The sequence below is a fragment of the Streptomyces sp. NPDC040410 genome, from assembly GCF_055595715.1.
The window spans coordinates 229,315-285,403 of sequence record NZ_JBVIVK010000009.1 but is presented as its reverse complement, the minus strand read 5'-3'; the positions used below and the strand labels follow the sequence as shown (position 1 = coordinate 285,403).

The following is a 56,089-nucleotide window of genomic DNA, read 5'->3' as shown; positions in this document are numbered from 1 at the left end:
TCGGCGATACCGCGCTTCGCGCGCTCGGCCGGGTCCAGGCCGTGGGTGGTAGTGATCGGCCGGTGATCAGCGACTCGACATCACCGAGGCTGGGCGCCATGGCAAACAGCTTCAGCCGATCCACCACCCGCCTCGGTTCCGGCCGCGTCCGCGTCGAGTTCCCCTGAGCGGTGGGGGCGCTGGGCTCCGGGGTCGGCCACGCAACGGTCGTCGACGGTCAGGCGTGGATTCTGCGGGCCGATGCGCCGGGGCGGATGCGGGTCTGAAGCGGGGTCAACCGCCCGTGCTCCGCCGCGCACAGGACCACCGCCTCCACAGGCGCGCCGCAGTCGCGATGCTGGACCTCCAGGGAGGGGCCTTCCGGGTCCGCGACGTAGCGGTCTCCCCACTGCTTGAGGGCAATCATCGCGGGCCACAGGTCCCAGCCCTTCGCCGTGACCCTGTACTCGTACCGAGTACGGCAACCAGGCTCCTGGTAAGGGGTGGTGTGCAGGATTCCAGCTGCGACCAGCTTGCGCAGCCTGTCCGCCAGAACGGCCTCCGACAGTCCCACATGGCGGCGGAAGTCGTCGAAGCGCCGCACGCCGTTCATGGCGTCGCGCAGCACCAGCAAGGACCACTTCTCGCCAACCAGGTCGAGGGTCCGCTGAACCGTGCAGTTCTCGGTACTCATCTCCAGCCAGGTCATACGGGCCATCCTAAGCTGGCTTCTCGATTGACAGCCAGATGCATTCCTGGCTAGCTTCGCAGACCGAAGCCAGAGTCGAGCACCCATCGGAGCAGTAATGATCAGGTCGCGTACGTTCCGGTGGGACGATCCGAGCATTTCCGCCGCCGCCGTCGGGCGGGACACGGGCCTCGGCTTCCTCCGCGAGATTCTGGACGGACGCCTCCCCGCACCGCCGATCGTCGCCACCCTGGGCTTCGCCCTGGAGTCGGTCGACTTCGGCCGCGTGGTCTTCGCCCTGGCCCCCGGAGAGGAGCACTACAATCCCATAGGCAGCGTGCACGGTGGTGTGTACGCCAGCCTGCTCGACTCGGCGGCGGGCTGCGCCGTGCATTCGGTGCTGCCGCAGGGCATGGCGTTCACCTCGATCGACCTGAACGTGAAGTTCCTGCGCCCGATAACCACCGAGACCGGCAAAGTCCGGGCCGTCGGAACCGTCCTCAACAACGGTCGCCGCACTGCTCTCGCCCAAGCCGAACTTCTTGACTCCGCCGACCGGCTGCTGGCCCACGCCACCAGCAGTTGCCTGCTCTTCCCCGTGCCACCGCGCTGAGCGCTGTGCACTCAGCTCCGCCTCCGCCCTTGGCTGACAAGCCGCTCACTCGACGAGCGGCCGAAGGAATCGGCGATCGCCGCACAGAGCCCTGCCCGGTGGCCCGGACGCTTCCCTGGCCGTGGCCATCGGGCAGGCGGCCCGCTTCGGGCCACGAAAAGAGTGCACCGGGCTCCCGGCGTCAGGTGGGAATACGTACCGTCTCCACCCAGCTCGGGGGCTGTGGTGCAGCGGGGCCGACCAAAGCGGCGATGACGCGGCAGGGTGGGTTCTCGTCGGGCCAGGGGGTGAGTCCGTCGGTGAGGACGACGACGATGTTCGGGCGGTCCCGCGTCGCGAGCGCCGCCTCGATACCGACGCGCATGTCCGTGCCGCCACCGCCGCCCAGGGTGATCTGCTCGGTGGCCGTCACCCGGGACACGGCGTGCACGTCCGCGTCGCACGCGAGCACGGTCACGCGATTGCCCCGTACACCCACCTCGCGCAGGACGCCCGTCACCTCCGCGAGGGCGGCGGCCAGTTCGGCGTCACCCATCGAACCCGAGGTGTCGATGACGACGGCCACCCGCGGCAGCGGGCGGCGCAGGCTCGGCAGGACGACGCCGCGCAGCGCCGGGGTGCGGCGCGAGGGGCGGCGGTAGGTGTAGTCGACGGCCCCGCCGGCCCATGCGGCGGCTTCCCGGACCGCGCCCGACAGCGCCTGCCGCCAGTCCACCGTGGGTTCCAGGATCTCCTCGGCCCAGCGCTGCCAGCCCGCGGGCAGGGTGCCACGGCTGCGCTGATGGGCTCGCATCGCCTCGGCGGTCTGCCGCCGCAGGGCTTGCGCCTCGACATCGCCGAGCCTTGCGGCGCCGGCGGACTCGGGGAGTTCCCAGGGCGCGGGCCGGCCGTGGGCGCCCGATCCGCAGTCCGGCGCCCGCACCTGCGGCGGCAGCTGGTCGAGGTACGCCTCGAACAACTGGCCCTCGGGGAGGCCGAAGAGGCGGGGTTCCATGCGCCCGTCGGGCAGGCGCAGGCCGTCGGCGAGCAGGTCGTCGTTGATCTCACAGTCCTGGGCGACGTTGACGCGGTGCCAGTCTCGCTGGGCGGCGGCGGGGAGCCGCTCGGTGCGGCCGTGGTGGTCGCGCAGCAGGTGCGCCACCTCGTGCGTCCAGACGCCCGCGAGTTCCGGCACCGCCGTCGCGTCGACGAAGGCGGGGGACACATAGCAACGCCAGTGCCGGTCCACCCCCATCGTCTGCACCTGCGCGCTCGGTACGACGGTCAGGGCGTACAACGCCGACGCCAGATACGGCCGGTCGCTCGCCGCCCGGTAACGGGCGGCGAGCAGTCTGGTCAAGTCCAGGGCGCTGCGGGAATCTTCCGTCCTCCCCGCACGCCTCACCGGCTGCCGCCGGGCAGCGCCCCGGACATCTGCAGCAGGTCCAGGAACCCGTCGATGCCAGGCGGTACGGGCCAGTCGAGGTGCCGCATCGCCGCGAGGTCGGTGGCCGCCCGGGCGGCCACGTCCGGAACGCCCGCGTCCACGGCCTTCGACAGCACCGCCCAGCCGGCCTCCCACCGGGGCCGGGTGGGGTCGCTCTGGATGGCGGCGACCACCGCGATCAGGAACGCCAGCTGCCGGTCGCCGCGTTCGGGCAGGGCGAAGGCGTCCGGATCGGCGAGGACACGGTCGGGGTCGGGCAGATCGAGGTGTTCGAGGTACGACAGCAGCTCGATGCCCGCGCCGTCCCCGACGGCACCGGTGAGCGCGGCGGCCAGCGCCTCGCGGCCGACACCGGCCGCGTAGCCGGCGGCGAGCAGCTTGAGCGCCATCTCCCAGGTCCGAGGGGACGGCCAGGACCGGCCCCGGCTCTCGGCGTCGCCGGGGATGTGGTGGACCAGGCCGGGCCGGGCCGTGAGGAAGCCGGAGATCGCACCACGGGCCCGTGCGACCGCGCCGGGCACCTTTGCGGCGTCGATCACGGGCACGGTCACCTCCGGCCAGGTGCCGGCCAGGCCACGGGCCACCGTCCGGGGGTCGTGGGTCCATTCGAGGTGGACGAAGCGGTTGGCGAGCGGCGGGCTGAGATGCCAGCCGTCCGCGGCGCTGGACGGCGGATTGGCGGCGGCGACGATACGCACGGCCTCCGGCAGGACCAGGCTGCCGACCCGTCGTTCGAGTACCACCCGCAGCAGCGCCGCCTGCACGGCCGGCGGTGCGGAGGAGAGTTCGTCGAAGAAGAGCAGGCCCTGTCCGGCCCGGGCGAGCCGGACCGCCCAGTCCGGCGGGGCCATCGGCACACCGGTCACGGCCGGGTCGTCACCGACGATGGGCAGTCCGGCGAAGTCGGACGGCTCGTGCACGCTGGCGATGACCGTCTCCAGCGGCAGACCGAGCCCGGCGGCGAGCTGCTCCAGGCCGGCCGACTTGCCTATGCCCGGCTCTCCCCACAGCAGTACGGGCTGATTGGCCGTCACGGCGAGGGCGAGCGCCTCCAGCTGCGGGTTCGCGGCGGGCTCGGTCCGTCGCGTGCGCAGCCTGCGGTTGAGGTCGTCCGCGGCCGCCAGCGGGCCGGACGGCGCCGTGGGGGCGGTGGAGTCGCTGTTCAATGGGACTCTTCCTCGTCGTCGGGCTCTTCCTCGTCGTCGGGCTCGTCCGCGTGGTACTCCTCCTGCTCGTCCATCCATTCGTCCCACCACTCGGCGCCGACGCCCGGATGTTCCTCCCGTACGCGTTCCTGGAGGAAGCCCAGGTCGGGCCGCTTGTACCGACGTACGAGCTGGGCGAGCGACAACTCGGACTGGTCGATCACATCGAGCCGCGCCCCGGCCGCGACGAGCGCCTCCACCAGCGCCTTCGAACCGAGGTCGTTGACCGCCACGAACAGCGGCGTGCGCTCCCGCCGGTCGCGGGCCTCGAGGTCCAGTCCCTCCGCCAGCAGCCTCGGCAGCAGCGTCTCGTGGTCGAGGAGGTTCAGTACGTGCAGCAGGGTGCGCCCGCAGGCGTCCCGCACGCGGGGATCCACGCCCGCGTCCAGGAGCTCCAGCACGCCGGAGGTGTCACCGTGTTGGGCGCGCAGGAACAGTTCGTGGCGTTGCGCCCGCAGCACCTTGGGCAGACGGCCTTCTCCGGAGGTCCACGTCTGCGCCACAGCGAAGCATCCGGCGACGGCACCGCCGAAGGCGCGCATGGCGCGTTCGCGCTGCTGTTCCTCGTCGCTGTGTGGCATCCGCAGCAGACCGCCGGGCCGGAAGGCCACCTCGTGCCATTCCCCGCGGCACCTGACCCGCACGGGCGCGGGAGCCGTCGGCCCCGGCGGGCCGGCCGGGCCTTCCGGGACCTGGAGGGCGGGGAACAGCGCCTCACGGACGAGCGGATGCAGATGCTCCGGTGCGACGCCTTCGACGCGCATCAGGTCGAGGTCGGGGAGCCTGCGCCACAGTGCCTCGGCGAGGAAGGGCACGCCTTTTACGTCGTCCTGGTCGACGGCTCGCGCCAGCAGCCCGCCGCCGTCCGTGGGTTCAAGCAGGATGAAGGTCCGCCAGTGCGCGGCGATGAGGAATCGGTCGGCGACGCCTTCGGCCGCCTGCCGACGGATTTCCGGCTCCAGACGGGTGGGGTTGAGCGCGATGCCGCCCAGGAGCCGCTCCGGGTCGGCGCGGTACCAGCCCGACTTCTGCGGGGGTGTCAGGTCCAGCTCGATGCCCGCGGCGGTGAAGGCGGCCTGAATCTCGCCCTTCTGGTGCAGCAGCGTGGTCCACTCGGCCCGCGCCGCCGGGTCGCCGTCGCCGGGATCGGCCGTCGGCAGCTCGTCCGTGCCGCGTGGGCTGGCGTCGGCGTGGAAGAACGGCGGCCGGTCCGTGCCGCCGCCGCACCGTGCACGCAGCTCGGCGGCGTGCCGTGCGTCCCACAGATGCCGCGCGGACCGCCAGTCGTGCGTGGTTGGCCCGAAGACGCCTGCGGCCCGCTCGTCCGTGACCGTCCCGAACCGCAGGGCGATCCGCTGCGGTCCGTCGATCATCGGAGGAGTGGTGATGTGCAGGTACGGCGCGGCCTGGCGGCTTTCGTCCGTCCCCGTCGGGCGGTAGCGCGCGAGGACGACCGTCGTGTCCGTGGCGAGCGTGGTCCGACCGCCGAGCACGCGCGGCAAGTGCCAGCGCAGCAGGTCGGGGGCGAAATGGCGGAGGTCGTCCTCCAGGGCCACGGCGACGTCGTCGCCGCAGTGGCCGGCGACATCGGCCAGGTCGAAGGTGACGTCGACGTTCGCCGCCACGCAGGCACCCCGCCAGTCACCGGCCAGACGGCGTTCGGTCGCGCGCTCGATCATCCAACCGGGCACCGCGTACCTGCGGATCCTGCGTCGGCTCGCCGCCTCGTCCGGCGGGAAGCAACGGAGTTCGCTGCGAGAGCTCAACGGTAGACACTCCCTATCGCGCGCAGGTCGGAATGCGCCCTGGTGACGGGCCTCAGACGCTGGGTGAAGGACCGCTTCACCTTGCGGGGCAGGCCCGGCCCCAGACCCACGTACTCCAGGGGCGAGTTGTCGGTCACGGCCGCCAGCAGGGTCTTTGCGCCCCGTCCGGTGAGGCCGGTGTGGCACAGCTCCAGCCGGCGCAGGGGGCTGCCCGGCAGCGCGGCGGCCAGCGCGTGGGCGCCTTCGTCGCCGGGAGCGTTGGCGGGGGCACCGAGGCTGCGTTCCGACGCCGGCCGGCCCAGGTCGAGTGCCTCGATACCTCCGAGGGAGTCGGCGAGGGCCCGCGCCCCGACGGGGCCGATCCCATTGCCGCCCAGGCCGAGGCGCACCGGCCGTGCGGGGTCGGCCGCGGCGGCGAGGATCGCGGCGCCTTCGTCTCCGAGATGGTTGGCGGGGAGGTACAGCTCGCGCACTCCCGCCTCCCGGATCAGCGCCGCCAGCAGCGGGGCGGCGTCGGCAGTCAGGCCGTTGCCGCCGAGGAAGAGGCGTTCCACCGGGCTGGGCCGGCCGGTGAGAGCGTCGAACAGGACGCGCAGACCGTCGGTGGTCAGACCGGTGTTGACCAGGTCAAGCGTGCGCAGCGTGGCATTTCGGCGGAGCATCGCGGCGAGCGCGCGGGCGCCGTCGTCGCCCACCGGGTTGCGCTTGAGCCACAGGGCGCGGACGGCGCTGTCAGTCGTCAGCGCGTCGGCGAGCGCGGTGACGCCCTTGGGGCCGATGCGGTTGCAGCCCAGGTAGAGCGTGTGCAGGCCGTGGCCGTCGACCAGCGCGTCGGCGACCGCGCGGGCTCCGTCGTTCCCGATGGCGTTGGTGCCGAGCAGGACGTGCGTGGCGTGCGGAGAGGCGGCGGCGACGGGCATCAGCCGGGCGGCGCCTACCGTTCCGAGGCCCTGCTTGCACAGGTCGACACGCCCGTCCGCGCGTACGGTGCCGAGCGGGAAGGTCTCGTCGGCCTCGACCGGCTGCGCGGACCGCAGTCGGGCAAGCAGCGGCTCCAGAGCGGCGGGATCGCTGACCGGGATGTCCGGGTGCTCGATCGCGGGGCAGCGTACGGCTGTCGGCTGCGTCATCACCACTCCACCGGTCCATCGCCGGTGCCCTGCTCGCCGAGGGCGGCATCGCCCTCCGCCCGCCAGGACGAACCGACGCCCATCGACTTTTCCTCCACAACAAGGGTGGCAAGGCTGGTCGGATTTGAACCGACGTCCTCCAGCTTGATGCTTGGGCGCGACGACCTCTGCGCTACAGCCTTGCCGCGGAGATCATAGCGGACTTCGCCTTTGCGTTCGAACCCAGTTGGGCTCGGCCTGGGGACAATCGCCCCCGTGGCGCCCGTGCGACGGTGACGGGCAGCCCTGTGGCGCCCGTGCGTCGGGGATGGGCAGCACCGGTCGCCTGTCGGTCGATGCGGCTGGAGGCAGTCGGCGCCGGGCCCGCATCGGCCTGCGAGGGCCGGCCGCGCAGCGGCAGGAACCTTTCAGCAGTCAACACCGGACGACTGACACACTGCCTTCGGGGGCCGGTTCCGCCTTCGCCCGGGTGGCGCTGGTAGTTGTGAGCGCGTGATCAACTCTCATCTGTGGCAGCGCCTCGACGTGCCCGCGCTGCTGTCCCTGTCGCTCCTGTCCCCCACCCCCGCGGCATCCGCCGCGGCAGCAGCACCCACAGCCCCATACGCATACGCCGGCGTCTCGGCCGGGGCGCGGCGGCCCCTTCCCGAGCCACCGCCGCCGGTTGTCACCCGCAAAGAGCTCGCCGAGCTGACCGTCACGGCCCGCACCCGATGACCGGCTACTCACGGGCCACGTTCCCCCACCCGCTCGCCCGGTACGGCGCCTGCGACACACGCGAAGTCGCCCTCGCCCCGGACGGCCAGGCCGTCGTCCCAGACTCCCGGTGCCGCGCCATCTCCGGCATCTGGGTGGGCTCCTACGACGGTACGGTCCTCAACTCTGCCGGCGAGGTCGACATCGCCCACATCGTGCCCCTCGTCAACGCCAGGCGCTTCGGGGCCGATCTGTGGGGCACCCCCACCCGGCGGATGTTCGCCAACGACCTCGGCAGCACCCGGCTCCTGGCCGTGTCGGCGTCGTCGAACCGGGCCAACGGCGACCAGAGCCCCGACCATTGGCAGCGACCACTGCGCACCTCCTGGTGCACGTATGCCCGGGCCTGGACCCATGTGGAGTACGCGGACACCATCAACATCACCGAGCGGGAGACGACCGCCCCGACCGAGATGCCGGACACCTGCACCGCATGAACGAGGCCTCCGACATCGACCAGTACGTCGACCGCGTCATCGCAGGGCCGGGCGGAGCGATGACCGACGACGTCGGCGTCGTCACCGGCGACCTCACCGTCGCCACCCTGCTGCTGCCTGACCGTCGCGCGGCCCGCGTCCTCATCCAGTACACCGGCGCCAAAGAGTGGTACACCCTCGCCGGCAGCCCCGCCCCCATCCCGCCTGGCGGCCTGGCCGCCTACCACCGCGACCTCCTCGGCCGCATCAGACGCGGTGGAGGCGCCCGGGCGACCTGACCGGCCGGCGGGCAGGGCCGACCAGCCCAAGAGACAGGCCGCAGAAGGGCATTCCTCGTGCACGAAGGGCCCGCAACAGTTGCGAAACGTCGGCCTCGGCGATCGTGCCGCTGTCTCCCTCAAGGGCGGCGGTGGCCGGACGGCACCGGAGAGTGCTCTGACGCCCCGCCGAGTTCCGTCCTCACAACACGACTTCCCTGCGCTGCCCGACGAGCCAGGCGCAGCTCACCTGGGGCGTGGTTGCGAGGCATCACCCTTGCGACCGTGGCAGGTGCAGCCGCAGCGCTGCACGAGCAAGATGCCGCGCGCGTGCGGCAGCGCCACGTCCGTCTGCCGGCACACGCGGTGCAGGTCCCAGTAACCTGGCTGCTGCGCCACGCTGCATTCCGGCGAGAGCGGCGACCGGTCGGTCGAGGCCGGTGTGCTCACAACCACTCGCCCCGGCTCCGCGCGTTGGCCAGGGCCACGCCGCACGACAGCCGCTCCATCTGCGTGGCGGGGCGCAGCGGGCCGTGCGCGTCCCACTCCCGCCCGCCGCCGGGTGGCTTCAGCTGCCAGTACGGACCGACGTGGTCGACGGCCCTGCCGACTGTGCGCGTCGCCTCGTCGTAGACGAGATCACCCACGTCCGGCTCATATGCGTTCATGCGCACCCCCGGCGGGTAGCGTCGGCGAGCCTCAGCGCGACGGCGGCGCGCACTCGCCCCAGGTGGATCAGGTTCAGTGAAGACGAGGCTGCGTCCGCCCCCACGGACGGCAGCACGATCCCCTGCCGCCGTCTGTGCTTCTCGCACAGTTTCGACCGCCGCTGTGACATCCGTGGTGTCCGGCTCTTGCTGCGCTGTGACTACGAACTCAGCGTGATGGGACACCAGTTGAGAGGGCGAAAGGTATGCGCGGTAGTTCTCGGGTAACTACGGCCTACACCCGAGGATTCCCTCGCGGCGACGGGTAGCCATGGCCGGGACGGGAGCGCTGGTGCCAAGCTGATCGAGAACCGGGCGAACAGGGAACCGATCAGTCCGCGACGGCCTCACCGCCGTCGGCGATCATCACCGCCAGGCCGGTGCCGATCCGACCCGGATCATGTCCGGTCCCACGCGGCCGAAGCGGACGGAGAGCGGCGGAGTACGCGGCCGTCAACCGGGTGGTATCGGCGAGATCCGCAAACAGCCGTGCCCCGGCCTGTCCGACCGCCCCCGAACCATGGGCACTGACCTGGACCTTGGGACGCGACCCGATGCCCTGCACGTAGAAAGCGCCCTCCGCCTGGACCGACAGGTTAGTCGCCGGAGTCCCCACCGATCACTGGACGCCAGTCACGGATGGAGATCACATCGACGCCCGCGGTTCGGTAATACGGGTCGTCCGCGAGAATCCGGTCCAGCTGACCTCGATCCACGTTGAAAAGGAGGATCGCGCCGGAGTCGTCGGCGAGTGGCCCCGCGGCCAGGAGGTGCCCGTCGGCGTGGAGACGGACGAGGGTGTGGCGGTGGGCGGGGCGGGCGGCCAGGCGCTCCGGGGCAGGTGTGAAGGCAAGTTCGACGATGAGCATGCAACGATCGTACGGTCTCGTACGTGTTGCTTTCGGCGGCGGCTGATACCCCTCCGGACCGGCACGTCCTTTGCGCGTTCCCATGTTGGCCGCGGTCGGGAGCGCCGGCTTGCGTTCATGGCGCCACGCTCACTGGGACACCCCATGCACCATGCGGAGCCTGCGGAGGGACGGCGAACCACAATCGGCGAGCCCACCGAGGGAGGAGGGCGAGCCCACCGAGGGAGGAGCGGGGCACGCGGCGGCGGTATCGGCGTGCTCCGCCGACAGGCCCGACCCCACCTCAGAACCATCCGCACTGACCTGGACCTGGGACGCAACGAACAGCAAAACCCGTGGTCAGCCCGCCCAGACGGGCCAACGGCAAGGCTCAAAAAGCTTAGCCCAGGGGATTCCGCGAGCCGCGATGAGTCCTGCGGCGTCCGGCGGTCGTACTGTCGAACCGCTACCGAGGAGGACTTCTGATGCGCAGCGTGACCTATTCGATGAACGTCTCACTTGACGGCCACATCGTCGGGCCGGACGGCGACTTCGACTGGACGGCGCCCGACGAGGAGGTCTTTCGCTTCTGGATCGACGAGATTCGAGAGGTCGGCGTCCACCTGTTGGGACGACGGCTGTACGAGACGATGCTGTACTGGGAGACCGCCGACCAGGATCCATCGCTCGACGACTCAATGCTCGAGTGGGCCGCGATCTGGAAGCCGCTCCCAAAGGTGGTGTTCTCCACCAAGCTGTCGGCGGTGCAGGGCAATGCCCGCCTGGCCTCCGGCGGCCTGGCGGAGGAGATCGAGCGGTTGCGGGCCGAGCCGGGGGAGGGCGACATCGCGATCGGCGGAGCGACTCTCGCCGCCGAGGCGGCCGCAATGGGTCTGATCGACGAGTACCGGGCCGTGGTCTACCCGGTGCTGGTAGGCGGTGGCATTCCGTTCTTTCCCCAACACGAGCGCCGGGTGGATCTCGAACTCGTCGAGACCCGCACCTTCAGCTCGGGAGTCGTCTACCTCCGCTACCGCGTGGCGCGCTAGTGGCCTGAGTGAGGAATTCCGTTCAGACGGCTGGCGAGGCGTTCGAGGATCTCGTCTGCGGCTTCGTCCAGACGTAAGGCTTCGGGACGCTGTTCCAGGCGGCGATCCAGTTGCGGATGTGCGTCTCCAGTGCCTGGTGTCCGCGGTGCGGGGAGCCGATCGCTTCGCCGGTGGCGACCTCGAGGGCGGCGATCAGGGTGGTGGTGCCGGCGCGGCCTGGAGCTTGGTGAGCAGCCCTGCCCACACACCCAGGCGCTGCCAGCGGCGGAACAGGCCGTAGACCGTCTGCCAGGGGCCCTAGCAGGGCGGGGGGTCCCGCCACGGAGCCACGGTCCGCACTCGCCACCGGATTCCGTCGATCAGCATCCGCTTCGGCCAGGACGGCCTGCCCGTCGTCGCTGCGGCCGGCAGAAGCGGCTCCAGTACGGCCCACCAACGCCATCGATGCCGTCACCGGCCCGCTCGACGACGAGTAGGCCGCCGCACTCCACGGGAGGGTTCGGCGGGGGTTCGTCCTGACAGTTGCCTACCCGCGGCAGGTTCGCTGTGAGGGCGGGCGGACCGCGACTCCTGGGGTCCTCCTCCAAGCGCTCGGCGCTCGTGGCTGTGCCATTCTGGCGGTGTGAGCGCCTTCCCGTTTCGGGGCGATTGCGGGAAACATACGCTTCCTGCGTTGCCGCCCCATATCTGCCGGGAGCGCCCATTGTCCCCGGCGGACCAGGCAGCTGGTTGTACGGGCAGGTCCCGGCGGAATGGCGTTCGTGTCGGCTCGCCGGCCCCGATCCGGAGCGCCGGGTGGACCCGCACCGCTCGAGCACCGAGGCCGCCTGAGGCCGCCTCGGAACTGCCGTTGCATCCGCCGGATGCGGAAGGAGGCCGGGCCTGTGAACACCTATCTCCATGGCGCTGTCGTGGTCACCGCCGTGGTGTCCCTGGGCCTCGGACTCGGTGCCTGCGGGCAGGCCGACGAGTCCACCGGTAAGGGTGGGGCGAGCATCGGCGTGCTGCTCCCGGAGAACCAGACGCCCCGCTACGAGCAATCCGACCGGCCCCTGATCGAGAAGGAGATCAAGGAGCTGTGCGGCAGGTGCACCGTGGAGTACGCCAATGCCCTCGACGACGCGGGCATGCAGCGGCAGCAGGTCGACACCATGATCAGTAAGGGGATCGACGTCCTGATCCTCGACGCCGTCGACATCCGAGGGCTGCGCTCCTCGGTCGCGGAGGCGAAGGGCGCGCACATTCCGGTCGTCGCGTACGACCGGCCCGTCGAGGGCCCGATCTCGGCGTACGTCTCCCATGACCTCGAGGCCGTCGGCAGGCTCCAGGGCGAGGCGCTGCTCAAGGCCCTGGGCGGCAAGCGGGGCAGCGGCCAGATCGTCAGGGTGGAGGGACCGTCGAAGTCGTCCCGGCAGCAAACCCCGTTCGCGCAAGGCGCCCAGTCCGTCCTCGAGGGCAAGGTGAAGATCAGCAAGATCTACCGCGCCGAAGCCTGGAACGCCGGGGGTGCCTACGCCGCGATGTCCGGCGCCATCGCCGCTGAGGGCGCCGACAACATCGACGGCGTCTGGGCCGGCAACGACGTTCTCGCCGGCGGCATCATCCCCGCCCTCAAGAGCGCTCGCATCACGCCGCTGCCGCCCGTCGTCGGCCAGGACGCCGACCTCCCGGCCGTGCAGCGCATCGTCAGCGGCGAGCAGTACATGACCGTCTACAAGCCCTACAAGCCCGAGGCGGACGCCGCCGCCAAAATCGCCATCGCCCTCGGCCGCAGTGAAGAGATCGACCACCTCGCCGAGAACACGATCGACACACCCACCACCAAGGACGTCCCGGCCGTGATGCTCACTCCGATCCCTGTGACCGTACACAGCATCAAGGACACTGTCGTCAGGGACGGCATGTACACGATCGACCAGATCTGCACCCCCAAGTACCGGCCCGCGTGCGACAGGGCCGGGCTCACCGAGTAAGGCCGCTTGACCAGCGGCGATGAGTTCCGAACGGCACAGGCGCAGGTACCCCGGTTCCCTCCTCGGCACCGCTGAGTGTGCGGTACCAACACCGGGCTCGATGAGAACCGCATCAATCGCAGTGCCTGGCGAAGCTCATGCCCGGCGAGAAGGGGCTGGTCCATGGCCGCGGTCCCAACTCCCACGGGACCGCGGCCATGACCCCACCGTCCGTGGACGTACAAGGTCCCCAAGAATCGACCAGTCCTACTGGGATTCCCAGGAACGGCAGCACGCCGTCACCGTGTCACGGGTCCCATCAGGGGCAAACCCATCGGCAGCAAGCACAGAAACCCTGGAACACCCGCCGACCGCTACCTCGGCGTGGGGTTCGGCGCCACCTGAACCGCTCCGCGCTCAGACGCAGCATGCGGACGCCGCTGTACACACGCCCTGCGGGCCGTGCCCGAAAGCCGCGGCCCCGCCGGACCGGACTCGGCCCGGGCCCGAACCAGCCAGAACGTCCGCTGGTCTCTCAGGCCAGTCCGGAGCCACCCAGCATCAACAGGGCGACGTCGATCACCGCGACACCCAGGGTGGCGAGAAAGGGGATGCGGTCGTTCCGCCCGGTGACCGGCAGGGTGACCGCGGCCGACGACAGGGCCCCGGTCACCACGAGCACGCTCCAGCCGCCCGCTCCCAGCGGACCGGGCGGCCCGATGGCCAGCGAGACCGACGCACCCAACAGCGCACAGGCGGCCAAAGTTCTGGCCGACCGCCGGCCAAGACGCTGGGGCAGGCCGCGGATGCCGGAGGACAGGTCGGCCTCGATGTCCGGCAGCACATTGGTGGCGTGGGCGCCCACACCCAGCAGCGCGCCCGCGACCGAAACCCAGACCGGCGGCCAGGGATGGCCCGGAAGGCCGAGGGTGACGAACGCGGGCAACAGGCCGAAGGCGAGCGCGTAAGGCAGCCAGGAGACGGCCGTCCGCTTGAGGCGGAGGTTGTACCACCATGCGGCCGCGACCCCGGTGAGGTGCGCCGCACCCGCGAGCAGCCCGCCGGCCAGCGACAGAGGGATGCACACGGCAAGCGCGCAGCCCGCCGCCCCGGCGACGATACGCGGGGGCACCTCACCGCTCACCAGCGGTTTGTCCCTGCGCTTCGCCGCGCGGTCACGCCCAAGGTCGACACGGTCATTGCACCAGCCCACGGACAACTGACCGCTCAGCACTGCGGATGCGACGAGCAGGCAGCCGGCGGGGCCGCGACCCGAGAACACCGCCAGCACGGTGGTCACGGCGCTGACGACGAGCGTCGGAGCGGGATGGCAGGCACGAAGCAGCCCGAGCGGAAGCGTCAGGAAACCGCCCCGTTGCCAGCTGAAGTCGCTTCGCGGACCCGACTGCTGATCGATCGTCATTCGATGCTGCGGCACATGGATATCCAATACGCTCAATGCGTCAGTACATGCACGTATCGACCTATATTGACGGAATGACGCGAATCGCAGCCGTGAGCGGCGCACTGCCGCCGCACAGCTACGGACAGGACGAGATCGCCGACACGCTGACCGCCCTGTGTCTGCCACCCGGAACCAGTCGCGCAGTGCTCGACCGCTTGCACACCGGCGCTGCCGTCCGCAGGCGCCATCTGGCACTGCCCCTGGACTGCTACGGCACGCTCAACGGATTCGGCGAGGCCAATGACCTCTTCATCGAGAAGGCACTCGACCTGGGTGAACGCGTCATTCGTTCCGCGCTCGAAGAGGCCGGACTGGACGCGGCCGAGCTGGACCTGGTGATCTCCACGTCCGTGACCGGGATCGCGGCGCCCTCTCTGGAAGCGCGGCTGGCCGGGCGTCTGGGGATACGTCCGGACGTCAGGCGGCTTCCGCTCTTCGGTCTCGGCTGCGTCGCGGGCGCGGCGGGAATCGCCCGGATGCACGACTACCTTCAAGGCCGACCGGGTGATGCGGCGCTCCTTCTCTCCACCGAACTGTGCTCCCTCACCCTGCAGCGCGACGACGCGTCCATCGCCGCTCTGGTGGCGGCCGGCCTGTTCGCCGACGGCGCCGCGGCTGTGGTCGCCGTCGGGGACAGCCACACCGGCGGCGGCAGGGGCCCCGAGGTGCTCGCCACCCGCAGCTGCCTCTTCCCGGGCACCGAGCACGTGCTCGGATGGGAGATCGGCGACCGCGGGTTCCGGATCGTACTCGGCAGCGATCTGCCCGAGTTGGTCAGCCTGCTGGTCGCGGAGGAGGTGCGCTCCTTCCTGGCGGAGCACGACCTCAAACCCTGCGACGTGACCGGCTGGGTGTGCCATCCGGGAGGCCCCAAGGTGCTCGACGCTCTGGAGGACGCGCTAGGCCTGACGGCGGCGGCGCTGGCACCGAGCAGGCGCTCGCTCGCCGAGGTCGGCAATCTGTCCTCGGCATCCGTGCCCCACATCCTGCGCGACACCTTGGCCCTGCGCCCACCCCCGAGCACACCGGGCCTGGTGCTCGGCCTGGGCCCTGGGCTGTGCTCCGAACTCGTCCTCCTGCGCTGGTAGCTCCCGGTGATCGCGTACACCGTCCTCGTCCTGCTGGTGGCGGCCGAGCGCATGGTCGAACTCGCCACCGCACGCCGTAACGCGCAATGGAGCCGCCGCCGGGGCGGCATGGAGTACGGGCGCAACCACTATCCGGTGATGGTCGCATTGCACACCGGGCTGCTGGCCGGCTGCCTGGCCGAGGTCTGGTGGGCCCACCGGCCGTTCGTGCCCGTCCTCGGCTGGTCGATGTTCACCCTCGTCGTGGGTGCACAAGCGCTGCGCTGGTGGTGTGTGACCGCCCTGGGGCCGCGCTGGAACACTCGGGTCATCGTCGTTCCCGGACTCGAACTGGTCAGCGCGGGCCCGTATCGCAGGTTCAGCCATCCCAACTACATCGCCGTCGTCGGGGAGGGACTGGCCCTGCCCCTCGTCCACGGGGCATGGATCACCGCCACCGTCTTCGCCCTGCTCAATCTGCCCCTGCTCGCCGTGCGCGTGCGCTGCGAGAACGCGGCTCTCGCCGCCGCCCGTCAATCATGATCGATCTGCTGGTGGCCGGAGGAGGTCCGGCCGGGCTCGCCACCGCGATCCACGCGGCCGGGGCCGGCCTCGATGTGATCGTCGTCGAGCCCCGCCCCGCCCCCGTCGACAAGGCGTGCGGCGAGGGGCTGATGCCGAGCGCCGTACATGCCCTGCGCGACCTCGGCATCGTGCCCCAGGGACATCCACTGCGGGGCATCCGGTACCTCGACGGCCGCCATCGAGCCGAGGCGGTCTTCCGCCAGGGCCACGGCCTGGGAGTGCGGCGCACCACGCTGCACCGTGCCCTTGGCCGACGGGCGGCGGACCTCGGCATCCCGGTTGTCGAAGGGCGCATCGACATGGTCGTGCAGCAACGCCAGAGAGTCGCCGCCGCCGGGTTCACTGCGCGTTACCTCGCGGCGGCCGACGGTCTGCACTCCCCGGTCCGCCGCCGGCTCGGTCTGCAGCAGCCGCCCGACCCCCGGCGACAGGCCCGGTACGGGCTTCGGCGGCACTACGCCGTACCGCCGTGGACCGACCACGTCGAAGTGCACTGGTCCGCGCGCGCCGAGGCATACGTGACCCCTCTCGGCCCCTGTCTGGTGGGCGTCGCCGTGCTGACCTCCGACCGGGCACCGTTCGACGAACACCTCGCCGGTTTCCCCGAATTGATCCGTCGGCTGCCCCCGGCAGCCGCCACCGCCGTGCGCGGGGCGGGGCCACTGCGCCAGCAGACCACCGCAAAGGTGGCAGGACGCGTGCTGTTGGTCGGCGACGCCGCCGGCTACATCGACGCCCTCACCGGCGAAGGCGTCGCCGCCGCCCTGGCCTGCGCCCCACACCTCGTCGACTGCGTACGGCGGGATCATCCCCAGGCCTATGAGCGCGCCTGGCACCGTGTGACGCGCGAGCACCGTCTGATCACCGCGTCTCTGCTCCGGCTCCGCGACGACCGGCGTCTTGCCCCTCGCATCGTCCCGGCCGCCGCTCGCCTCCCGTTCCTCTTCTCCGCTGTCGTCAACCGGCTGGCGTGACGTGCGAGTCGGCGACGATTGCGCTGGGCGTGCTCATGTGGCCACCGTCGTCGTGCAGTCGGTCCCCGGGCTATCGGCACAGTGGTCGTCGGTTCGGCAAGCGTGGATCGGCCGACGCAGGAGGGTTTCGCAGGAGTCCCGCGGGGGTCGCGCTCTATCTCGACGCCCCCGCAGATGGAGTCGTTGATCCTGCGTAGGCGTGCTGCGGCTTCGCGAGTGCGTCGACGTCCCCGGCGGCGTGGCCGGCGAGGAAGCGTGCGGTGGAGGGTTTCGGTAGGGCTTTCCTGGATGGCCGGTTCGGCCCAGGCGTAGCGCTGGGGTTCCATGCCGGCGAAGGGCCGGCCGCGCAACCATCGCGAGGGCCTGGCGAAGGGTGAGGTCGCCGGCCTCGGCGAGTCCGCGGCGCCGGACTCGGGCACCGACCGCCACCTCACACGCGTGCGATTCATCACACCCAGTTATATTGTGCACAATTAAATTGCTGGCTAGCGTCTGAGGCGGACACCACCCACAGGGAGGCAGCACCATGAATCCCGTCCGCTACGAGGACTACCGCCCCACCGAACGTCCGACCTACAAGCAGGAGTTGGACGCGGTCGTCGCCCAAGTGGCGCATCGCACCCGCGCCTCGGTCGAGCGCGAGGCCGTCGGCCACGCCGTCCGAACCGCCCATGGGAAGACGTACGGCCTCCTCAAGGCCACCGTCACCGTCGGTGACAACCCAGGCTCCTACGGCCAGGGCATCTTCGGCCGGCCCGCCGTGTACGACGCCGTCGTCCGCTACTCCAACGGCCTGGGGCACCAGCGCCCCGACCATCAGCTGGGCGCGGCGTGCGGGATGGGCATCAAGCTGTTCGGGGTTCCCGGCCCCGCACTGCTGGACGACGAACGAGACAGCGGCACCTTCGACCTCAACCTGATCAACAACGAGGTCTTCTTCGCGAACACCGCCTACGACTACATGGTTATCGAGGACCTGTTCGCGGAGCTGCCCGAGGCCTTGGTGAACCCGGCCCGTCGCAAGACCTGGATGGCGGAGTTCCTGACCCGCCGGGGCACGCTCACCGACCCCGACGACTGGCTGTGGGACGAACTGTTCGCCATGCTCTCGTTCACCACCGTCCCGCGCAGGAACCTGCTGTCGTACACCTACAACAGCATGGGCGCCTTCCGGTACGGCCACCACATCGCCAAGATCCGTACCGTGCCGACAGCCCAGTCGTTGGCCTCTCTCACACGCCAGATCGTGGACGTGCAGGCGGACAACGAGGCGTTTCGCCGCACCCTGGTTGCCGAAACGGCGGAGCGGGACCACTCCTTCGAGCTCCAGGTGCAGCTCAACACCGACCTGGCCCGGATGCCGGTGGAGAACACCTCCGTGAAGTGGCCCGAGGAGTTGGCCCCGTGGGTGACGGTTGCCCGTGTGGACCTCCCCCGTCAGGACATCGGCGGCGACGACAACCTGACGGCCGCCGACGCCACGTCGATCACCCCGTGGCGCTCACGCGAGGAGCACCGGCCCCTCGGCGAGATCCAGCGGGTCCGGCAGGAGGTCTACCGGCGCTCTTCCATCGAGCGGCACCGCATCAATGGACAGGAGCGGCGCGAACCGGCCGGCAGCGCGGAACTGCTCGGCTGAACTGCCTCGGATGCGTCCCGCCGCCTGACACGGCCCAGGTCCTGGGCGACGGCTCTTACCTCAGCACGGTTCATGCCGAGAAGGACCGCAAGAGTCGCCTTCAACGGGCAGGCCGACAGCAATGGATGGCTTCCGGCGCTGGCCCGTCAGGGGACTGCTGCAGCTGCTTGGCCAGCCGCTGCGGCAGTTTCGGCCGTCGGCGTCCGGAAGCCCCGTCAGCTCGGCTACGTCTGGAAGCAGTCGCCGACAGGAAACACCCTGATCACGGCCTTCTGCAACACGCATTGGGGTCTGGTCTCCGAGCGGGTGCCACCGCAGCCACGCCGACCTCTACCGTGACACCCCGACCAGGCACCCTCACTTCTGGCCCACCGCCCCGACCACGGTCAGCGGGCCCGACCATGCCCCCGACCGCGGCAGGTCGACGCCTTACATGACCGCTCGGCGTCCACGGCTGCAAAAGCTGCGCCGGCTCGCGGTTCGCGGAGCCAAGACGCCACTGGTGTACGGAGCCGCAGTCTACCGAGCGCGTGTGCGGCCGGTGTTCAACAGCCACTGGCTGATATGCGCCGCAGCGCACCTGCTGACAGTGTGCCAGGCCCCACTGTGTCAGCGCCCGCCCCAACCACCAGCCGACCGCTCGGTGGCCATTGCGCGACATATGTCGCGCCCACCGGATGCGACAGCCTCCTATGTAGCAGAGACACATATGTGAGCGTTTTCCGTTCTGCCATCATGCATTCCACCGTGCGCCGCGGTTAGCGACGCGCGGAATCCAACGCGTGCACCGGAAATCCTCTCTGCCTCTTTCGAGGATCCGACGGACGGTTCTCCCATGCAGAAAGAGAGGCTTGTCGAGCGTGCATATCGCGATAGCGAATGAACCGTAAGGAGATCCTATGCGTTCCCCCACGTGGCATAGAAGTCTTCTGTCTACCGGGGCAATCGTGCTGGCGTTCATCGCCGGCTTCCTGTCGATGCCGTCCGCTTCGGCAGCCATGGCGAGCACGACCATCGTGGCCAAGCACTCCGGCAAGTGCCTGGACGTGCGCGGCGGACCGACCCAGACCGCCAGCGGCGCACTGATCGAGCAGTGGTCGTGCAGCGGCGAGGCCAACCAGAACTGGACGCTCAAGGACACCGGCGGCGGGCAGTACGAGATCATCGCGCAGAGCAGCGGCAAGTGCGTCCAGACGGTCAACGCCGGCACCGCCAACCGGACCGGTCTGGAACAGTCGGACTGCACGGGCGCGTCGCAGCAACTGTGGCGGAGGCAGAGCACCGGCACCACCGGTGAGTACACGTTCGTCCACGTCCCCAGCAGCCGCTGCCTCGACATCACCGGCGGCCCCACTGCCACCGGCGACGGCGCACTCGCTGAGCTGTGGGACTGCACCGGCCAAGCCAACCAGACCTGGACCATCGGTGCCCCGGCGACGCCGCCCAGCGACGGCACCGGACCCTACGGCCAGGACCCGAACCTCTACACCCCCACGTTCTCCGACGAATTCGACGGCAGCAGCCTCAACACCGGCAAGTGGGTCGACCACTTGTGGTACCAGCCCGCCGACCCGACGCCGAACTACGTCGTCAGCAACGGCAGCCTCAAGATTTACCCGGTCGCCGGCACCGAGTTCAAGCGGGACTACCGGCACATCACCACGGACGGCCTCTTCTACCAGACCTACGGATATTTCGAGATCGAAGCGAAGTTGCCGCACGGCAAGGGGCCGTGGCCCGCGTTCTGGCTCTACAACCACGACACCAGCGGCGAATACCGCCCGGAGATAGACATCATGGAGGCCTATCCGGGTGGCGGCCCTGACAGCGGCTGGTCGGACGCGAACCTGCACCCCACCACCTTCGCGTGCACGATCTGGCGGGGCGACCCCGGCGACATGGCGGGCACGAAGAAGCTGCAGACGACCGACCTGTCCGCAGGCTTCCACAAGTACGCCGTCAAGTGGGAGGCGAACAAGATGACCTTCTACTTCGACGGTCAGGCGTACTACACCCTCGACGTCAGCATGTCCCAGCGCATGTACATCCTGCTGAGCCTCCAGTTCGGCAGCGCCAGTGGGCCGGGCGACGCAACCACCCCCACGGGGCAGGGCAATTCGTTCGATATCAATTACATGAGGGCCTGGCAGTTCAAGAGCGTTTGATTCGCTGGGTCAGAACGGTCCTCGGTTCTCAGCGTTGTCGCAGGAGGGCGGAGCGGATGCAGGTCGAAACGGCGAGCCCCGAGGCAGGCCTGACCATGGTGGGACACTTCCTGCGCCCCGTGCGCCCGGATCGTGCCTCTGTCCGCCCCGCCGGTCTGTGCACTACGGCCGTCGGCCGGGACCTGACCTGACCCGTGCCGGCATCGCACAGGCCCCTTCACGCGTATCCACCGGATCCCGCTGACGACTTGGGGGCGCATGTTTGCCGCCTGCCCAGCACCCGCTGGGCAGGCCCGCCCCCGTCGAACGCTGCCCCGGTGCGCCGGGCGCCTCCCCCGTCCCGGCCCGCCAGGAACTGGCCGATGCCGACCTGAAGGATTCGACGGCCTCCTCCACCTGATGTCGAACGGTGTCCGTGCCATCGGTTGTCGTCCCATGAGATGCGCTTCGACGGGCCACGAAACGTTGCACACGCGCTCCGGCCGCGCCGACATGTGGATCACCTCAGCCTCGTCCCCCATTCCGAAGCACGCAGCCGCATGCCGTGGGGCAGGAGCCGGGGTCCTCCGACGGGTTCCCCGCCACATCCGGCAGCGGCCTGGACAAGGCCCCGCGTCTCACACACGCTGAGACGGCTGGCGCGCCGAGCGGCGGCATAGTGTGGCTACGTCCAGTCGGACACCTCGATCCACCCCAGCACAGAGCTGACGTGCGGCCAGGTGGAGAGCGCCTGCACCCGGTTGGAACGCGCAATGGTGCGCCGGGGTGCGGCTGTTCCTCGGTGCCGGACTGGTGCGGTGGCGGCCAGCTGTCCGCAGAGCACGACTGGTGGCGCTTCCCATCGGGTTGGAGGCGCTGTCGGCTCTCCAGCAGGGTCACCACTGGTGCCGACTGCGGGACAGCCTCCAGGTGCCTGCCCTACCCATTTCCGGTTGGCGCGGTGGTGGATGGCCAGGTCCTGCATCGAGGCGCAGTGCGCGCAGGCGTCTCAGTCGCTCGGTAAGCGAGGGCGCTCACCACATCGGTGGTTGGCCGTCAGTCACAGCACCGGTCTCCTCAACTGCCCCGGGCGCCTGACCGCAGGGTCTGCGGTTCTGGTCCTCGCGCACGCGGCGAGGCGGGGAGAGGCAATGGCAGCCGCTGCTCGCTTCGCGGTAAGGGAACGGAAGCATCGCGCCCGGAACCTTTGGCCGTCTGCGCCCCCTCATGCTCCGTCTGTTCCAGCGACTGGGCAAAAACGCTGAGGTGCTACCGGTGTGCGCCTTGCGACCGCATGTGTCCCATAGGCAATCCGACTTCCGTGCGACAGGATCCCAAACACGGCGCCACAGCAACGGCCCGAACAAATCGCAGGTAGGGCCTACCCACTCGTGCTCTTTGGCCGGATGCGGAGCAGGCAGGCCCTTGAGCCCACGAAAGGCCCACCAATGACACTACACATGAGCGCAACTGCCCTTTTAGCCCTCGCGGCGGCGTTTCTTGCAGGGGCTGTGATCTACCAGTGGAGCCGCCGCCCGCCACACTCCTGGATGCCGCCGCAGCGTGGCGACCTCGGCCAGGCCGTCACCATCGGAGTCGCCGTCGGCTCTCTGGCCTTCGCCCTCCTCGCAACGCCCGCCGTGAGCGCTGCTCCCAGCAATGGCACACCGCACACAGCGCCCTCGGCTGAGTGCCGACCACAGCCGTCGCCAGACCCCACCCATCAGTGACTCCGGATGGCGAGGTGCCGTGACACACGGACCGCGGCGTGATCACGTCACCCCACCCGGATCACGCGACCAAGTGGCGCTGCGCAGCGGGCAGCGGCCGCGGCGAGGAGGGAGCCCGCCCGGAAGGCGCCTGTGGGCCGCCTGCCGCAACTGACGTGGGAGAAGCCGGCGCTGCCCGGCAAGCTGACGCCCGCGTGCGTCCGCAGGGGGTTCAGAATCTGATCCCGGACCGTCGCGAACGGCCGAAGGCCGGGAGTTTGCCGACCTGGGGTTTCACGCTGGCGACCTGTGTGGCAGCCTGAAGGCCATGATCGTCAGGATTAGTGAGGCGCGTGTGCGTCCCGATCGCTTTGAGGCGTTCCGCGACATGATCGTCACTGCAGTGCGTGAGTTCCCGGCTCGCTACCCAGGTCTGGTGGACCACGAGGTACTGGTCGCGCCACAGGACGTACTGCTGTACGTCAGTCGCTGGCGGAGTGAGGAGGATCTGGTCGGTTACGCCGGCGAGAACTGGCGTGACCAGCCCGTGGTTCTTCCGAACGAGGATGAGTACCTGGTTGCGCCTCTTGAGGTGCGGCATTTCACGCTGGCATCGTTGACCTGACTCCAGCCGCAAGGAGGCCGTGACCTGCGGTGAGCAGCCGCGCCTTTCCCGTGCATCGTCGTCGACGCTCTCGGAGCTGAAGAGGCCAGCGCCTGGATCGACGGCGCCCGGCGGGCCTACGCCCTGGAGAACGAGGCGAAGCCGGTCGATGCTCAACCTGGGCGGCTTCGTCACACGGCGGCACGGGTTGCCGCGTGGGAAGCCCTCAGGGCCGTCCACGAGCTGGCGCGCTGCACCAACCCGGACATGCCGCGACGGCACACGGGTTGCTGCTGCGCAAGGCGCCGCACGGTGCAGCAGTCGTCCCTGCCGGGCGGCCTGGGCGGTCCGCCGAAGCTCACATCGGGGCAGCGCGCCGATCAGCTCGGCCGCGTCACCGGCGTCCTCGCCGAGCACGGCCCTGCCGGCGCCGCTCCAGTCCGACTGCCGAAGGATCGCGCACTCTCTCCACGCTCGCCCAGCGGCACATGGGTTGCGACCCGACCCCACTCGTAGCTCGTGGGCGAGAACGTCTCACACACCAGTGGACATCCAGCGTCACTGGGCGACGACCTCCTGCCGGTACCCACCGCGGTACGGGCTATGCGGAGGGTCCGGATTTCTCAACCCCTCCGACATCGGCTGGGGCGCCCGAACGATGAGGCGAACGATCGTCCCTGGCGTCGGGTTCATTCCGGTCGCGTAGATCCTCGGATGGCTTCGTGGCTGTCACGTTGTGCCCTGGTCGGTGTCGGGCTGGCAGGTGAGGCACAGTTCATGACGCCCATGGCGGGTGATCACGGTTCCCCAGCCGTTGCATTTGTCGCAGCCTGCGGCCAAGGCGGCGTCGGCGCGAGGGATCGAGTGGGGAGCGGGGGGCGCTCCGGAGGCCATATATCTCTCCTGGGTCGAAAACTTCGTTCGTCTATGTAACGCAAAGCCCACTTTAGCCCATATGTCGCCCGATTGGTTCCGCTTGTGATGATTTTATGTCTGTTTTACGCTTGAGTAGCACATGACATCAGCACGGCCCGAGGAGGGCGGCCCGTGGCCGAGGGGATCGGATATGGCGGGCGGCCGCGCAGCGCGGACCAGTCCACAGGCAAGGCAGGCGTCCCGGGTCCACGCCGGCCAGGGGCGTGAGCCGCAGGTCGGCATGAGGCTGCCCACCTGGTTGGTCGCCCCGCAGTCCGGGACGGCTCGGCAGGATCTCGGTCGTTCATGCCGACCTGCTGCTTTTCTCGGTTCCCCGGCGAGGGTGAGGCAGTCGCGCTCTCGGACAGCCGCCGCCGCTCACCGCGGTGACGTACGAGGGCCGGCGCCAGAGACGTTCGCCTGCAGCGGGCGTCACCGTGTGAAGCCTTCCTGTGATCCTGTCGGCGAAAGTTCACGAGCATCGGGGCGACACCGTGCGAGACGCCGTTCGACGCCACGGGTCAAGAAACAAGTTCAGGTGGCGCCGGGCTAAGCAGCCATCGCCTTGCCGTCGCTGTCAGTGATGGTCAGTACAGTCGACCCGCTGTGAACATACGGGCGAATGCGGGGCGGCAGTGACAGATTTCGCGGGGGAGTTCGAAACCCACCTCACGGTGGTGTCCACCTCCATGGCCGGTGACGAGGGCCGCATACGCCGGTGGGCGGAGCGCCACCGTGTGAAGTACACCCGGATCGTGCTCGACCGGGGCGCGACGCCCGACCAGCCGATGCTGACGGTGCGCGGCCACGGTGTCCTGCCGGCACAGCGAGAGGCCGCGCTGGCATGGGTCGAGCGGTTGTGCGCCGAAGGGTTCGGCGTCGCCCGTGTAAAGATCGAGGCGGCACCGTGGAACGAGGACGTACCGCGGACAGCCACCGAGGCCCAGGCGCTCCCTCCCGGCTGCTACTTCGAGCACCACGTCAAGCTCGCCCTCACCGACGAGCCCGAAGTGGCGGCGGTGCGCGCACTCGCCGAGCGGCACACCGCCCACGTGTCGCGCAACGCCCGCCGCGATCTGGGCGGGCGCGGTCACGAACGCTTCGTCACCCAGCGCTGCCGTGGCGTCGGCCGTCCCGAGGCCCGCCGCCGTCTTGACGCCCTCGTCGACGCCCTCGCGGCGGCGGGATTCAAGGCCGTCGAGGTCGAGGAGGAGTTCGTCGTGCACGACGACCACCCGGCTCTGGACAGCGGGTGGATCGACGAAATGACGGGCGTCCGGTGACCCGGTCCGCGGACGGCGAGCGGTGGCGCAAAGCGCACCGGGCCGTGCTCGATCACCTGCTGCACCTCGTCGCCGGGTCCCCGTTGGGTGACGAACTGGTGCTGCGGGGAAGCATGGTCATGCCGGCGTGGGTGGGTGCCGACGCGCGGGAGCCCGCCGACCTCGACTGGATCGTTCCGCGGCCCCTGTTGGTCCCGGTGAATCCCGAGAGCCCGTATCCGTACGTGGAGGGGCTCGAGGCCGTACAGCAGTGGCCGGAGGCTGCCGACGGCGCCGACCGGTACGAGATCTGGAAGTTCGAGGAGTTCGACACCGGAGGTTCGCGACCCGTGATCCCGCCCGAAGGGCTGCACTGGATCATCGAGCCGGAGCCGGAGGACTGCCCGCCGCATGAAGCCTTGCTCGACCTGGCGCGTGAGCGCCCGGTGGCCGCGCCGGGGGTGGTCCTCGACGCGGACGCCGCCCGGGACGACGGCACCTGGACCTACTCGGAGTACGACACCCCGGGCATACGCCTGGTCATCCCCTGGGAGGCGGAAGGCCTCCCGCCCGGCGACGTGCAACTGGACTTCGCCCGCGACGAGTGGCTTCCGGAGGCCCCCGTCCTGACGGCGGTACCCCGGGGTGACGGCGGCGAGCCGGCCGTCGTCCGCACTGCCGGCCGCGAACTGTCGCTCGCCTGGAAGCTGCTGTGGCTGCACGCCGACTGCGCGGCGGACGGCCACGCGCGGGCCAAGGACCTCTACGACGCCGTACTCCTCTCGGAGTCGCAGTCCACGCGGCTGTCCCCACGGCTGCTGCGCAAGGTGTTCCGCCACGAGCCTGGCCATACGGCCGCCGCAGACGCCCTGCGCCTGGACGCGGTGGTGCTGTGGTCCGTGGACTGGGAGGACTTCCGCGCGGACCACCCGCAGGTGCAGGGCACGGCCGAGGAGTGGCTGGAACGCCTGAGCCGGGCGCTGGAACCGGTGTTGGGGCGGTGAGGCCGCAGGTTGAAGAGGCTCGGGCATGGCTGACCGGTCACCGAGGACCACCCGCAGCGCGTCTTCGCCGACCTCGCCAAGACCTCACCGAAAAGCGGCCTTGGATGCGGTGCTCGCGCATCCTGAAGCCCAAGAAGGGCGGCCCAGCGGCTGCTGGTGTGCTTCGTCTTGGCAGAGGCATGTTCCGCCCTCGGCCCTGACGCGCAATGGTACGTCGGCTCTCGGAGCCGGCACGGCGGGAGGCCGACGGGGGATTGTGGCGGGTGCCGGACGAGGCTGCGCTCTGTCCCCCGTACCCGCGGTGCCGGCGCGCAGGAGGGCGCGTCGGCTTCGTCGCGCCCTGATGGGGCTGCACGGGGCGTACCTGACGGCTCAGCGGGGACGAGCGGCGCTCGAGTTCAGGCTGATGCGGAGCGAGGAGGTGTCCACAGCCTCGAAGTCGCTGCCTTTGAAGCGCTTGAGCGCGTTCAGCTGTTCGTTGTTCCAACGATCGTCTTGGTCGCCGGACAAGAACCAGCTGGAGCCGTTGTCAGCCACCAGGGCGCCGTAGCGCTTGAGTGCCTCCGCGATCACCTTGGCCTGAGGTGGCAGCCCGGAGGTGTCCACGGATTGTTTGAGCCGCAGGCGCAGGCCCATCGGGGGCAGACTGGGGTCGTTTGCCGTGCCGGCATCGTGGCGTGCCGGCCAGACATGGGACCGGTCAGAGCGTGGAACGGTGATGCGCAGGGCGTGCTGGATGGCACCGGATTCCACCTCGTCGTAGCGGACGAGTCCCGGCAGTATCGGCAGCCCCGCCGCGTCGGCCGACGTCCACCCGTCGGGGCGCAGGGCGTTGGACCGCAGATCGAAGACGGCGCCGGAGCCCGCGTGCCACCGGCCGCCGCCCAGGCGGCGTGCATCGAACAGCTCGTATGACTGGCACCGGGCGCGGTCGAAAACCACGACATGGCGGTCGCCGTCACCGGTTGGGCCGCCCTCCACGCGCGCGTTGTCGGGGATCCGGTATCCATCGGGGTCCGATTCGTCCGCGTAGTCGAAACCGACCTCGACCTCCGGGACATCATCGTTGACGACCGTGACCGGGATTCCGAAGGGTTTGCCGTCGGTCAGGCCGGAACCGAAGTCGGCGTGCGCAGGCTCGTCGGCGCCGATCGCGGCTACGTAGTCCTCCGAGCGCGAATGGGGTGGCAGGGCGTCCACAGGGGCGCGCCACACACTGGAGGGCGCTGCCACGTCGCACACGGCGCGTCTTGTATCCGAGGTGTGCGCGCGTGCGGGCGGCGATCCTGGGATGGCCTGCTCTGTCATCGCACGTGGTGTGCCACCGGCCCGGAGCGTCGGCTCCGGCCGGGCGCCGAGCATTGTAGTGGCACTCGTCCGAGCGGGCGATGTGGCGGTGGCCTCCGGGTGGTCCCGGGCCACCGGATCCCCCGCCCCGCCGCACGCCACGGCTCCCCCGGCGACCAACCCGCCTATGGATGCCGCTGCCGCCAGAACCCCCCGAGGTCGCGAGCGTCTCCTGTGTCCCATGTGGTCTCCCCTTGTCGGCGAAGAGCCCCAGTGGCGCTTTTGGCAGGCTGCGATGAGCGCACCGCCCAGTTGCAGACGAAACAAGCGGAACTAGTGGGTTGTTCGTGACTTACGACGCCGTTGGGGCACGAGTGCAAGGAAATGAGTAGCGTCTCCTCAGTGTAGTGCTCACCTGCGGCGAAGCTCGGATCGCGTCAGTGGCACCTCCTCCCCGGTCGCGCGCGGTAGGCGGACGTGATCGGCCAGCGACCGCCCCGCCACCTGAGCGGCCCATCGACTGCGGTGCTCCGTGGCCACCCCGCACCGACATGCATCTGGCGCAAGGAGCGGCCGAGGAGGAGGTGGAACGGTGGGTGCCGTCCGCCTCGCTGCCGCTTCCCTCCCCCGCTCGGGCCACCCCGGACACGCCGCCCTATCACCTGTCGCACGGTCAGACATGCCAGGTCGCGCTGTTCAAGCTGGCTGGCGCTGTCCGGTGCGGCGAAGGGCCGGTGAGGTCGCTGGCCGGGGTGTGGGACACCGGGACACAGGGACGGTTGCGACGATCGCCCTCGGATTTCGTCACTGGCTCGTCACAGGTGACCGCCCAATAGAACCCCGCGCCCGCCGGTTCTGTCTGCATCGACGGGGCCGGCGAGGGCCGGTGCCCTGTGCGATCCGAGTTCGGGGGACTTCATGCAGGACAGGAATGGCATCCGCAGAACCGCGATGGTGATGGTCGCTGCCTCAGCCGCACTGATGGTGACCGGATGCCAGCCCGATGGCGGCGATTCGGGCTCTCCCTCGGGCGCGCCGAGCGTCTCGGAATCGCGTGCTGGTTCACCGGACGCCGCCTCGGCGCCTGCCACGGAAGGTGCATCAACGGCACCGGGAGCAAGCGCCTCGTCCACATTGTCGGGCGACTCGGTGGAGACCTGCGCGGCGACCGACCTGGAGGTGGCCGCTTATCAGGCTGCTGATCGCCCCGAGGGCACGGGAACGGGAGCGGCGGTCGTCGAGTTCACCAACATCTCGGGGCAGCCATGCGTCCTCAAGGGCCACCCGTCGGTGGCGGGGGCCGGCAATGGTTCGCCGGAGCACAACTCGCCACTGTCGGTGTCACACGCCGGATCGGCGTCGCCGGTGCGGGTGGCCCCGGCTGGCAAGGCGTGGGTGAAGCTGACCTTCGTTCAGGTCCAGGGCGAGGCCGACGGCTACTGCGAGTCCGGCGCGGACCCGGTGGTGTACCCCACGCTGGTGGTCGGCCTCCCGGAATCGGGAGCGCACCAAGTCGCCCTTGTCGACGGGCAATTCGCCGAGTGCGACAACAAGGTGACCGTCACCGCAGTATCGGCGGCCAAGCCTTCGTGACCCCGGTGGGACCGGCGCTATTGCAGCGGATGCCGACATGCGGTCCGGCTGTGTGTTGGGGTTCGGCTGCTCCTGCCAGGCAGTCGCGGATGCCTCCTGCTCGGCCGCACGATCCGGGGCTGCCGGGACGAGTGGATCCGGATCGGCTTGTTCGCCGACACGTCCCCTCGGCGCAGCGGGTCTGACCCCGGCCCGTTCTTCCCCGATCCAGGCGAACAGGATGCCCTGCACGGCACCCTGTTCGCCTGGGCTTCTCACCTGGCACGAGGGTGCGGTACCGCTGGAATCGACCCTCACTGTCGCTCCTCGCACACGCAGCACCGGCTCGAGACGTTAGTGGTGAAGAATCGGACGGCATCAAAGGTGTTCCACTCGTTGACGATTTCGGGATCGGTGGCCAGGGGTATCTCAACGCCAACCGACTCAGAGCGGCATCTGCCGCGTTCAAAGCCGGAGTCGTCCTGGGGGCGCCAGTTGGCCCGCTCCCAACCATCGGGCCGCCGATACGTCACCCACCACCCAGAGGCGAACCGCGTCGCCAAACCGGGATGCTGCATCATCTAGGGCTACCCGCAGGGCTGTAGTGTCCGATGCGTGCGCGACGATCCAACCGCCGTCATCCTCGAGCTGGGCGCCACCCAGGAGGAGCTTCTCCAGGCTGTGGAGGAGGTCCCAGCCGGCCACGTCATCTACCACGGTCCATTGCTCGTTCGCCAGACCTCGCCAGAGGTGTCCGAGGTTGGAGCTGTGCTGCGATTCGAACACCGTCACGTCGCAGCGCTCACGGAGATCCTCTCCAGCATGGACAAGAGGGTCGGACTTCTTTTCTGGCTTCGCCGGGAACCCGAGTCCTTCGTCCGGGTTCATACCGACCTCGTGTACCACCCCTACCAGGACTACGTGCGATGCATCGCCGCGTTCGCTCCTTTTCTCGCCGACGCTGACTTCTTGCTGTGTCTCCGGTGCGAAGATGACGACGGGGACTGGAGTTTCCTCGTCGACCGTTACCGCATCACCGATGGGAAGCTGCGGTGGCTGCGCAGCCGGACGCCGGACGACGACCTGGATACATTCCTTGCGTCTGCCCGATGACGATTTTCGGCTGTTCCGCGAACCGAACCAGTTTCCTGCCGATCCCTGTGCCCCGCCTCTTGGGCTTGGCCGCCAGCATGCCGAACTCACAGACGCTGGCGGAGAGTTGTCGGATCCGGACGCATCCGACAAGTTCCTCGTCCAGCCGCGCCACGGTGATCTCCTTCGCCTGAGTGAGCGAGCAACCTCCTGGCGGCTGGTCCGAGTTGCGCCAGTGGCCCACAAACCTTCCTCGGCCACTTCGTAAACCTCGTTGATCAGCGAGGTCACCGCTGACATGAGATCGAAGTCTTCAGCGTGGGCAGGAGAGAGAGTTTCGATGCGGAGTGCCTCGTCGTTGGTCACCGATGCGCCTTTCCCTCGCGGGCTCTTCAACAGAGACATTTGTGTCCGATCGTGGTGTCGAAAGAGAACATCCGGTACCGCCAGCCCGACTCCGCGGCGGCGAAGCCGGTGTGCACCTGCCCGGGGTTGAGGATCACCAGTTGCCCGGCAGGGATCACGACCTTGCCACCGGCCATGTGCAGCCCCTCGGCGCCCTGCTCGATGACGCCGACGGAGGCTGCTCGTGGCTGTGCCGGTCGAAGCGGAAGTGCTCGAACCCGGCGGCCAAGAGCTCCACCTGCGGACTGCCGACCGCGGTCCACAGTCGTGCGTACTCGCCTCCCGCTCCCACGGGCGCGTCCTCGCACACAGGCATTCGCCCAGCGTATGGCCATGCTCACAGCGTCGGCAGCCGGGCACCTGCCTGCCTCGCCGACTCCGTCGTGTTCGGCGGCCGCCGCGGCGACCACGTCCTCGGTGAGCGGTATCGCGGTGCCGGGGAAACCGGACGATGGGACGCTCGGTCGATGCACACCAGTTGCCATTGCCCGATGGACAGCGGTGCGTGGACGGATCTCATCAGTAGCGCCACAACGATGCTCCCGCCAGAAAAACGGGACGACCTTCGGCCCTGGCTGTGCGAACTGTCCGGCGGGGGCCCGCCAGGTGGCCGCATACCTCCGCGAGTCGACTCACCACTGGTGCTTCAACTCCATCGTGGACAACGCCCTTTCTTGAGGAACGCTCAGGCGTAACTGCTGCGCCGCCACGCGGGAGCGGGACCGTTCCCCGGAGCTCGACGACGTGGGAGAGGCGTTGAGCGCGGTGGTCGAGGAACAGGGTCAGTGCAGTGCCCGTTCACAGCACACGGGCCAAGCCTGGCCGGCCTTGCCGCCGACCTGACCGCCACCTGTCGGCAGGTGTAGGGCCCACGAGCGCGGGTCCACCCCAGGGTGGATGCCGTGTGCTGATCTCCACCCTGACGCTCATGTAGGCGTGCCCGTTCGGGACGACAGTGGGCAGCGTCCAATTCGTTCTGACGGAGGAATTTCCATGATCTATGCATGCATCGCGTCCGCTCTCGGGCTGGTGGCGCTGGTGGCGTACGCGACCCGGTCGCGCCGCCGTTCCCGCAAGGGGACGCGATGAGCACGGGCCTCACGCGGGTGTCCGGCCGGATTGACCGGGCGACGGGTTCGGGCACGGCATCGCCCGTGGTTCAGCCGGCCGGTCGAGGCGGCACCGGCTCCGCCGGCGTGGGCGTGGCGGACGGCCGACGCGAACGGCGCGGCCTGGCCACGGTGATCGGCGCGTTCGCGATCTGCCCGTGCCACCTGCCGGTGACGCTGGCGCTACTGAGCGTCGCGCTGGGCGGTACCGCCGCCGGTGTGTTCCTGCGGGCGCACGTGTGGCTCGCCGGCGCCGTCATTACCCTGGTCTGGGCCGCGCTGACCTGGCGCGGCCTGTGGTTGGTGCGCAACGGGCGCAGCTGCCCGGTCCCCGGGGCGAAGGGCCGGGCACGGGCGGTGTGGCGGCCGCGGGCCCGGCAAGGAAGGTAATACGGGGCGGATGACTGGCACGGGCGCAACGATGGTGATCCTGGTGTCCCTGGCAGCGGCCGCAGCGGGCCTGTTGCCGCCCCGCTACGGCACGGCGGTGACGGTCGCGGCTGCGGCCGGTCTCGGCCTGGGAAACGCCGGGATGGCGCCGACGGTGGCGCTCTCGCCGATCTGCGCGTACCTCGTCGTGGCTCTCGGCCGGGCCCTCGTCCGCGAGCGGGCGGCCCGGCGGCGGCTTGCCGCCTCGCACGCCGCCGCCCGGGCCGCCGAAACCCGGGAGGCGGTGCTGGGTGAGCGCACCCGCATCGCCGGCGACATCCACGACGTGGTGGCCCACACCGCCAGCACGCTCCTGGTGCAGCTGCGGGCGGCCCGTGCCCTGCTCGACGACGACCCGGTCGACGTCACACGGCTGCGCGCGATGCTCGACCGCGGTGTCGAGGTCGCCCGGGCCTCGATGCACGAGACGCAGACAGTGGTCGGTGCACTGCGAGGCGGCGGACCGGACTGGACGCAGGTACGCCAACTCGTGGCCGACTTCACCGCGACCTCTGGCATCCCCTGCGAGATGTCCCTGCCCGAGCCGGCGCCGGCGCTGGGTCATGACGTGGCCCTCGCGCTCTACCGGTCCGTACAGGAGGCGCTCACCAACACCGTGCGCCACAGCACCGCGCAGCGAGTCCGGGTCGACGTCACGGTCCACGACGGGCACCTGATCACCGCGGTGGAAGACGTCGCGGGCCGGCGGCACCAGCCGCGCCCGGCGCTGCCCAGCGGCGGGCAGGGGCTGACCGGGCTGCGCAACCGGGTCACCGCGGCCGGCGGCACGCTGGTCGCCGGGCCGACCAGCACCGGGTTCGTCGTGCGGCTGACCCTTCCGGTGACCCCATGACAATCCGCGTGCTGGTCGTCGACGACCAGGAACTGGTACGCGAAGGCCTGGTCATGCTTCTGGAACGGGCCGCCGGCGTCGAGGTCGTCGGCGCCGCAGCCGACGGACGCGAAGCCCTCGCGGCCACCCGCGGCCGGCAACCCGATGTCGTCCTCATGGACCTGCGCATGCCGCGCATGGACGGGGTCCAAGCAACCCGAAGCATCGTCGCGGCCCACCCAGGCGTCGCCGTCGTCGCGCTGACCACCTACCCCGACGACCGGTCGCTCTTCGCGGCCCTGCGAGCCGGCGCACGCGGCTACCTCACCAAGGACGCCACCGTCGAGGAGATCCTCGCCGCCCTGCACACCGTCGTCGCAGGCGGCACGGCACTCGCCCCGACCGCACAGGCCCGCGTCGTCGCCGCGGCCCTCGGCGACGACACCGAGGACCCGGACCGCCACACGCCCGACCGGCTCACCCCGCGGGAGGCGCAGGTGCTGTCGCGGATGGCCGACGGACTGCGCAACGACCAGATCGCCGTCCAACTCGGCATCAGCACCGTGACCGTGAAGACCCACATCAACCACATCTTCACCAAGATCGGTGCAGTGGATCGCGGGTCGGCGATCGCTTACGCCTACCGCAACGGGCTCGTGCCACGCTCGGAGTGAGCTGCCCGACTTCTGTGGGCGAAGCAGAGCCCCGGGCCGGAATGCCTGCCGGTGGTCCACCAAGGCCTCAGACAGCAGCGCAGGGGTGCACCGTGCCACCGCGCCGCCCACTCATACGTGGCGCGTAGGAAGAAGCAGCCAGCGGTGCCGTCAGCGGTGACACACAGGCGGCGCCGGACGGTGACGGGGCCGCCAGGCGCTCCGCAATGTTCGCCTGCACCGGGGTGCTGCGCCGTAGGCCGTTCGACTCAGAGTCGAACAGGACGCCAGTACGGATCGTCACCGCTTGGAGGCGCAGCGTGGTTTCGGTGGTTCACTGGCGGCATGCCTTTTGAACGCTACGGCGTGCTCTCGGGAACCCTGTACCGTCACTACCGCGACCGGCCGGACAACCAGGGCCGCTGGTTCCACGTCAACGTGGAGGTGGATGCGCCCGGCGGCCGGTACCACTGTGCCGTCGACGTCGACAGCCACAAGTCCAACGTGGGCGTGCAGTGGAAGGCGTTCACCCTGGACACCAGCGCTCTCGGGCCGGCCCCGGCCTTGGCCCCGGGCTACCACGACCTCGCGTCCACGCCGGACTCCGGAGCCCTGGACTACCTGCGCCATCCTGCACTCGTGGACCGGTCCGGCGTCCTGTTCCAGCGCCGCCCACCGTCCTGGCTGCAGGAACTTCTCGACCTGTTCGGCTCCCGGCCATGGCATGCGGGTTCCAACGTCGACGCCGCCGCCGCGCTGGAGGCGATCCTGGTAGCAGGCCAGCGCATCCTCGTCTTCGGCGAGCCGTTCGACAACGATCCCGAAGGGGACCTCGGAATGCACAACATCCACCAGAACCAAGGCGACCCGGCCGGTTCCCAGTGGTGGGCGGAGAACGGGATCTGGCAGGACGGCGCGACGCTCACCCAGCGCCCCGACGGCCGGTACAACGTATTCCTGAACAAGTTCTCCGGCCAGGCCGAGCACACGGACAGCGCGGGCCACCCCGTCGCATGACCCCAGGGCGCCGCGAAGACCGCCTTTCCCGCTGGAACAGAGCGAACGCCGCCTCACGACCATGGAAGTCGACTGCCAGTGGGCCGCGGCCGGGGTTGTGCCACACCACATCGGGGTGGCATACCTCCGCCCGCGCCTGCATGTCGCCGGCCGTGAAGGCGGCCAACCAACCGCGTCTTCTTGCCCACGTCCGGCTCGCCGGACCGCCCCACCGCAGGCGGCCGGAGTTCGCCGACCAGACCGCGCGACAGCGCGAACTGCCGCGTCGGCGCGCTGTGGCCATCGCATGGCAGCCGCTGACTACTTGGTTCGCAGCATGAGGGCGTGGCGAGTCTGGTCGCCGTAGACGCCGGTCTCGTCGTCGCGGATGCCGTACCACTCCTGGAATCTGGCCACGGCCGCCCGGACCTCCTTGTCGTAGCGGCCATCGATGACGCCGCCGTCGTAGATGTTCGGCACCTGAAGCAGACGTACCTGGAGTTCGTATACTCCGTGGCCGCTGTCGCCTTCGCGCAGCACGCCCGTGCCCGGGATCTCGGAAAGCGAGGGAGCCGGGTTGTCGGGCAGTGGCTGTTCCAGCCGCCCAGCGGGCGGGGAGGAAATCGCCGGTATCGGGCTGTCGTTGGCCAGCAGCGAGGAGGCGAGAATCAATCCGCTCACGGCGCCCGCCCCGAAGACGCCGGCGACACGGGCTTTCCGCCGGTCGGTTGAGCGCCGCCATCCTCTGCTCCCCTCCGTCGCCTGCACCCGGGCAGGTGGCGGCAACGCCCCTGAGGCCGGGGCGGCGAGTTGGTCAGACTGCTGGACTCGTCGGGGGGCAGGCGACCGAGCGATGTCCGGGCGCGGACCGGCCCCGCGACGGGCGTCCCTGTGCCGGCTGGCCGGCGGTGGGATGGTCACCGGCTGCGCGGCGGGCGTCGGGTCTGCGACACGCACCCTTGACGGCCTCACCGACGACGGGGGTGGAACAGGCTCCAACTGCGCTGCGCGTAGCCACAGTGGCTCCACCACGACATCCTGCGGCACATGGACCCGACGGGCGCCGTCGGCGCCCAGTGGCTCCACGAAGGACGGCGAGGCGGCGGGCGGTCGATCCACATCCGGGTCGGCTTGACGTCTTGCCGGTTGTGTCCGTCGGGGCGCGGGCAGGGACGGGGTCGGATCACCGCCGGCGTCCGTGACGGGTTCCTTGTACCGAGCCCCGGACGGCGGCGTGGGTTCGGCCTCGATCTGCTGGTCGTCAAAGGCGTAAAGGTCGGCGCGTGCGGCATCCAAGGCGTCCAGTACGGCTTGGAAGGAGTCCTGGATCTCCTGCACGATGTCAGGGCCTGAATCACGAGCCGGCTGTTGCTCGGTGTTGTTGAGGCCCACCGGCAGTCCTCCTCAACCAAGTACGTCCGATGTCATGTCTCGTCCTGCTGGCACAGTTCCGTGACGGAAGTTTGAGCCGCACGGATCCGGCGCGCCTCGCTGTTTCGTCGTGATGCGATACGCAGCCCGTGCGACCTTGTCTCATCCGTTCCTTCTTCCGGGACGTACGCCACACTCATGCCCCGGGCCGGGACGCCCGCCCCATCAGCCGATGCGGCACAGCTGCCCGGAGACGGTCTGCCAGACTGGAGGCGTGGAAATACACGTGTCCCACGTCGTCATGGACTGCGCCGACCCGGAGCGGGCTGCGGCGTTCTGGTCGCAGCTGATCGGCGTGGGAGTCAAGACGGCTTGGAGGCAGTACATCGTCCTGGAGCCATCCGCTCACGGCAGCCCCGCCCTGTCCTTCCAACAGGTCAGCGAACCCAAGGCAGGCAAGAACCGGGCGCACATCGACCTCACCGTGGCGGATCTGGACGCCGCGACGAGTCAGGCACTGGCCCTCGGCGCCGTGGTCATCAGTGAGTCCACCGAGGACGGCGTGACCGCAAGGGTTCTCGCGGATCCGGAAGGCAACGAATTCTGTCTCCTGCGTCTTCCGTCGAACAGGGCCGGCAGTTGAAATCGGTGCCGTCGGCTACGCGGACCGAGCCGGCCTCGGCGACCTTGCGTGGTGGGGTAAGTAGTTTCACGGAAGCGGCCCCGGCCGTACCCGGGTCATGCTGATCGGCCGCAGCTACCGACGCCCCCTCCAGGGGGTGTTGAAGGGAGCCGAACCCATGACCATTTCCAGCATCCCAGCGGCCACCGACAGAAAACTGACCGCCGCGTACGTGCTGACGGTGGCCGCTTCGGCGCTCACCCTCTTCGGGCTCTACATCCTGGACTGGTTCCCGGAGCGCGTCTGGGGAGGCCACACGTTCCTCGAGTACCGTGCCGAGCATCTGGCGGACCGTGCCGACGCCAGCCACCTGGACGGGTGGGAAGGCCTGGGTGACACGTACTTCCAGTTCGGATACATCGTCCAGACGGCCGCCTTTCTGCTGCTGCCGTTCGTGGTGGCGCGGATCGGCCGGTGGCACTGGCTGGCGGCTCTCGCCGTGCTCGGCGCGGCCTGGCAGGTGGTCGGCATGAGCGGCGCGGCGATCGTCAACACGACGTTCGCGCCCGTGCTGGGGCCGCTCGCCGGGGTCGTGGCCGTCATCGGATGGGTCCTCGCACGCGTCGCGGTCAACGAGTAGACCGCGACGCCCCTGCCCGCACAGGCTCCCCCTCCCGCCCGTCTTCCGCTCCGCCGTGGCGCAATGCAGGCCGTCCCGTCACTGGCCGGCGCGTCACATTGCTCCGGTCTCCGGCACGGACCGACTGCTGTGTTCAAGCGCGGATTGGCCTCTTACGTACGCGGGCGGTGTGCTCATGGCCTGGGACTGCGGGCGCTCGGCTCATGGCGGGCGGAGGGAGGCTCTGCCGGGGCGGTGTGCAGGAAGTGCGCCGGACGAGCGTGTACGAGGGGATGGGCCGCGCCCCTGGTTGCCGCAGTGCCCTGCCTCGCCGCGATGACGATCCCGGCAGTCCAGCCGGGCGCGCGCCCATGAGGAGGCAGATCGATCGTGTCCACCGGGTGGCCACTGAGGGCGAGCAGCCAGGAGATCAGCGAGTTCGAGTTCCACATGTCGCCGACACGCAGTTCGTCGCGTCCCCAGGTCGCGGTCGGGAAGTCCGTGACCAGGTCCAGTACCCGCTGCGCCCGCTCGGCGTCCGTGCTCACACGCCGGGGACTGGCCACTGCCTCGGCTGCGTCCGGGATCCTCCCGTTGAGCCAGCGCCGGACCTCGTAGCGGAACAGTCGCGACCGGCCCAGCCACGGCAACCCCACGGGGCCCTCGGCAACCACGCCCCGACCGGGTTCCTTGGTGCGCCACACCGGGGCCATCTCGATCACGTACCGGTCGCCGCCGAGTCCGACCCTCAGAGCCGAATGGAACAGGTCGAGCGTTTCACGGTGTCCGCGATGTGCGGCGATCGTTTCATAGAGGCGGCCGTTCCAGCGCACCAACCGGACGCCGCCGGCGCCCAGAGGCAGCCAGTACAGATCCACGAAGGCGACGGTTCGCTCCAGCCGTGCGCCGAGTCCCGGAGCAGCGCTCATGACGAGCCTCCGTTCAGGAGCTTTCACCGGGTAGCCCACTCATGACGATAGGAGCCGTGACGGACCCGGGTATGGGCCGAATGGCCCGGTGTGGGTCGCCGGAGGGCCCGGGGCGGGGTCTTTCCAGAGGCGAGGAGGCGGCTCCGGCCGAGACGGCTGCGGGGTCGGCGACCGCCACCGGCGTCGGCTCCCTGCCCTGCACCGGCCCGAACGGCTGCGAGGTCGATCGCCGCCACCGGCGTTGGTCGTCGCCGCCCGGCAGTCCCGCGCGCCGGACGGGGCTGGTGCTCGGTCCCTCCCGCGTTCCGCTCAGCCTGTCCTGCGCGCGGTGAGCAGCAGGTACTCCCACTCCATGACCGTGCTGTCCGCACCCGCCCCCAGGTCGTGGGCGCGCGCCAGGTCGGTCAGATCACGGTCGAGGGAGGCGACGCGCTCGGGATCGTCGGCTATGGCCCGGTAGACGCTGATCGTCGGGCCGTAGCGCTCCTTGAAGTAGTCCCGGAACGCCTCGGGCGTCTCGAACCGGTCGACCCCCACCGTCCTGCGCTGGGCGGTCACGTCCGTGACCCGGTCCCCGAGGAGAGCGCGCACGTGCACCGGGTCTCCCCACAGCGGGGGCGGCTGCGCGCCCGGCGGGGGCGGCGGCGCGTACGGCTTCATCGTGGCAAGCATCCGGCCGAGGAAGCCCTGGGGGGTCCAGCTCAGCACACCGAGGGTGCCACCCGGCCTGCAGACCCGCACCAGTTCGTCGGCGGCCACCTGGTGGTGCGGGGCGAACATGACCCCGACACAGGACAGGACGGTGTCGAATTCGGCGTCGGCGAAGGGCAGCGCCTCCGCGTCGGCCTCCTGCCACCGCAGCCGCGCACCACGCTCCGCGGCCAGACGCCGTCCGGTCTCGAGCAGTTCGGGAGTCAGGTCGCAGGCCACCACGTCGGCGCCGGCGAGGGCCGCCGGAACCGCGGCGTTGCCGGTGCCGGCCGCGACGTCGAGCACGCGGTCACCGGGGCGTACCCCGCACGCTTCGACCAGGACCGGCCCAAGCTCCGGGATGATCTCGGAGGCCACGGACGGGTAGTCGCCCTGGGCCCACATCGCCCGGTGCCGGGCTTTCAGCGCACGGTCGGCCCCGACCGTGTCGATCACGTTCGTCATGGCTGCGCTCCTTGTCGTTCCCGGCGGCGGTCCCGTCGCCGTTTCGTCGAGCCTAGGAACGTGTGCGCCCCCTCCCTAGTACAGGATCTGTACCGTCGTCGCCCCGCTTCGGGCGCTGGCCGGTTCATCCGGCTGGCCCGGCGCGGACCCGCGGCCTAACCTGCATGGCATGGGCGCTACGTACGGCCAGTTCTGTCCCGTCGCCAAGGCGATGGAACTCCTCGACGAGCGCTGGACGCTCCTCATCGTTCGGGAGATGGTCTCCGGCAGCCGCCGCTTCAACGAGCTGCGCCGCGGGGTGCCGCGGATGTCCCCCACACTGCTGTCCAAGCGGCTGCACCAGCTGGTGCGGGCCGGTATCGCTGAGAAACGCACCGAGGGCCGGGACGTGCAGTACGTCCTCACCCCGGCGGGCGAGGAGCTGCGGCCGGTGGTGGAGGCCCTGGGCGCGTGGGGCACACGGTGGATCGGTGAACTCGGCGACGAGGATCTCGATCCGAAGCTGCTGCTGTGGGACATGCACCGCAGGATCGATCACGAGGCGGTACCCGACGGGCGCACCGTGGTCCGGTTCGACTTCTCCGACGTGCCCCCGCGGGCCCAGCACTGGTGGCTGGTCATCACGCCCGACGACGCCGACGTGTGTGACGACGATCCCGGTCACGCCGTGGCGGTGACCTTCACCGCGAGCCTGCGCAGCCTGATCCGGGTGTGGCGGGGCGACCTCGGCTGGTCCGAGGCGCTGCGCGCGGGCTCGGTCAGCGTGGACGGTCCCGAGGCGCTGCGCCGGGCCGCGCCCGGCTGGTTCACGCTGTCGACGTTCGCCCTCGTGCCGCGGCCCGCCCAGGGCCTGTCCCAGTGAGGGACCGGCCCGTCCCTCTCCCCTGCTCCGTGTCGTGATCAGCGCACCAGCCCGGCCAGGGTGAGGCAGCGGGCCAGTTCGGAGCGCGAGCGCACGCCGAGCTTGCGGTAGACGCGGGTGAGGTGGGCCTCGATCGTCTTGCGGGACAGAAACAGGGCGGCGGCGGCCTCGACGTTGCTCAGGCCTCCGCCGATGACAGTGGCGACCTGGAGTTCCTGAGCCGTGAGCAGTTCCGCCGGGGCGGGCGGTGCGACGGCCTCGGGGCGGCCGGGCGGACGTCCGCCGGCCGCGGCGGCCTCCGTCGCGGCCAGGGCGCTCCACGGCCGGGCATCCAGGTCGGTGAACGTCCGTTGCGCGGCCCGCAGCGGCGCTCGGGCGGCGGCCGGCCGGCGGTGGCGGCGCAGGGCGACCCCCGCCGCCAGTCGTATCCGGGCCAGTTCGAAGGGCATGTCGCCGTGGGCGAAGGTCTGTTCGGCCGTTGCCAGCCACTGCTCGGCCTCGTCCGCCGACTCGGCGAGCAGCAGCCGGCACCGGGAGTGTGCCGCTCTCGGCCAGAGGAGGTCGGTCGCCTCGGCGGTCTCGGCGAGCCAGTCGGTCAGCTCGGCGGCCCGGTCCCGGTTTCCGGTGCGGACGTTGGCCTCCACCAGGTCCGCCACGTACGGCAGAAGATTGGGGTTGCCGAGGCCCATGTCGCGGGCCTGGGCGAAGGCCTCCTCCAGATGGGTGCGGCAGCCTTCCGGGTCAGCGCCGGTCAGCGCGGCGGAACCGAGAGCCGCGCGGGCGGCCATGTTCAGGCCGCGGATCCGCCGGCCGCACTGCCGTTCGTAGTGGGCGACGCGCGCCTCGCAGCCGGCGCGGTCCCCCTGCAGCGCGTCCAGCCGGGCGAGCAGGAGGGTGGCATGGCCGGCGAGGGCCGTGTGCCCGAACTCCCGCGCCCAGCGCAGCGCTTCGCTCCCGTCGGCGCGGGCCACCTGCCAGCGACCGCGCGACTCCAGCTCGCAGCAGCTTGCCAGGGCGAACGGCAGCAGCGTGGGGACCGCGTCCTGGCGGGCGCGGGCTATCATCCCGCCCAGCAGGTGCCGTGCGGCCTCCAGGTCATCGGTCCACACCAGGCCCTGCCCGATCTCGACAGCCAACTGCCGTTCCTCCAGACCCGGTTCGCCGTCCAGCTCGTCCCGTACCTTGAGCAGCGTCAGGCGTGCCTCCTGGACGTCGCCGCGCAGGGCGAGGACCTTGGCGCGCATCACGGTCGGCAGTCGGCGGTGCGCGGTCGCCGTACCGGTGTGGGGCAGGGCGAAGCCCTCGGTGTCGGCCAGTTCCTGGCCGCGCGCCGTGATGTCGACGGCCCGGGCGAGGCAGCCGTCCATCGTGGCCGGCGCGGCAGCCGCGCCGTAGAGCAGGGAGGCGCGAACGGGGTCCGCGGGTTCCACCGTGCGGGCCGCGGCGACCAGCAGCCGATGGGCCCGGTCCGGCCGGCCGAGCCAGGTGCAGGCCTGTCCGCGCAGCAGCTCGACATCGGCCGTGAGCCGGGGGTCACGGCTGCGCCGCAACGCCTGTTCGCACCAGGCGAGCGCGTCCTGCGCGCTGCCGGAGTACAGGGCGTCGTGGGCGGCCTCGGCCAGGCGGCGGGCCGCGTCCTCGGCGGCGGGCGACAGCTCGGCCGCCCTGTGCCAGGCAGGGGCCGCGGCGGACAGGGCGCCGCGCCGACGGGCCTGTTCCGCCTCGGCGACGAGTTGCAGCGCCACCTCCTCGTCGGGTCCGGGCACGGCCGCGGCCAGGTACCAGGTGCGCAGTTCGCCCGTCGACTGTTCGGCCAGGCACCGGTGGACCCGCAGGCGCAATGCCGTGGTGCTGCGACCTAGCACGAGGGGCCGCAGCACCGGATGGCGCAGCCGGCAGCCGCCCTCCCCGATCATCACGAGGCCCGCCTCCTCGGCCGCGTCGAGGGCGTCGAGGGAGAGGCCGTCCGCGGCCAGCACCCGTTCCAGGACATCGAGTTCCGGGGTGCGGCAGGCCGCCACGTACGCCAGCGCTCTGCGGGTCTCGCGCGGGAGCGAGCGCAGCGGGCCCCACCAGGCTCCCTCCAGCAGCGGGCCGGGCGTGTCCCAGACCTCGGGCAGGCTCTCCGCCCCGCTGCCGCGGGCCCGGCGGAGCGCCGCCGCGTACTCCACCAGGACCAGCGGATTGCCCAGCGCGAGGCCGACCAGGCGGGCCGCCTCGGGGTCCGTCTCCGCCAGGCCGTTGTCCCGCAGCACCGTCCAGGAGTCCTTCTCGGGCAGCGGCTCCAGCATGGTGCTGGGCACCCCGTCCCAGGCCCGCGTCGCGTGCGGATCGCCGCGTACGGCCATGACCAGCGCCACCCGTTCGGCGAGCAGCCGGCGTGCCACGAACTGGAGCACCTGGCGCGACGGGGGATCCACCCACTGCACGTCGTCGACGACGAGGAGGAGGGGTTCCGTCTCGCCCGCGGTGCCGAGGACGCCGAGCGTTGCGGCGCAGACGGCGTAGGGGTTGGGCTCGATCGGAGCGTCCGCCAGCGCCAGGGCCGCCTGCAACGCCCGGCACTGGCACGGCGGCAGGCCGGCGAAGTACTGCCGCAGGGGCAGGAGCAGGTCGCCGAGGACGCTGTACGGCAGGACGACCTCCGACTCCACCCCCCGGGTGCGCAGGACCCGGGTACGGGCGCGCCGGGCCGCGTAGTCGAGCAGTGCGCTCTTGCCGATGCCGGGGTCGCCGCCCAGCAGCAGTGCGGCTCCCTGTCCGGGCAGCGCGTCGAGCAGGCCGTCGATGAGCGCCCGTTCCTGGGGCCTGCCCACAGGAGGGCGCTGCTCTTCGCTGGCTGCGCACGCCTGGTGCGCCGTCGGCCCGTTCATGACGCCCCCCGTGTTCCCCCACGGCCCACCGAGTGGCCGTACCCCCCCCGAGGACCCAGACTGCCCCGCCGGGCGTGATCCAGGTGCCGGGTCGGGCATGTTCGCGGGGCCGATCGCGGACAGCAACTCCGCGTGGGACATGGGGAGTTATCTGATGCGTGGCGGGGTGGGGTTCCGTCGGCCGTGGTGGGCGGCGGACGTCGTACGACGGGCGTACCGGGACCGGAACCGAACGGTGGATTCCGTCGGAGAGGGCGCGGTTCCCGTCCGGCACGGGGGGCATGCGGCGCGACGGGCACGCGGAGGATCCGCCGGGAAACGGGCGGAACGGAGGGAGTTCCCCGATAGGCCCGGGCCCCTGCGGCGTAGTGGGATGCCGCGCAGTGAGATGTGGCGCGACGGCCGATGTCCGAGGGGGAGCCTTGAGTCCGTTCGTGGACGCGACGCTGGTGCGGCTGTCCGACCCTGCCGCTCTGCGGGACTTCGTGTTCCCGGCGGGTGACGGCCAGCGGATGCGGATCCTGTTCGCGGAGGTGTATGACTTGCCCTTCGCGGCGATTCACGGCGTGGCGGACGTGGAGGTCCTGCGCACCGAGTGCCAGCGTCCCGTCTTTCCGACCCGGTTGCTGACCGGCAGTTGGACGCAGACGCTCCCGGACCACCGGTGCACCGACGTCCGCTACGAGGGGCGCGAGGCCGCCGGTCCGGTCTGGATCGACATCGACGCCGATCTCGCGGTGACGCTGGTGCTCGCCGTCGACCCCGGTGAGGTGGAGTCGTTCCGCCTCTCCCCGCTGGAGGGTTTCGGCACGCTGGAGGAGTTCCGCGACACGTTCCGCCAGTTCGACCTGGACGCGTTCATGTCCGAGCACGGGTTGCGCACGGCCGAGGAGCTGCGGCGCGCCTTTCGTCATCTGCTCGGCGAGGTCAGGCTGCGTCCGCTGCCCGCGTTCGACCCGGCCGACCCCGCCCACCGCAGACGCTTCCCGCTGCGGCTTTCGGTGCTGGTCCGCGACACGGTGGACACCACGGCGGCCCTGCGCGACGTTCGGACCCTGCTGCACACGGCGGAACGGGCGCTCGCCTACCGGCGCGAGGGTCCGGCGGACGCCGAGGCACGGGCGCCGCTCGCACCGCTGCTGGTGTTCTCGCCGGCCGGGCTGCCGCCGGGCGGTCCCAGCCGGGAACAGCTCTCGGCGTTCTTCGCCGGCCAGAACGTCCTCGCCGTCTTCCAGGATCCCTGAGGAGTGCCCATGCCTGTCAGGTACGTCCGCGTCAAACCGGTCGTCGACATGTTCGCGCCCGTCGTCCGTCCGACCGGGAACCTTGCGATCGTCGGGGAGGCGGCCGTTGGCACGGAAGGCGTTCCGGTGCAGGTGACCAGCCCTGCCGACGCCACCGCCACGTTCGGCGACCCCAAGGCGTCCGCCCTCAGCAAGGCCCTGCACGCCGCGTTCGAGCAGGATCCCGGCCCGAGCCAGGTCTGGGGGGTCAAGGCGACGGCGGACGTCACCGACGCGCTGGCCGCCGTCGAGAACCTGAACGTCCAGTTCGTGGTGGTGGCCGGCACCGCTCTCGACGCCGACTCGGGGCAGGACGACGGGTCCGTCGGCAAGCTGGCCGCCCACGTGAAAGCCGTCTCCCAGAACGGTGACGGCAAGGAGCGCATGGGTGTCGCCATGCTCGCCCAGGGCAGCGCCGACCCCTCCGTGGTACAGGGCAAGCTCGTCACGGACCGCATGGTCTACATCGCGCACAAGAGCGCCGACGACGTGGCCGCGGCCGTCGCCGCGGTGATCGCCGGTCACGGCCCGAGCGTCTCGATGGTCCTCAAGCCCGTCGGCGTCACGTCCGCTTCCTTCACGGCGGCCGAGATCGACAAGATCAACGGCGCCGAGACGGACAGCGACCCGCCGGCCGGCCAGGGCGTCAACTGGCTGGTGGACCCGCCGCTCCTGCCCGGTGCGGGCGTGCACCTCGGGGAGGGGTACACCGGCAACCCGAGCGGCAGCAAGTACATCGACGTCGTACGCACCGTCGACGACGTGTCCTTCCGGCTGAAGGCCCGGCTGATCAGGGCCGTCGGCACGCTGCGCATCAGCCGCTCGGGACTGCGCTCCCTCGTCCTGCAGATGGACTCCGTCCTCGGTCCCCTCGTGGCGGACGGTGTCATCGAGGGCTACGTCGTCACCGTCCCGCTGCTGCGTCTGCTGGACGCGGATCCCGCGACGCTCAGCAAGGAGCAGCGCGCCGAGATCGACAAGGCCCAGACCGAGCGTCTGGCGCAGGTGCTGGTGTCGGTCGACTACGCGGGCGCCATGCACCGGATCTCCATCGACCTGAAGTTCGCCTAGGGGGATCGGATGGCCAACTGGAACACCCGTCTCGAAGTACGCCTCGGCACCCGGCTGATCAGTCCGATCTCCCAGTTCACACCGACCTTCAACGTGCCGCACACGGTGATCCACAGCATTGAGGCGGACAACGTCGGCTATGTGCGCCAGCCGCAGACGTTCACCTTCACCATGACCGTCCAGGCCATCGGCAGCGTCGTCGCCGACCTGACCGAACTCGCCCTCAGCGGGGCGGAGTTCGACATCGGTGTCGCCCAGCGCAGCGGCCAGGACTGGTCCTTCACAGCGCTGAAGTTCACCCGCTGCGTGATGACCTCGGCCAATCCGAGCAACGTGGTGGTCGACGGGGCGCCGGCGGCCACGTTCACCTGTATGTGCCTGCAACCGGGGATCGACGACTGACCATGGCCGAGACGACCGAGGGGCCGCTCCCGCCGGAGAGGCTCGACGACGACACACGGTTCGACGAGACCACGGGGATCACCTACCGGTTCCCGGTGCACATCGAGATCGTCGGGCAGCTGGGCGGCGACGAGCTGCACCGCATCGCCCAGTACGTCTTCGACGAGCTGGACGCCACCCTGCGCGGCACCGCCTGACCCGGGAGGAGGAAGCATGGAGAGGCTCGTGTGCTGCGTGCCCGTACGGGTCCGGATCGTCGGACATCTGGACGACGAGCGGCTGAGGCAGCTGGAGGAGGCCGTACGGCGCTCGGTGCTGCTGCGCCTCGAACAGGCCGACGGGCAGCTTCTCGGCCGGGCCGACGGGCAGCCTTCCGGCCAGGCCGTCGGGCGGCTCCCCGGCGATGCCGGCGCCCCCGCCGACGCCCCGGGCCGGGCTGCGGCCGCCGTACCGGAGCCGTACACGGACGCCGGCGGCGGCGTACGCCTCCGGACGAGCGGATTCCGCCTCCTGGACGCGGAGTTGCGGCCACCGGCCCCACCGACGGCGGTGGACACGGCGACGGACGCCCTGCTCCTCGGGCTCGCCCCGGCCGCGGGCCGCGCGGCCGTCGCCGGTACCTGGCCACATGTGACGCGTCAGGTGGCCGCTCCACGCACCCGGCGCAGGAAGAACGCACCCGCCTGGCTGTACGAGCCACAGGTCGTCCAGGCCCTCCAGGGGCTCGATCCGCGCGGCGGCGAACGGGCCGAGGTCCTGCGCCGCGTCCTCGGCTCCCTGCTGGCGAGCCGGGACACGGCGCTCGGCGCGGACCCGGACCACGACACCGCGGCCGAATGGACCCACTTCGGGACCGCCATGCAGAACCACTTCGAGGGCGGATTCGAGGGCTACCGCGTCCTGCGCACCGGCTTCCTCGTGGCCTTCGGTGCGCTCGAGCACGGCACGGCGCAGGCCCTGCGGTACACGGAGGAGTACTACCGGCCGGGAAGTGCCGGTCCCCTGACGCGGATCTCCGTCTTCGGGCACCCGGGCCAGCTGGTGCACCGGGAGCTGGCCTGGCGCCTCCAGGCCGCCGAGGACACACTGACGGCCACCGAGCGCCGGGAACTGCTGCCGCTGATCACATCGGTGGGCTCCCTGCGCATCCGCTCCAACCGGAACAACCCGCTCGCCCTGTCCTGGCACAGCTTCGGCGCGGCGGTGGACATCAATCCGACGCTGAGCCCCAACGTCCCTGGCTTTCCCGGAGAGTTCGTGCGCGACGTCACCGGGATCGACGTGCGCTCCCCGGGCCCGGACGCCGGGCACGGTCTGGACGCGATCATCGCCGCACTCCTGGGGCAGGAGCCCGACCGGGCGCTCGCGGAGGCACGCGCGCAGGGGCGGGCGAGCAACCGCCTCACCGAGGTCTTCCGTGACGAGGCGAACCTGGAGGCGGGCGTGTGGGAGGTCGCCGTCCGCCGCGCCGGCCCGCCTGCGTCCGTCGGCCCGCCCGGGCTGCTGGCCGCGGTGCGGGCGGCCGCCGCGGAGGGACCCTCGGTGCGCTGGGCCTACGGTGGTCCCACCGGCCGGCGGGCATGGCGTGCCCCGTCCGGGGTCCGGCACGACGAACTCGTCCGTCTCCTCTTCCCGGCCTCTCCGTTCCCGGGGCCGGAGCCGTTCACCGAGTGGGAGCACAGGCGCACCACCGTCGAGCTGCTGATCCGGATGGCGCTGACCTTCGAGGCCACCTTCCGGCACGACCGAACCGGCGCGCGTGTGATACGCGACGGACAGCCCGTCAGGGTTGGCCCGACCTCCGCGTCGCCGACGCTCGGGCAGCTCGCCGCACACGGCTTCCTGAACATCCCGGACCGGATCGTCGCGGCGCTGACGGCACCGGGCCCGCGCGGGCTGCGCTGGCTCGGCTCGCACGAGCGCACCACGCGGGACTTCATGCACTTCGAGCTGCGCGACCTCCCGGACCTGTACCCGTCCGCCGCAGGCCGGGCCGCGCGCCAGGATCCCGGCAGCCCCGGGGAAGGCGGCGGGCAGCGGTGACCTCCCCCGTGCGGCGGAGCGCCGCCGCCCCGGCCGACGAGGCACGGATCCGTGCCGCGGTACGGCGCGGCGTCGACCGGGCCCTCACCGAGCACCGCGCCCGACACGCCGCTGCTCCGGCCGACCCGACGCCCCCGCCACTCGCCCCCTCCGTGCCGGGCGCTGCCGAGGTCGGCCCGCGTCTTATGACGTCCCAGGGGGATGTGCTGCGCCCGGAAGGCATGTTTCCACCGATGCCCGTCATCGAGCCCATGACGTGGGGGCCGTTCTGGGCCCGGGCCGGTGGTGCGACGGTGGAGACGGCGAGCCTCGCCCGCGCCCTCGAATGGGGCGAGTACCTCTTCGGTGCCCGTGGGTTCGCGGTGCTGGAGGCGAGGTCACTTCCCGGCCGTTTCACCGTGGCCGCTTTGGATGCCCCGTTGACGATCGGGTCGTTCGGCGGCTGGGGAGAGGGCGTGGAGGGCCTGCGGCTGCCGAAAGGTGTCGCCGCGCATGGCGTGGGGTCCGGGTACCTGGTGTTCCGGGCGGGCGACCACCACGTCGTGGCCGTGGGGCTGGGCGGACGCGGACCGACGGGCGGACGGCTGTACCCGGTCCTGCAGGAGGCCCCCGGGGAGCGGTGGTCGGCGGAGCGCGCCGAACGTCTGCTCGCCGGGGCCACCCCGCAGGACCGCGTGACCGGGGCAACGGCGGCCCGGGCGGCCCGCGGCTGGCTGGATGGTCCGGAGGACGACCCCGCCGTCGTGGACCGGCTCTCGATGATGGACCGGCGGCTGTTCGCGACGCTCGGCTGGCAGGAACGGGCCGGCCTTCTCATCCGGCTGACGCGTTCTCAGGACGCCGTCTTCGGCGACCCCGCGCAGACGGGTGCGGCCATTGCCGAGCTGGTCGCGTCGGCACGCTCGCTCTCCGAGGTCGAGGCGATGTTCGCGGTCCTGCGCCACGAGGGCCTGTACGAGCGGCTGTTCACGCGCTTCGACAAGCCCGTGTTCACGCTGCTGGTCACGCTCGGCGAGCTGCGGTCCGCGCGGCGGCCCGACCCGCGATTCCTCCGGGATCTGCTCCAGGAGATGTCCTCGTCCCCCTCGACGCTGACCAGGCTCACCGAACTGGGCGAGACCGGCTGGGACTGGCTGCGGGGCACGGTCGCCTCGTTCAAGGACCTGCCCCTGCTGCCCGTCACCCTGGCCACCGCCGTACCCCAGCTGGCCCGCGCCGCCGACACCGTGCGCCGGGCCACGGCGATGCCGCCCGATCCCGTGGCGCTCGTCCAGGTCGCGGAGGTGACCCGGCGCATCGGCACGACGGTGTGGACGGCGCTGGCCGGCCTGGAGTCGGTGGAGCGGCTGGGACTGCCGTACGGGACCCGCCCCACGGGCGCCCCGATCACCGCGTCCCTGGCGCGCAGGGTGCGCGCGCTGCTGGCGCTGGAGGTCCTCAGCGCCTTCGCCGGCCTGGAGGAGATCCGCGTGGTCGGTGCCGCGACGGCCGGGCGGAGCCGGGAACTCATCGCCCTGGTGCGGGGGTTGAGGGGGGTGAAGGCGGCCGAGCGCGCGGCCGGGGGCACGGCCCGGATCGACCGTCTGGAGGCCCTGCTCTCGCTCCTGGCCGAGGCCGCCAGGCTGCCCGACGGCACCGAGGCCGCGCGGCTGCTCCGGACGCTTCCCGATGTCTACGCCGCCGAGGCCGCCGGGCTCGCCGAACGTGCCCCGGCGGGTCTGACCGTCCGGGCCCTGCTGCGCGCGCCCGACGAGGGCCCGGTCACCCGCTTCCTGCGGGACGGGCTCGAACTGGCCGCCCTGGTCGAGCGCAAGGCGGGCGGGGCGGCGGCCGTCACGCCCGAGATGGCGCGCGGCCTGCACCGACTGCTGGGGACGGGCTGGCCCCGGGGCCGGCTCCTGCCCTACCTGGACGGCATCCCGGCAGGGGAACTCCCGGTGTTCCTGGAGTTCGCCGGGCGGCTGAGCCCGCAGCAGCTCCGTGAACTCGGGGTGGGAGTACGCCTGTTGACGCTGTCCCGGTCGACGCCGGCCCGGCACCTGCTGGACGAGGTGGGCGCTGAGCTCGTCCTGGAGGTGTTCCGACGGCGGGGGCGCCGTATCGAGCGGTTCGAGGAGTTCGTGGCGCGGCTGTACAGCGCGCGGACGGCGCTCAGGGATCCGGCGGAGTACCAGCGGCTGCTGGATCGTCTCGCCGCGGGCGAACGGGCCGCGTACGACCTGGTCATGCCACCGCGAGTCCGGCCGGCGAGGACCGGCAAGGCCGCCGAGCGCAGGGTCCGGCTCACCGAGCTGCGTGACGCCGCCACCCACGACCAGGCGGCGGGTGTCCGGCTGATGGAGTACGAGTCAGCTCCGGACCGACGGCTCCTCGACCTCGAGGAGCAGGGCGATCCGGTCGCGACCGCCCTGCTCGACGAGCGGTCCGGCGGCCCGAGCCGGAAGTTGCTGGTCGCCCGGTCGTCGAACCCGGCCATGCGCGAGCGCCTCGGCCGCGACCTCATCGCCTGTCGCGAGCGGGCCGAACAGCTGAGGGCCGAGGAGACGGCGGCCGGACGGTTCGTGCCGTCGCCTCCGAAGGCCCCCGACTGGAAGGGCCTCGGCGCCCCGACCCGCAAAGCACGGGCGCGGCGGGAAGGCACCCTGGCCGTCTCGCGAACGAACGTCCCCGCGCTCGCCGACGAACTCCTCGAAACCGCGTCGCCGCGTGCCCTGGGCGAGGTCGACCCCGCGGCCCGGATCCAGGTGCCCGAGCACATGACCAAGGTCCCCCGTTCGGCGCGCGACGCCGAAGTCCCCATGGCCCAGCAACTGGACGCCCGGCTGTCCGCCCTCAGCCCCGAGGACCGGGCCCAGGCACGCGGCTGCACAGTGTGGATTCGCGTGGACCAGCCCGTGTGCTCCTCCTGCCGGGCCCACGGCGGCGTGCTGGAGCAGCTCAGCGCCCTCCACCCCGACATCACCTTCGAGATCGCGGCGGACGAGACCCCGGAGATCCTCGTGTACCGGGGCGGCAAGCGCGTCGACAAGGGAGACGTCCCATGACACCGGCCCCCAATCCCCCCGTCCTCATCGGCACCGTGCCCCTCCTCTACGTGCAGAGCATCACCGTCTCGGAGGGCTACGAGGTCAGGCGCATCGCCGACAGCCCGTTCTCGCAGGCCCTGGCGCCCACCCGGAAGACGATCGCCTTGGAGGCGGTGCTCCTCGGCGCGGACCGGCTGCGCGTCAAGCAGGAACTGGAGGCCCTCGCGCTGGTGTCCCGGGTGCTGGCGGCGGCGGCAGCGCCGGAGCTCAAGCTGTCCGGCATCCCGGTCGTGTGCGGGCTGACGGTCAGCCTGGACATGCAGATCACCGAACTGCGGTTCGCCCAGAGCACACAGCGGCGGGCGGCACTGGATCTGTCGATGTCGCTGCAGCACGTGCCGCGCAGCAGTACCACCCTCCTGGTCGGGGAGGCCGCCGACACAGCCCTGGCCGCAGGGGTGCCGCTGGTGTCCGCGCCCGGGGTCGGATCCCCCCTGCCGCGGGTCCCCTCAGTCCCCCTGCGACCGGCGGAGTGAGCGCCATGCGCGACGACTACCTGCGGCTGCCGATCGACCCCGACGAGGGTTTCCCGCAGTCCTTCCGGCTCGCCCTCAACGACCGCGTCTACCGCATCGAGGCGTACGTGACCGTCGTGGACGACGCCCTGCTCGACTCCCCCGAACCGCTCGAACTGCCGCAGGACGGAGCCTTCCTGGTGATCGCAGTGCAACGTGACGACGGAGGCGCCGTGGTGCCGCTGCTGCGCCGCAAGGCAGTGCCGGGCCTGGAGTACGAAGCCGGCGAGCTGGCACTGGTGTTCACCTCGGTCAGGGTGCATCCGCGCAACCTCAACGGCGCGGGCGCGCACGGCTCGCGGATCGTGGGAGGGGTGGCCCCGCGATGGGTTTCGTGATCTGGTACCGCGTCGCCTTCCTGGACGCGGAGAACGCGGCACCGTCGCTGCGTGTGTCCAACGACGCCCTCAGCGGCGAGTTCGCCGTCGACGCGGACGTCACCGTCACCTCATGGAGCGGGCCGCACGCCGAACGGTTCACGGTCGTGCTGTACGACCTCCCCTTGGAGCACGGCGAACGGCTGGCGCTCCGGCACCGCCGGTCCGGCTCGGCCGGCCCCCTCCTCGTCGACATCCGGCTCGGCTACCTCGACCGGCCCGACCAGCACACCGCGCCCGTGCTGCTGGGGGCGGTGACGTCGGTGCGGGCCCGCGTCTCGGACGACGGCGAACTGCTCACCGAGGTGCACGGGCAGGGACTCGCCGGCCACCGGCTGCTGCGCACCCCGTTCCACTTCGGCAGGTCGGGCGACACACCGCTCGCCGAGCTCGCCCGGAGCATCGGTGAGCGGGCCGGGGTCACCGTGGTGGACGGCGGCGTGACAGGCACCCGCCCCGACCCCGCCGTACGCACCACGACGGCGCTGTCCGCGCTGGGCGAGGTCGCCGCCGCAGCGGGAGTCGACCTGGTCGTCCGGGACGCGAGGGCGCTGCTGGGAGCCGCAGTTGCCGACGGGCCCTCGGTCCTGCTCGAGCCCGGGACCAATATCGTCCGGCAGGGCAGGACTGACGACGAGCCCGACTCCGCGACGAGGGCGACGCGAGGGCATCAGCTGACCGTGCTGGGCGACCCGGCGCTGCGTGCGGGAGCCACGGTGCTCCTCTCGTCGGCGGCGTCTCCCGAGCCGGTCGCGCTGCGGCTGGCGTATGTGCGGCATCGCTTCGGCAAGGACTCCGGGTACGTGTGCGATCTGGTCGCCGCGCCCGAGTTGCCGGGCGCGGACGGCCGGCGGTCCGGGGCGGCCGGCGTCGGTGACCTGTTCCGCGGGATGGTCCGTACGACGCTCGCCGACCGTCCTGCCGTGGATGTCGGGGACGTCGTCGCCACCCGCCCCGGATCCGGCGGTCCCGGGCAGCGCGCGACCCTCGCCTACGGTCAGCCGCCCGCCTCTGACGCGTCCGCACCGGTGGTGGACGACCCGTTGCAGGACGACCCGCCGTATCTGCACGACCGGCCGGTCGCGGCCCCGTTCGCCTGGGACCGCTGCGGGCTCGTCGTGCCCGTCTACCCGGGAATGCGGGCCGTGCTCGCGCACAACCGGGGAGCTGTGGACGACGCCGTGGTCTCGGGGTTCGTCTGGTCGGGTGCGGCGGGTCACCGTCCGCCGGCCGCCGAGCAGGGCGACTACTGGCTGTGCCTGCCGACGGAGGTCCGTGACGGCCGGCCGGCGGGCAAGGGCGTCAACGACCTGACGGACAGGACGGGTCGGCGGGTCCTGCAGGCGCGCGGCCTGTCCATCACGGTCGCCGAGCAGCAGCTCCCGGATGTCGGCAGCCGGCCGGACGTTCCGGACGAGCTGACGCTGGTCATCAGCCACGAGAAGGGCACGACGATCACGGTTGCGGCCGACGGCGCGGTGAACGTCACCACCTCCGGCAAGGACATCGTCCTCGGCAACGGCCAGGCGTCCATCACCCTGTCCGGATCCCGGATCACGCTGCACGCGCAGTCCGTGGAGGTGACGTGATGCCCAAGGTGCTCAACTCCTCGGCGCGGCTGGTGTGCACGCACGGCGGCACGGTGCTCGTGACCGCCTCGCAGCAGCGGCTGACGGCCGGCGGCGCACCGGTCCTGGTGGTCGGCGACCTACTGGCCGCGACGGTCGTCGGCTGTCCCGTTTCCAAGCCGTGCGCCAAGGTGACGGCGGTGAACGGGGGCACGTCCACGGCGCTGCGGGCTGCCGGTTCGCCGGCCGTCCTGGACACCGTGCAGGGGACCACGGACCAGGGCACCTTCCAGGCCCTCTCCGCGGGACAGCGGCTGCTGGACGCTCGGTGACCACGACGAACGGAGGGGAAGGCCCATGACGCTGGGAACGGATCTCGAGGTCCGCGCCGGGGATCTCGTGTTCGACGGCCGTGATCTGGTCCTGGTCACCGGCCTCGACGCCCTTGCCCAGTCCCTGCGGAACCGGGTCCTGACGCCCCTCGGCAGTGACCGCTACGACACCCGCTACGGCCTGGACGTGCGCGCCCTGTTCACCGGGACGCTCGCCTCGGCCGGGGCCGCGCGGGACGTACTGCGCCTGAACCTGGTGCGGGCCGTCGGCACCGACCCGCGCGTGCGGGAGGTGAGCGACGTGCTGGTCGGGCCCGCCGCCGAGGCGGACCGCCGTGACAGCTGGGCCGCGGAGGTACGGCTGGTCACGGTGGACGGCACGGCGACGGCGCTCGGCGTCGAGGTGGGGCCGTGACCGCGTACGGCGTCACTGAGGGCGGGTTCGTCCCCAAGCCCTTCGACGAGATCCTCGGGGACGCCGTCGGCCGTGCCCGCGCCGTGTTCGGCCCGGACGCCGATCTGTCGGCCGCCGGCGTGCTCGGCAAGATCCTCCAGATCACCGCGGACGAGGACGCGTTGCTGTGGGGCCGTCTGGAAGACCTCTACTACAGCTCCTTCGTGTCCACCGCGACCGGCGCCGATCTGGACCGGCTCGGCGAGGACCTCGGGATTCCCCGCCCCTTCGCGTCGGCGCGCGGTGTGGTGCGCCTCACCGTCGACCAGCCGCTGCCGGACCGCGCCTACACCCTGCCGCGGGGCACGGTCCTGCTCACCGGCTCCGCGCCGCCCCTCGCCTTCCGCACGGACGACGTCGTACGGCTCGGCGCCGACCGGCCGGTGGCGGACGTCCCGGCCGTCGCCGACCTGCCCGGCCCGTCCGGCGACGTCGCGGCCGCGGCGATCACCGGCGTCGATCCGCTCTACGCCGTCAAGATCGCCGGAGTACTGCCGCCGACCTCGATCGCCGTGACGAACGAGGCGCCTTTCACCGGCGGAGACCTGACCGTCGGCGACACCGCCTACCGGGCTCTCCTCCTCGGGACGCCGCGCACGATGTGGACGCGCGAGGCCGTGAAGGCGGCCGTGCTGCGGGTGCGGGGAGTGCTGGACGTGCTGCTGTCGGATCCGCTGCGCGGAGTGGACGTTACGCAGAGTCACTTCGGGCTGTTCGCCTTCGACCGGCGGGTCTTCCTCGGCGAACGACGCTTCGGGGAGCCGTACTTCTTCGACGTCGTGGTGGCCCACGACGCCGCCCTGCCGTGGCGGACCGACGGTCCGGTGCGCGGTGTGCGGGAGCGGGTGGCCGAGGAGGTGGAGCGGCTGCGGCCGGTCGGGGTCCACCCCCGGATCGTGCCGGCCGACCACATCGAGACCGGGGTGCGGGCGCGGGTCACGATCGACGCCGGTCAGGACCCCCAGGTGCTGCGGGCGGCGCTGACCCAGCGGCTCGCCGCGGACATCGGCCGCCACCGGCTGGGCGAAGCCGTGCTGTTCTCGCAGGTCATGCGGGCGTTCACCGAGCAGCCCGGGGTGCTCGACGTGCAGGACCTGAGGCTGCGCCGCAATCCGCCGGCCTTCGGACGGCTCACGCTGGGCGCCGTGCCCTTCCAGAGTGAGGTGGTCGAGGCCGGGGTCGGCGAGAACCTCGCGCTCGGGCCGACCGAGATCGCGGTGTTCCGGGTGGACGGCGAACTCCTGGACATGGAGGTGACCGCCCGATGAGCAGTCCGCGGCGACGCCTCGTCCCGGCCGACACACGCATGGCCGCGCATCTGACGACGCCCTTCGCACGTGGCGCCGACCGGTTGGAGCTGACCTTCCGGACCGGCAGCACGCCCGGCCGGGCGGAGTTCGAGCCGTACATCTTCACCGAGCACAGCGCGGCCTTCGGCACCGATCCGGTACCCCGCTACGTCGTGCGCGCCCTCGCCCCGCTGCCTGGAGCCCGCACCCTCACCATCGCCTACGACATCGGCGCGGCGAGCCGCGCGGCGCTGGTGAGCCTGCCGGACGGTGTGCTGCCGGGCGGATCGTTCCTGGTCCCGCTGCCAAAGGACGCCCGCGCCGCCGCCCGGCTGACCGCCCTCACCGTGGATCCGCCGCTCGCCGGAGCCACCGTCGCCGACGCGTGGACGGTCACCGCGCTGCTGGGCGATCTGGCCGCACTGTGCTGGGTACTGGGCGCGGAGCGCGACCTCCTGGCGGCCCACGCCCGGCTGTTGCGGGGGATCCGCACGGTCGGGCGGGCGAGTGGCGTCACCCTGGGCCGCATCGGAGACGACCTCAGCGTGCCGAGGTTCCCTCCCCTGCCGCACGGTGACGAACCCGGCACCATCGCCCTGTACCACCTCGACGAGCAGCCCGGCAGCAGCCGTGTCGCCGACGCGGCGGCGCTGTACGGCGGGACGGGGCATCACGGAACCGT

The 56,089-nt window shown here is 71.1% G+C and carries 55 protein-coding genes (2 of these 55 running past the window's edge); 36 read left to right on the top strand and 19 right to left on the bottom strand.

Translation table 11 applies throughout. The features are described from left to right. Together ACZ562_RS20530 and ACZ562_RS20525 are read right to left on the bottom strand one after the other, a co-directional pair. Nucleotides 1-56, bottom strand: partial view of a PLP-dependent transferase gene (locus tag ACZ562_RS20530; protein WP_471181004.1) — the beginning only. The gene continues 82 nt to the left of window position 1, outside the view; the window shows 56 of its 138 coding nt (coding positions 1-56); the start codon lies at nt 54-56; the stop codon falls past the left edge of the window. A gap of 161 nt (nt 57-217) precedes the next feature. After that, nucleotides 218-688 carry a winged helix-turn-helix transcriptional regulator gene (locus ACZ562_RS20525; protein ID WP_471180912.1) on the bottom strand — a complete coding sequence of 157 codons (471 nt, stop codon included), beginning with the start codon at nt 686-688 and terminating at the stop codon, nt 218-220. Between the two features lie 97 nt (nt 689-785). Between ACZ562_RS20525 and ACZ562_RS20520 the strand changes: the two genes are divergently transcribed. Then, nucleotides 786-1,280 (top strand): PaaI family thioesterase, encoded by a 495-nt coding sequence (locus ACZ562_RS20520; RefSeq protein ID WP_471180909.1) that lies wholly within the window; start codon nt 786-788, stop codon nt 1,278-1,280. Nucleotides 1,281-1,461: 181 nt separating this feature from the next. Here the strand turns inward: ACZ562_RS20520 and ACZ562_RS20515 are convergent, their stop codons facing one another. Genes ACZ562_RS20515 through ACZ562_RS20500 form a run of 4 tightly spaced genes read right to left on the bottom strand, consistent with a single transcriptional unit; the run spans nt 1,462 to nt 6,807 of the window. After that, a complete protein-coding gene (locus ACZ562_RS20515; protein ID WP_471181001.1) occupies nt 1,462-2,625 on the bottom strand; it encodes a vWA domain-containing protein in 1,164 nt (387 codons plus the stop codon). A 35-nt stretch (nt 2,626-2,660) separates the two neighbouring features. Beyond that, entirely contained in the window at nt 2,661-3,872 is a 1,212-nt protein-coding gene (locus ACZ562_RS20510) for an AAA family ATPase (protein ID WP_471180906.1), read from the bottom strand. Further along, nucleotides 3,869-5,677: an ankyrin repeat domain-containing protein gene (locus ACZ562_RS20505; RefSeq protein ID WP_471180904.1), complete on the bottom strand. Its 1,809-nt coding sequence runs from the start codon at nt 5,675-5,677 to the stop codon at nt 3,869-3,871. The genes ACZ562_RS20510 and ACZ562_RS20505 overlap by 4 nt, the downstream gene beginning before the upstream one ends. Then, nucleotides 5,674-6,807, bottom strand: a complete 1,134-nt coding sequence (locus ACZ562_RS20500; RefSeq protein WP_471180901.1) for a leucine-rich repeat domain-containing protein — start codon at nt 6,805-6,807, stop codon at nt 5,674-5,676. The genes ACZ562_RS20505 and ACZ562_RS20500 overlap by 4 nt, the downstream gene beginning before the upstream one ends. 492 nt (nt 6,808-7,299) lie before the next feature. Between ACZ562_RS20500 and ACZ562_RS20495 the strand changes: the two genes are divergently transcribed. The 3 genes from ACZ562_RS20495 to ACZ562_RS20485 are packed head-to-tail and all read left to right on the top strand — an operon-like array spanning nt 7,300 to nt 8,278. Continuing rightward, entirely contained in the window at nt 7,300-7,524 is a 225-nt protein-coding gene (locus ACZ562_RS20495) for a hypothetical protein (RefSeq protein ID WP_471180898.1), read from the top strand. After that, a complete protein-coding gene (locus tag ACZ562_RS20490) occupies nt 7,521-8,000 on the top strand; it encodes an HNH endonuclease (protein ID WP_471180895.1) in 480 nt (159 codons plus the stop codon). Before ACZ562_RS20495 ends, ACZ562_RS20490 begins: the two co-directional genes overlap by 4 nt. After that, complete coding sequence (locus ACZ562_RS20485; protein ID WP_471180892.1) at nt 7,997-8,278, top strand: hypothetical protein; 282 nt, start codon at nt 7,997-7,999, stop codon at nt 8,276-8,278. The genes ACZ562_RS20490 and ACZ562_RS20485 overlap by 4 nt, the downstream gene beginning before the upstream one ends. A gap of 425 nt (nt 8,279-8,703) precedes the next feature. Here the strand turns inward: ACZ562_RS20485 and ACZ562_RS20480 are convergent, their stop codons facing one another. Both ACZ562_RS20480 and ACZ562_RS20475 read right to left on the bottom strand, forming a co-directional pair. Further along, nucleotides 8,704-8,925 (bottom strand): H/ACA ribonucleoprotein complex subunit GAR1/NAF1, encoded by a 222-nt coding sequence (locus ACZ562_RS20480; protein WP_471180890.1) that lies wholly within the window; start codon nt 8,923-8,925, stop codon nt 8,704-8,706. Between the two features lie 635 nt (nt 8,926-9,560). Beyond that, nucleotides 9,561-9,833 (bottom strand): YciI family protein, encoded by a 273-nt coding sequence (locus ACZ562_RS20475; protein ID WP_471180887.1) that lies wholly within the window; start codon nt 9,831-9,833, stop codon nt 9,561-9,563. A gap of 464 nt (nt 9,834-10,297) precedes the next feature. On the opposite strand from ACZ562_RS20475, the gene ACZ562_RS20470 reads away from it, so the two are divergent. Further along, complete coding sequence (locus ACZ562_RS20470) at nt 10,298-10,861, top strand: dihydrofolate reductase family protein (RefSeq protein ID WP_471180884.1); 564 nt, start codon at nt 10,298-10,300, stop codon at nt 10,859-10,861. Nucleotides 10,862-10,883: 22 nt separating this feature from the next. Here the strand turns inward: ACZ562_RS20470 and ACZ562_RS20465 are convergent, their stop codons facing one another. Then, nucleotides 10,884-11,105, bottom strand: a complete 222-nt coding sequence (locus tag ACZ562_RS20465; RefSeq protein ID WP_471180881.1) for a hypothetical protein — start codon at nt 11,103-11,105, stop codon at nt 10,884-10,886. Nucleotides 11,106-11,158: 53 nt separating this feature from the next. Then, entirely contained in the window at nt 11,159-11,284 is a 126-nt protein-coding gene (locus ACZ562_RS20460; RefSeq protein ID WP_471180998.1) for a transposase, read from the bottom strand. A 461-nt stretch (nt 11,285-11,745) separates the two neighbouring features. On the opposite strand from ACZ562_RS20460, the gene ACZ562_RS20455 reads away from it, so the two are divergent. Further along, nucleotides 11,746-12,834 (top strand): sugar ABC transporter substrate-binding protein, encoded by a 1,089-nt coding sequence (locus ACZ562_RS20455; RefSeq protein WP_471180878.1) that lies wholly within the window; start codon nt 11,746-11,748, stop codon nt 12,832-12,834. Nucleotides 12,835-13,348: 514 nt separating this feature from the next. On the opposite strand, the gene ACZ562_RS20450 is transcribed toward ACZ562_RS20455, so the two are convergent. Beyond that, nucleotides 13,349-14,236: a UbiA family prenyltransferase gene (locus ACZ562_RS20450; RefSeq protein ID WP_471180875.1), complete on the bottom strand. Its 888-nt coding sequence runs from the start codon at nt 14,234-14,236 to the stop codon at nt 13,349-13,351. A gap of 74 nt (nt 14,237-14,310) precedes the next feature. Between ACZ562_RS20450 and ACZ562_RS20445 the strand changes: the two genes are divergently transcribed. The 8 genes from ACZ562_RS20445 to ACZ562_RS20410 all read left to right on the top strand — a co-directional run bounded on the left by ACZ562_RS20445 (nt 14,311) and on the right by ACZ562_RS20410 (nt 26,181). Further along, nucleotides 14,311-15,366: a type III polyketide synthase gene (locus ACZ562_RS20445; protein WP_471180873.1), complete on the top strand. Its 1,056-nt coding sequence runs from the start codon at nt 14,311-14,313 to the stop codon at nt 15,364-15,366. A gap of 6 nt (nt 15,367-15,372) precedes the next feature. Then, nucleotides 15,373-15,888, top strand: coding sequence for an isoprenylcysteine carboxyl methyltransferase family protein (locus ACZ562_RS20440; protein WP_471180870.1), 516 nt, complete (start codon nt 15,373-15,375; stop codon nt 15,886-15,888). Next, a complete protein-coding gene (locus ACZ562_RS20435) occupies nt 15,885-16,904 on the top strand; it encodes an NAD(P)/FAD-dependent oxidoreductase (protein ID WP_471180867.1) in 1,020 nt (339 codons plus the stop codon). Before ACZ562_RS20440 ends, ACZ562_RS20435 begins: the two co-directional genes overlap by 4 nt. Nucleotides 16,905-17,430: 526 nt before the next feature. Beyond that, complete coding sequence (locus tag ACZ562_RS20430; protein WP_471180865.1) at nt 17,431-18,543, top strand: catalase family protein; 1,113 nt, start codon at nt 17,431-17,433, stop codon at nt 18,541-18,543. A gap of 899 nt (nt 18,544-19,442) precedes the next feature. Continuing rightward, nucleotides 19,443-20,708 (top strand): RICIN domain-containing protein, encoded by a 1,266-nt coding sequence (locus ACZ562_RS20425; protein ID WP_471180862.1) that lies wholly within the window; start codon nt 19,443-19,445, stop codon nt 20,706-20,708. Nucleotides 20,709-22,724: 2,016 nt separating this feature from the next. After that, nucleotides 22,725-23,021: an antibiotic biosynthesis monooxygenase family protein gene (locus ACZ562_RS20420; protein ID WP_471180860.1), complete on the top strand. Its 297-nt coding sequence runs from the start codon at nt 22,725-22,727 to the stop codon at nt 23,019-23,021. A 1,529-nt stretch (nt 23,022-24,550) separates the two neighbouring features. After that, complete coding sequence (locus ACZ562_RS20415) at nt 24,551-25,198, top strand: hypothetical protein (protein ID WP_471180857.1); 648 nt, start codon at nt 24,551-24,553, stop codon at nt 25,196-25,198. After that, on the top strand, nt 25,195-26,181 hold the full coding sequence (locus tag ACZ562_RS20410; RefSeq protein ID WP_471180855.1) for a nucleotidyl transferase AbiEii/AbiGii toxin family protein: 987 nt from the start codon (nt 25,195-25,197) through the stop codon (nt 26,179-26,181). Before ACZ562_RS20415 ends, ACZ562_RS20410 begins: the two co-directional genes overlap by 4 nt. Nucleotides 26,182-26,553: 372 nt before the next feature. Here ACZ562_RS20410 and ACZ562_RS20405 read toward each other — a convergent pair whose 3' ends face one another. Next, a complete protein-coding gene (locus ACZ562_RS20405) occupies nt 26,554-27,381 on the bottom strand; it encodes a hypothetical protein (protein ID WP_471180852.1) in 828 nt (275 codons plus the stop codon). Between the two features lie 1,005 nt (nt 27,382-28,386). Here ACZ562_RS20405 and ACZ562_RS20400 point away from each other — a divergent pair. Both ACZ562_RS20400 and ACZ562_RS20395 read left to right on the top strand, forming a co-directional pair. After that, nucleotides 28,387-29,061 carry a DUF4232 domain-containing protein gene (locus ACZ562_RS20400; protein WP_471180850.1) on the top strand — a complete coding sequence of 225 codons (675 nt, stop codon included), beginning with the start codon at nt 28,387-28,389 and terminating at the stop codon, nt 29,059-29,061. 594 nt (nt 29,062-29,655) lie between these two features. Continuing rightward, nucleotides 29,656-30,153 (top strand): hypothetical protein, encoded by a 498-nt coding sequence (locus ACZ562_RS20395; RefSeq protein WP_471180847.1) that lies wholly within the window; start codon nt 29,656-29,658, stop codon nt 30,151-30,153. Here the strand turns inward: ACZ562_RS20395 and ACZ562_RS20390 are convergent. Continuing rightward, complete coding sequence (locus ACZ562_RS20390) at nt 30,074-30,376, bottom strand: GNAT family N-acetyltransferase (protein ID WP_471180845.1); 303 nt, start codon at nt 30,374-30,376, stop codon at nt 30,074-30,076. The two genes, ACZ562_RS20395 and ACZ562_RS20390, sit on opposite strands and share 80 nt — an antisense overlap. Before the next feature lie 148 nt (nt 30,377-30,524). After that, nucleotides 30,525-30,872 carry an AraC family ligand binding domain-containing protein gene (locus ACZ562_RS20385; RefSeq protein WP_471180842.1) on the bottom strand — a complete coding sequence of 116 codons (348 nt, stop codon included), beginning with the start codon at nt 30,870-30,872 and terminating at the stop codon, nt 30,525-30,527. 750 nt (nt 30,873-31,622) lie between these two features. On the opposite strand from ACZ562_RS20385, the gene ACZ562_RS20380 reads away from it, so the two are divergent. The 4 genes from ACZ562_RS20380 to ACZ562_RS20365 all read left to right on the top strand — a co-directional run bounded on the left by ACZ562_RS20380 (nt 31,623) and on the right by ACZ562_RS20365 (nt 34,577). Continuing rightward, nucleotides 31,623-32,036 (top strand): hypothetical protein, encoded by a 414-nt coding sequence (locus ACZ562_RS20380; RefSeq protein ID WP_471180840.1) that lies wholly within the window; start codon nt 31,623-31,625, stop codon nt 32,034-32,036. A 10-nt stretch (nt 32,037-32,046) separates the two neighbouring features. Then, nucleotides 32,047-32,928: a sensor histidine kinase gene (locus tag ACZ562_RS20375; RefSeq protein WP_471180836.1), complete on the top strand. Its 882-nt coding sequence runs from the start codon at nt 32,047-32,049 to the stop codon at nt 32,926-32,928. Then, nucleotides 32,925-33,581 carry a response regulator transcription factor gene (locus tag ACZ562_RS20370; protein ID WP_471180833.1) on the top strand — a complete coding sequence of 219 codons (657 nt, stop codon included), beginning with the start codon at nt 32,925-32,927 and terminating at the stop codon, nt 33,579-33,581. Before ACZ562_RS20375 ends, ACZ562_RS20370 begins: the two co-directional genes overlap by 4 nt. Before the next feature lie 324 nt (nt 33,582-33,905). Then, nucleotides 33,906-34,577 (top strand): DUF2278 family protein, encoded by a 672-nt coding sequence (locus ACZ562_RS20365; protein ID WP_471180831.1) that lies wholly within the window; start codon nt 33,906-33,908, stop codon nt 34,575-34,577. On the opposite strand, the gene ACZ562_RS20360 is transcribed toward ACZ562_RS20365, so the two are convergent. Together ACZ562_RS20360 and ACZ562_RS20355 are read right to left on the bottom strand one after the other, a co-directional pair. Continuing rightward, nucleotides 34,483-34,860 (bottom strand): nuclear transport factor 2 family protein, encoded by a 378-nt coding sequence (locus ACZ562_RS20360; RefSeq protein ID WP_471180828.1) that lies wholly within the window; start codon nt 34,858-34,860, stop codon nt 34,483-34,485. The genes ACZ562_RS20365 and ACZ562_RS20360 overlap by 95 nt on opposite strands. Before the next feature lie 17 nt (nt 34,861-34,877). Further along, nucleotides 34,878-35,237 carry a peptidoglycan-binding domain-containing protein gene (locus ACZ562_RS20355; protein ID WP_471180827.1) on the bottom strand — a complete coding sequence of 120 codons (360 nt, stop codon included), beginning with the start codon at nt 35,235-35,237 and terminating at the stop codon, nt 34,878-34,880. 964 nt (nt 35,238-36,201) lie between these two features. Between ACZ562_RS20355 and ACZ562_RS20350 the strand changes: the two genes are divergently transcribed. Together ACZ562_RS20350 and ACZ562_RS20345 are read left to right on the top strand one after the other, a co-directional pair. Further along, complete coding sequence (locus tag ACZ562_RS20350; protein ID WP_471180824.1) at nt 36,202-36,570, top strand: VOC family protein; 369 nt, start codon at nt 36,202-36,204, stop codon at nt 36,568-36,570. Nucleotides 36,571-36,727: 157 nt separating this feature from the next. Further along, the gene (locus ACZ562_RS20345) at nt 36,728-37,189 is read left to right on the top strand and encodes a hypothetical protein (RefSeq protein WP_471180821.1); all 462 of its coding nucleotides are present in this window, start codon (nt 36,728-36,730) and stop codon (nt 37,187-37,189) included. A 173-nt stretch (nt 37,190-37,362) separates the two neighbouring features. Here ACZ562_RS20345 and ACZ562_RS20340 read toward each other — a convergent pair whose 3' ends face one another. Together ACZ562_RS20340 and ACZ562_RS20335 are read right to left on the bottom strand one after the other, a co-directional pair. After that, nucleotides 37,363-38,097, bottom strand: a complete 735-nt coding sequence (locus ACZ562_RS20340) for a hypothetical protein (RefSeq protein ID WP_471180818.1) — start codon at nt 38,095-38,097, stop codon at nt 37,363-37,365. Between the two features lie 309 nt (nt 38,098-38,406). Further along, nucleotides 38,407-39,252, bottom strand: coding sequence for a class I SAM-dependent methyltransferase (locus ACZ562_RS20335; protein WP_471180815.1), 846 nt, complete (start codon nt 39,250-39,252; stop codon nt 38,407-38,409). Nucleotides 39,253-39,421: 169 nt separating this feature from the next. On the opposite strand from ACZ562_RS20335, the gene ACZ562_RS20330 reads away from it, so the two are divergent. Continuing rightward, nucleotides 39,422-40,114: a winged helix-turn-helix transcriptional regulator gene (locus tag ACZ562_RS20330; RefSeq protein ID WP_471180812.1), complete on the top strand. Its 693-nt coding sequence runs from the start codon at nt 39,422-39,424 to the stop codon at nt 40,112-40,114. A 38-nt stretch (nt 40,115-40,152) separates the two neighbouring features. Here the strand turns inward: ACZ562_RS20330 and ACZ562_RS20325 are convergent, their stop codons facing one another. Next, nucleotides 40,153-42,987 (bottom strand): AAA family ATPase, encoded by a 2,835-nt coding sequence (locus ACZ562_RS20325; protein WP_471180809.1) that lies wholly within the window; start codon nt 42,985-42,987, stop codon nt 40,153-40,155. Between the two features lie 422 nt (nt 42,988-43,409). On the opposite strand from ACZ562_RS20325, the gene ACZ562_RS20320 reads away from it, so the two are divergent. The 13 genes in view from ACZ562_RS20320 to ACZ562_RS20260 are tightly spaced (at most 25 nt apart) and all read left to right on the top strand, a layout consistent with a single transcriptional unit that may run on beyond the window. Continuing rightward, complete coding sequence (locus tag ACZ562_RS20320) at nt 43,410-44,231, top strand: hypothetical protein (RefSeq protein WP_471180806.1); 822 nt, start codon at nt 43,410-43,412, stop codon at nt 44,229-44,231. Between the two features lie 9 nt (nt 44,232-44,240). Next, the gene (locus ACZ562_RS20315; protein WP_471180803.1) at nt 44,241-45,341 is read left to right on the top strand and encodes a hypothetical protein; all 1,101 of its coding nucleotides are present in this window, start codon (nt 44,241-44,243) and stop codon (nt 45,339-45,341) included. 9 nt (nt 45,342-45,350) lie between these two features. Next, nucleotides 45,351-45,743, top strand: coding sequence for a hypothetical protein (locus ACZ562_RS20310; RefSeq protein WP_471180801.1), 393 nt, complete (start codon nt 45,351-45,353; stop codon nt 45,741-45,743). A 2-nt stretch (nt 45,744-45,745) separates the two neighbouring features. After that, nucleotides 45,746-45,940 carry a hypothetical protein gene (locus tag ACZ562_RS20305; protein ID WP_471180798.1) on the top strand — a complete coding sequence of 65 codons (195 nt, stop codon included), beginning with the start codon at nt 45,746-45,748 and terminating at the stop codon, nt 45,938-45,940. Nucleotides 45,941-45,956: 16 nt separating this feature from the next. Beyond that, complete coding sequence (locus ACZ562_RS20300) at nt 45,957-47,786, top strand: M15 family metallopeptidase domain-containing protein (protein WP_471180795.1); 1,830 nt, start codon at nt 45,957-45,959, stop codon at nt 47,784-47,786. Beyond that, entirely contained in the window at nt 47,783-50,830 is a 3,048-nt protein-coding gene (locus tag ACZ562_RS20295; RefSeq protein WP_471180792.1) for a hypothetical protein, read from the top strand. Before ACZ562_RS20300 ends, ACZ562_RS20295 begins: the two co-directional genes overlap by 4 nt. Beyond that, entirely contained in the window at nt 50,827-51,348 is a 522-nt protein-coding gene (locus tag ACZ562_RS20290) for a hypothetical protein (RefSeq protein ID WP_471180791.1), read from the top strand. Before ACZ562_RS20295 ends, ACZ562_RS20290 begins: the two co-directional genes overlap by 4 nt. Nucleotides 51,349-51,353: 5 nt before the next feature. Next, entirely contained in the window at nt 51,354-51,725 is a 372-nt protein-coding gene (locus ACZ562_RS20285) for a hypothetical protein (protein WP_471180788.1), read from the top strand. After that, nucleotides 51,713-53,353: a hypothetical protein gene (locus ACZ562_RS20280; RefSeq protein ID WP_471180785.1), complete on the top strand. Its 1,641-nt coding sequence runs from the start codon at nt 51,713-51,715 to the stop codon at nt 53,351-53,353. The genes ACZ562_RS20285 and ACZ562_RS20280 overlap by 13 nt, the downstream gene beginning before the upstream one ends. After that, a complete protein-coding gene (locus ACZ562_RS20275; RefSeq protein ID WP_471180782.1) occupies nt 53,353-53,664 on the top strand; it encodes a hypothetical protein in 312 nt (103 codons plus the stop codon). Before ACZ562_RS20280 ends, ACZ562_RS20275 begins: the two co-directional genes overlap by 1 nt. A 25-nt stretch (nt 53,665-53,689) precedes the next feature. Further along, on the top strand, nt 53,690-54,079 hold the full coding sequence (locus ACZ562_RS20270; RefSeq protein WP_471180780.1) for a GPW/gp25 family protein: 390 nt from the start codon (nt 53,690-53,692) through the stop codon (nt 54,077-54,079). Further along, nucleotides 54,076-55,386 carry a baseplate J/gp47 family protein gene (locus ACZ562_RS20265; RefSeq protein ID WP_471180777.1) on the top strand — a complete coding sequence of 437 codons (1,311 nt, stop codon included), beginning with the start codon at nt 54,076-54,078 and terminating at the stop codon, nt 55,384-55,386. Before ACZ562_RS20270 ends, ACZ562_RS20265 begins: the two co-directional genes overlap by 4 nt. Further along, a protein-coding gene (locus ACZ562_RS20260; RefSeq protein WP_471180775.1) for a LamG-like jellyroll fold domain-containing protein crosses the window boundary here: on the top strand, nt 55,383-56,089 show its 5' portion. It continues 3,274 nt past the right edge of the window; 707 of the gene's 3,981 nt are visible here — the first part of the coding sequence; its start codon is at nt 55,383-55,385; its stop codon lies beyond the right edge, outside the window. Before ACZ562_RS20265 ends, ACZ562_RS20260 begins: the two co-directional genes overlap by 4 nt.

Excerpts from the sequence above, each read along its gene's own strand:
- ACZ562_RS20525 (WP_471180912.1), bottom strand. The coding sequence starts at position 688 with ATGACCTGGCTGGAGATGAGTACCGAGAACTGCACGGTTCAGCGGACC.
- ACZ562_RS20520 (WP_471180909.1), top strand. The coding sequence starts at position 786 with ATGATCAGGTCGCGTACGTTCCGGTGGGACGATCCGAGCATTTCCGCC.
- ACZ562_RS20500 (WP_471180901.1), bottom strand. The coding sequence starts at position 6,807 with ATGACGCAGCCGACAGCCGTACGCTGCCCCGCGATCGAGCACCCGGAC.
- ACZ562_RS20490 (WP_471180895.1), top strand. The coding sequence starts at position 7,521 with ATGACCGGCTACTCACGGGCCACGTTCCCCCACCCGCTCGCCCGGTAC.
- ACZ562_RS20485 (WP_471180892.1), top strand. The coding sequence starts at position 7,997 with ATGAACGAGGCCTCCGACATCGACCAGTACGTCGACCGCGTCATCGCA.
- ACZ562_RS20480 (WP_471180890.1), bottom strand. The coding sequence starts at position 8,925 with ATGAACGCATATGAGCCGGACGTGGGTGATCTCGTCTACGACGAGGCG.
- ACZ562_RS20475 (WP_471180887.1), bottom strand. The coding sequence starts at position 9,833 with ATGCTCATCGTCGAACTTGCCTTCACACCTGCCCCGGAGCGCCTGGCC.
- ACZ562_RS20470 (WP_471180884.1), top strand. The coding sequence starts at position 10,298 with ATGCGCAGCGTGACCTATTCGATGAACGTCTCACTTGACGGCCACATC.
- ACZ562_RS20450 (WP_471180875.1), bottom strand. The coding sequence starts at position 14,236 with ATGACGATCGATCAGCAGTCGGGTCCGCGAAGCGACTTCAGCTGGCAA.
- ACZ562_RS20445 (WP_471180873.1), top strand. The coding sequence starts at position 14,311 with ATGACGCGAATCGCAGCCGTGAGCGGCGCACTGCCGCCGCACAGCTAC.
- ACZ562_RS20435 (WP_471180867.1), top strand. The coding sequence starts at position 15,885 with ATGATCGATCTGCTGGTGGCCGGAGGAGGTCCGGCCGGGCTCGCCACC.
- ACZ562_RS20430 (WP_471180865.1), top strand. The coding sequence starts at position 17,431 with ATGAATCCCGTCCGCTACGAGGACTACCGCCCCACCGAACGTCCGACC.
- ACZ562_RS20425 (WP_471180862.1), top strand. The coding sequence starts at position 19,443 with ATGCGTTCCCCCACGTGGCATAGAAGTCTTCTGTCTACCGGGGCAATC.
- ACZ562_RS20420 (WP_471180860.1), top strand. The coding sequence starts at position 22,725 with ATGATCGTCAGGATTAGTGAGGCGCGTGTGCGTCCCGATCGCTTTGAG.
- ACZ562_RS20400 (WP_471180850.1), top strand. The coding sequence starts at position 28,387 with ATGCAGGACAGGAATGGCATCCGCAGAACCGCGATGGTGATGGTCGCT.
- ACZ562_RS20385 (WP_471180842.1), bottom strand. The coding sequence starts at position 30,872 with ATGGCCATACGCTGGGCGAATGCCTGTGTGCGAGGACGCGCCCGTGGG.
- ACZ562_RS20380 (WP_471180840.1), top strand. The coding sequence starts at position 31,623 with ATGAGCACGGGCCTCACGCGGGTGTCCGGCCGGATTGACCGGGCGACG.
- ACZ562_RS20375 (WP_471180836.1), top strand. The coding sequence starts at position 32,047 with ATGACTGGCACGGGCGCAACGATGGTGATCCTGGTGTCCCTGGCAGCG.
- ACZ562_RS20370 (WP_471180833.1), top strand. The coding sequence starts at position 32,925 with ATGACAATCCGCGTGCTGGTCGTCGACGACCAGGAACTGGTACGCGAA.
- ACZ562_RS20365 (WP_471180831.1), top strand. The coding sequence starts at position 33,906 with ATGCCTTTTGAACGCTACGGCGTGCTCTCGGGAACCCTGTACCGTCAC.
- ACZ562_RS20360 (WP_471180828.1), bottom strand. The coding sequence starts at position 34,860 with ATGGCCACAGCGCGCCGACGCGGCAGTTCGCGCTGTCGCGCGGTCTGG.
- ACZ562_RS20345 (WP_471180821.1), top strand. The coding sequence starts at position 36,728 with ATGACCATTTCCAGCATCCCAGCGGCCACCGACAGAAAACTGACCGCC.
- ACZ562_RS20340 (WP_471180818.1), bottom strand. The coding sequence starts at position 38,097 with ATGAGCGCTGCTCCGGGACTCGGCGCACGGCTGGAGCGAACCGTCGCC.
- ACZ562_RS20335 (WP_471180815.1), bottom strand. The coding sequence starts at position 39,252 with ATGACGAACGTGATCGACACGGTCGGGGCCGACCGTGCGCTGAAAGCC.
- ACZ562_RS20330 (WP_471180812.1), top strand. The coding sequence starts at position 39,422 with ATGGGCGCTACGTACGGCCAGTTCTGTCCCGTCGCCAAGGCGATGGAA.
- ACZ562_RS20325 (WP_471180809.1), bottom strand. The coding sequence starts at position 42,987 with ATGAACGGGCCGACGGCGCACCAGGCGTGCGCAGCCAGCGAAGAGCAG.
- ACZ562_RS20315 (WP_471180803.1), top strand. The coding sequence starts at position 44,241 with ATGCCTGTCAGGTACGTCCGCGTCAAACCGGTCGTCGACATGTTCGCG.
- ACZ562_RS20310 (WP_471180801.1), top strand. The coding sequence starts at position 45,351 with ATGGCCAACTGGAACACCCGTCTCGAAGTACGCCTCGGCACCCGGCTG.
- ACZ562_RS20305 (WP_471180798.1), top strand. The coding sequence starts at position 45,746 with ATGGCCGAGACGACCGAGGGGCCGCTCCCGCCGGAGAGGCTCGACGAC.
- ACZ562_RS20300 (WP_471180795.1), top strand. The coding sequence starts at position 45,957 with ATGGAGAGGCTCGTGTGCTGCGTGCCCGTACGGGTCCGGATCGTCGGA.
- ACZ562_RS20290 (WP_471180791.1), top strand. The coding sequence starts at position 50,827 with ATGACACCGGCCCCCAATCCCCCCGTCCTCATCGGCACCGTGCCCCTC.
- ACZ562_RS20285 (WP_471180788.1), top strand. The coding sequence starts at position 51,354 with ATGCGCGACGACTACCTGCGGCTGCCGATCGACCCCGACGAGGGTTTC.
- ACZ562_RS20280 (WP_471180785.1), top strand. The coding sequence starts at position 51,713 with ATGGGTTTCGTGATCTGGTACCGCGTCGCCTTCCTGGACGCGGAGAAC.
- ACZ562_RS20275 (WP_471180782.1), top strand. The coding sequence starts at position 53,353 with ATGCCCAAGGTGCTCAACTCCTCGGCGCGGCTGGTGTGCACGCACGGC.
- ACZ562_RS20270 (WP_471180780.1), top strand. The coding sequence starts at position 53,690 with ATGACGCTGGGAACGGATCTCGAGGTCCGCGCCGGGGATCTCGTGTTC.